Annotated in this window: 56 protein-coding genes (1 of these 56 running past the window's edge); 39 read left to right on the top strand and 17 right to left on the bottom strand. The window is 40.2% G+C overall.

The window, feature by feature from the left end; all coding sequences use genetic code 11:
* From IGI80_RS02995 to IGI80_RS02975, 5 genes are all read right to left on the bottom strand, one after another.
* A protein-coding gene (locus IGI80_RS02995) for a sigma 54-interacting transcriptional regulator (RefSeq protein ID WP_002354793.1) crosses the window boundary here: on the bottom strand, positions 1 to 340 show its 5' end (the start). Its footprint begins 2,180 nt before the window's first position; 340 of the gene's 2,520 nt are visible here — the first part of the coding sequence; the start codon lies at positions 338 to 340; the stop codon falls past the left edge of the window.
* Between the two features lie 147 nt (positions 341 to 487).
* On the bottom strand, positions 488 to 1,315 hold the full coding sequence (locus IGI80_RS02990; RefSeq protein ID WP_438722636.1) for a PTS system mannose/fructose/sorbose family transporter subunit IID: 828 nt from the start codon (positions 1,313 to 1,315) through the stop codon (positions 488 to 490).
* Positions 1,312 to 2,127 (bottom strand): PTS mannose/fructose/sorbose/N-acetylgalactosamine transporter subunit IIC, encoded by an 816-nt coding sequence (locus tag IGI80_RS02985; protein ID WP_002365419.1) that lies wholly within the window; start codon positions 2,125 to 2,127, stop codon positions 1,312 to 1,314. The genes IGI80_RS02990 and IGI80_RS02985 overlap by 4 nt, the downstream gene beginning before the upstream one ends.
* A 16-nt stretch (positions 2,128 to 2,143) precedes the next feature.
* Positions 2,144 to 2,635 carry a PTS system mannose/fructose/N-acetylgalactosamine-transporter subunit IIB gene (locus IGI80_RS02980; RefSeq protein WP_002354800.1) on the bottom strand — a complete coding sequence of 164 codons (492 nt, stop codon included), beginning with the start codon at positions 2,633 to 2,635 and terminating at the stop codon, positions 2,144 to 2,146.
* Positions 2,632 to 3,066 (bottom strand): PTS sugar transporter subunit IIA, encoded by a 435-nt coding sequence (locus IGI80_RS02975; RefSeq protein ID WP_129193298.1) that lies wholly within the window; start codon positions 3,064 to 3,066, stop codon positions 2,632 to 2,634. The genes IGI80_RS02980 and IGI80_RS02975 overlap by 4 nt, the downstream gene beginning before the upstream one ends.
* A 256-nt stretch (positions 3,067 to 3,322) precedes the next feature.
* Here IGI80_RS02975 and IGI80_RS02970 point away from each other — a divergent pair, with 256 nt between their 5' ends.
* The 3 genes from IGI80_RS02970 (at position 3,323) to IGI80_RS02960 (ending at position 6,187) form a co-directional block, all read left to right on the top strand.
* Positions 3,323 to 4,258, top strand: a complete 936-nt coding sequence (locus tag IGI80_RS02970) for an ABC transporter ATP-binding protein (RefSeq protein WP_438722633.1) — start codon at positions 3,323 to 3,325, stop codon at positions 4,256 to 4,258.
* Positions 4,251 to 5,021 carry an ABC transporter permease gene (locus IGI80_RS02965; RefSeq protein ID WP_002354811.1) on the top strand — a complete coding sequence of 257 codons (771 nt, stop codon included), beginning with the start codon at positions 4,251 to 4,253 and terminating at the stop codon, positions 5,019 to 5,021. The genes IGI80_RS02970 and IGI80_RS02965 overlap by 8 nt, the downstream gene beginning before the upstream one ends.
* A gap of 191 nt (positions 5,022 to 5,212) precedes the next feature.
* Entirely contained in the window at positions 5,213 to 6,187 is a 975-nt protein-coding gene (locus IGI80_RS02960) for a tRNA dihydrouridine synthase (RefSeq protein WP_002413934.1), read from the top strand.
* A 57-nt stretch (positions 6,188 to 6,244) separates the two neighbouring features.
* Here IGI80_RS02960 and IGI80_RS02955 read toward each other — a convergent pair whose 3' ends face one another.
* The 5 genes from IGI80_RS02955 to rpsN all read right to left on the bottom strand — a co-directional run bounded on the left by IGI80_RS02955 (position 6,245) and on the right by rpsN (position 9,476).
* Positions 6,245 to 7,780 (bottom strand): zinc ABC transporter substrate-binding protein AdcA, encoded by a 1,536-nt coding sequence (locus IGI80_RS02955; protein WP_002387410.1) that lies wholly within the window; start codon positions 7,778 to 7,780, stop codon positions 6,245 to 6,247.
* 20 nt (positions 7,781 to 7,800) lie between these two features.
* Entirely contained in the window at positions 7,801 to 7,923 is a 123-nt protein-coding gene (locus IGI80_RS02950) for a putative metal homeostasis protein (RefSeq protein WP_002383181.1), read from the bottom strand.
* A 33-nt stretch (positions 7,924 to 7,956) separates the two neighbouring features.
* Positions 7,957 to 8,931 carry a CobW family GTP-binding protein gene (locus IGI80_RS02945; RefSeq protein WP_002367488.1) on the bottom strand — a complete coding sequence of 325 codons (975 nt, stop codon included), beginning with the start codon at positions 8,929 to 8,931 and terminating at the stop codon, positions 7,957 to 7,959.
* Between the two features lie 15 nt (positions 8,932 to 8,946).
* Positions 8,947 to 9,096 (bottom strand): 50S ribosomal protein L33, encoded by a 150-nt coding sequence (gene rpmG / locus IGI80_RS02940; RefSeq protein ID WP_002354818.1) that lies wholly within the window; start codon positions 9,094 to 9,096, stop codon positions 8,947 to 8,949.
* Positions 9,097 to 9,206: 110 nt separating this feature from the next.
* Positions 9,207 to 9,476, bottom strand: a complete 270-nt coding sequence (gene rpsN / locus IGI80_RS02935) for a 30S ribosomal protein S14 (protein WP_002354822.1) — start codon at positions 9,474 to 9,476, stop codon at positions 9,207 to 9,209.
* A gap of 200 nt (positions 9,477 to 9,676) precedes the next feature.
* Here rpsN and IGI80_RS02930 point away from each other — a divergent pair, with 200 nt between their 5' ends.
* The 8 genes from IGI80_RS02930 (at position 9,677) to lrgB (ending at position 16,480) form a co-directional block, all read left to right on the top strand.
* Positions 9,677 to 10,075: an OsmC family protein gene (locus IGI80_RS02930; RefSeq protein WP_173973591.1), complete on the top strand. Its 399-nt coding sequence runs from the start codon at positions 9,677 to 9,679 to the stop codon at positions 10,073 to 10,075.
* 362 nt (positions 10,076 to 10,437) lie between these two features.
* Positions 10,438 to 11,160, top strand: coding sequence for a methionine ABC transporter ATP-binding protein (locus IGI80_RS02925; protein ID WP_002354824.1), 723 nt, complete (start codon positions 10,438 to 10,440; stop codon positions 11,158 to 11,160).
* Entirely contained in the window at positions 11,157 to 11,828 is a 672-nt protein-coding gene (locus IGI80_RS02920; RefSeq protein WP_002354825.1) for a methionine ABC transporter permease, read from the top strand. Before IGI80_RS02925 ends, IGI80_RS02920 begins: the two co-directional genes overlap by 4 nt.
* Positions 11,829 to 11,840: 12 nt before the next feature.
* A complete protein-coding gene (locus tag IGI80_RS02915) occupies positions 11,841 to 12,659 on the top strand; it encodes a MetQ/NlpA family ABC transporter substrate-binding protein (RefSeq protein WP_002354826.1) in 819 nt (272 codons plus the stop codon).
* A gap of 91 nt (positions 12,660 to 12,750) precedes the next feature.
* Complete coding sequence (locus tag IGI80_RS02910; protein WP_010821172.1) at positions 12,751 to 14,520, top strand: sensor histidine kinase; 1,770 nt, start codon at positions 12,751 to 12,753, stop codon at positions 14,518 to 14,520.
* Positions 14,501 to 15,229 carry a LytR/AlgR family response regulator transcription factor gene (locus IGI80_RS02905; protein ID WP_002367483.1) on the top strand — a complete coding sequence of 243 codons (729 nt, stop codon included), beginning with the start codon at positions 14,501 to 14,503 and terminating at the stop codon, positions 15,227 to 15,229. The genes IGI80_RS02910 and IGI80_RS02905 overlap by 20 nt, the downstream gene beginning before the upstream one ends.
* Before the next feature lie 151 nt (positions 15,230 to 15,380).
* On the top strand, positions 15,381 to 15,800 hold the full coding sequence (gene lrgA, locus IGI80_RS02900; protein WP_002354829.1) for an antiholin-like murein hydrolase modulator LrgA: 420 nt from the start codon (positions 15,381 to 15,383) through the stop codon (positions 15,798 to 15,800).
* Complete coding sequence (lrgB, locus tag IGI80_RS02895; RefSeq protein WP_002354830.1) at positions 15,797 to 16,480, top strand: antiholin-like protein LrgB; 684 nt, start codon at positions 15,797 to 15,799, stop codon at positions 16,478 to 16,480. Before lrgA ends, lrgB begins: the two co-directional genes overlap by 4 nt.
* Before the next feature lie 213 nt (positions 16,481 to 16,693).
* Here lrgB and IGI80_RS02890 read toward each other — a convergent pair whose 3' ends face one another.
* A complete protein-coding gene (locus IGI80_RS02890; protein ID WP_002354831.1) occupies positions 16,694 to 17,239 on the bottom strand; it encodes a cysteine hydrolase family protein in 546 nt (181 codons plus the stop codon).
* A 154-nt stretch (positions 17,240 to 17,393) separates the two neighbouring features.
* Here IGI80_RS02890 and IGI80_RS02885 point away from each other — a divergent pair, with 154 nt between their 5' ends.
* The 12 genes from IGI80_RS02885 to IGI80_RS02830 all read left to right on the top strand — a co-directional run bounded on the left by IGI80_RS02885 (position 17,394) and on the right by IGI80_RS02830 (position 32,438).
* A complete protein-coding gene (locus tag IGI80_RS02885) occupies positions 17,394 to 18,407 on the top strand; it encodes an alpha/beta hydrolase (RefSeq protein ID WP_002378998.1) in 1,014 nt (337 codons plus the stop codon).
* Between the two features lie 366 nt (positions 18,408 to 18,773).
* Positions 18,774 to 23,633: a hypothetical protein gene (locus IGI80_RS02880; RefSeq protein ID WP_438722630.1), complete on the top strand. Its 4,860-nt coding sequence runs from the start codon at positions 18,774 to 18,776 to the stop codon at positions 23,631 to 23,633.
* A gap of 19 nt (positions 23,634 to 23,652) precedes the next feature.
* Entirely contained in the window at positions 23,653 to 24,042 is a 390-nt protein-coding gene (locus IGI80_RS02875) for an LPXTG cell wall anchor domain-containing protein (protein WP_002365408.1), read from the top strand.
* Entirely contained in the window at positions 23,999 to 24,733 is a 735-nt protein-coding gene (locus IGI80_RS02870; RefSeq protein WP_002365407.1) for a WxL domain-containing protein, read from the top strand. The genes IGI80_RS02875 and IGI80_RS02870 overlap by 44 nt, the downstream gene beginning before the upstream one ends.
* A 4-nt stretch (positions 24,734 to 24,737) precedes the next feature.
* Entirely contained in the window at positions 24,738 to 25,538 is an 801-nt protein-coding gene (locus IGI80_RS02865) for a WxL domain-containing protein (protein WP_002385162.1), read from the top strand.
* A complete protein-coding gene (locus IGI80_RS02860) occupies positions 25,539 to 26,297 on the top strand; it encodes a WxL domain-containing protein (RefSeq protein ID WP_002383195.1) in 759 nt (252 codons plus the stop codon). It begins immediately after the preceding gene.
* Between the two features lie 106 nt (positions 26,298 to 26,403).
* A complete protein-coding gene (locus IGI80_RS02855; RefSeq protein ID WP_002401140.1) occupies positions 26,404 to 27,486 on the top strand; it encodes a DUF916 and DUF3324 domain-containing protein in 1,083 nt (360 codons plus the stop codon).
* 101 nt (positions 27,487 to 27,587) lie between these two features.
* Positions 27,588 to 28,073, top strand: coding sequence for a hypothetical protein (locus IGI80_RS02850; protein ID WP_002354843.1), 486 nt, complete (start codon positions 27,588 to 27,590; stop codon positions 28,071 to 28,073).
* Entirely contained in the window at positions 28,048 to 29,529 is a 1,482-nt protein-coding gene (locus IGI80_RS02845; protein WP_002378832.1) for a helix-turn-helix domain-containing protein, read from the top strand. The genes IGI80_RS02850 and IGI80_RS02845 overlap by 26 nt, the downstream gene beginning before the upstream one ends.
* A gap of 236 nt (positions 29,530 to 29,765) precedes the next feature.
* Positions 29,766 to 30,263 carry an RNA polymerase sigma factor gene (locus IGI80_RS02840; protein WP_002354845.1) on the top strand — a complete coding sequence of 166 codons (498 nt, stop codon included), beginning with the start codon at positions 29,766 to 29,768 and terminating at the stop codon, positions 30,261 to 30,263.
* Positions 30,264 to 30,287: 24 nt separating this feature from the next.
* Positions 30,288 to 31,172, top strand: coding sequence for an RsiV family protein (locus IGI80_RS02835; RefSeq protein ID WP_438722628.1), 885 nt, complete (start codon positions 30,288 to 30,290; stop codon positions 31,170 to 31,172).
* A 129-nt stretch (positions 31,173 to 31,301) separates the two neighbouring features.
* Positions 31,302 to 32,438, top strand: coding sequence for an ArgE/DapE family deacylase (locus IGI80_RS02830; protein ID WP_002367472.1), 1,137 nt, complete (start codon positions 31,302 to 31,304; stop codon positions 32,436 to 32,438).
* A gap of 52 nt (positions 32,439 to 32,490) precedes the next feature.
* Here the strand turns inward: IGI80_RS02830 and IGI80_RS02825 are convergent, their stop codons facing one another.
* The gene (locus tag IGI80_RS02825; protein ID WP_002367471.1) at positions 32,491 to 33,282 is read right to left on the bottom strand and encodes a hypothetical protein; all 792 of its coding nucleotides are present in this window, start codon (positions 33,280 to 33,282) and stop codon (positions 32,491 to 32,493) included.
* A gap of 163 nt (positions 33,283 to 33,445) precedes the next feature.
* Here IGI80_RS02825 and IGI80_RS02820 point away from each other — a divergent pair, with 163 nt between their 5' ends.
* The 3 genes from IGI80_RS02820 (at position 33,446) to IGI80_RS02810 (ending at position 35,031) form a co-directional block, all read left to right on the top strand.
* On the top strand, positions 33,446 to 33,829 hold the full coding sequence (locus IGI80_RS02820) for a YccF domain-containing protein (protein WP_002354850.1): 384 nt from the start codon (positions 33,446 to 33,448) through the stop codon (positions 33,827 to 33,829).
* Positions 33,830 to 33,917: 88 nt separating this feature from the next.
* The gene (locus IGI80_RS02815; protein WP_002383201.1) at positions 33,918 to 34,343 is read left to right on the top strand and encodes an Rrf2 family transcriptional regulator; all 426 of its coding nucleotides are present in this window, start codon (positions 33,918 to 33,920) and stop codon (positions 34,341 to 34,343) included.
* A gap of 58 nt (positions 34,344 to 34,401) precedes the next feature.
* Entirely contained in the window at positions 34,402 to 35,031 is a 630-nt protein-coding gene (locus IGI80_RS02810; RefSeq protein WP_002365397.1) for an NAD(P)-dependent oxidoreductase, read from the top strand.
* Positions 35,032 to 35,109: 78 nt separating this feature from the next.
* Here the strand turns inward: IGI80_RS02810 and IGI80_RS02805 are convergent, their stop codons facing one another.
* On the bottom strand, positions 35,110 to 36,315 hold the full coding sequence (locus IGI80_RS02805; protein ID WP_438722626.1) for a sunset domain-containing protein: 1,206 nt from the start codon (positions 36,313 to 36,315) through the stop codon (positions 35,110 to 35,112).
* Between the two features lie 191 nt (positions 36,316 to 36,506).
* Between IGI80_RS02805 and IGI80_RS02800 the strand changes: the two genes are divergently transcribed.
* From IGI80_RS02800 to IGI80_RS02755, 10 genes are all read left to right on the top strand, one after another.
* A complete protein-coding gene (locus IGI80_RS02800; RefSeq protein WP_438722624.1) occupies positions 36,507 to 37,751 on the top strand; it encodes a competence/damage-inducible protein A in 1,245 nt (414 codons plus the stop codon).
* 113 nt (positions 37,752 to 37,864) lie between these two features.
* The gene (gene recA, locus IGI80_RS02795; protein WP_002354860.1) at positions 37,865 to 38,911 is read left to right on the top strand and encodes a recombinase RecA; all 1,047 of its coding nucleotides are present in this window, start codon (positions 37,865 to 37,867) and stop codon (positions 38,909 to 38,911) included.
* 396 nt (positions 38,912 to 39,307) lie between these two features.
* A complete protein-coding gene (gene rny / locus IGI80_RS02790; RefSeq protein WP_002354863.1) occupies positions 39,308 to 40,864 on the top strand; it encodes a ribonuclease Y in 1,557 nt (518 codons plus the stop codon).
* A gap of 159 nt (positions 40,865 to 41,023) precedes the next feature.
* The gene (locus tag IGI80_RS02785) at positions 41,024 to 41,821 is read left to right on the top strand and encodes a TIGR00282 family metallophosphoesterase (RefSeq protein WP_002354864.1); all 798 of its coding nucleotides are present in this window, start codon (positions 41,024 to 41,026) and stop codon (positions 41,819 to 41,821) included.
* A 73-nt stretch (positions 41,822 to 41,894) separates the two neighbouring features.
* On the top strand, positions 41,895 to 42,281 hold the full coding sequence (locus IGI80_RS02780) for a RicAFT regulatory complex protein RicA family protein (RefSeq protein WP_002359008.1): 387 nt from the start codon (positions 41,895 to 41,897) through the stop codon (positions 42,279 to 42,281).
* Complete coding sequence (gene mutS / locus IGI80_RS02775; protein WP_438722623.1) at positions 42,282 to 44,858, top strand: DNA mismatch repair protein MutS; 2,577 nt, start codon at positions 42,282 to 42,284, stop codon at positions 44,856 to 44,858.
* Positions 44,859 to 44,889: 31 nt separating this feature from the next.
* Positions 44,890 to 47,022, top strand: a complete 2,133-nt coding sequence (mutL, locus tag IGI80_RS02770; protein ID WP_438722621.1) for a DNA mismatch repair endonuclease MutL — start codon at positions 44,890 to 44,892, stop codon at positions 47,020 to 47,022.
* A gap of 24 nt (positions 47,023 to 47,046) precedes the next feature.
* Positions 47,047 to 47,601: a Maf family protein gene (locus tag IGI80_RS02765; protein ID WP_002354869.1), complete on the top strand. Its 555-nt coding sequence runs from the start codon at positions 47,047 to 47,049 to the stop codon at positions 47,599 to 47,601.
* 132 nt (positions 47,602 to 47,733) lie between these two features.
* Positions 47,734 to 48,171 (top strand): peptide-methionine (R)-S-oxide reductase MsrB, encoded by a 438-nt coding sequence (gene msrB / locus IGI80_RS02760; RefSeq protein WP_002354871.1) that lies wholly within the window; start codon positions 47,734 to 47,736, stop codon positions 48,169 to 48,171.
* 174 nt (positions 48,172 to 48,345) lie between these two features.
* Positions 48,346 to 49,317 carry a ribose-phosphate diphosphokinase gene (locus tag IGI80_RS02755; RefSeq protein ID WP_002381060.1) on the top strand — a complete coding sequence of 324 codons (972 nt, stop codon included), beginning with the start codon at positions 48,346 to 48,348 and terminating at the stop codon, positions 49,315 to 49,317.
* A gap of 52 nt (positions 49,318 to 49,369) precedes the next feature.
* On the opposite strand, the gene IGI80_RS02750 is transcribed toward IGI80_RS02755, so the two are convergent.
* From IGI80_RS02750 to IGI80_RS02735, 4 genes are all read right to left on the bottom strand, one after another.
* The gene (locus IGI80_RS02750; RefSeq protein ID WP_224561207.1) at positions 49,370 to 49,576 is read right to left on the bottom strand and encodes a CPBP family intramembrane glutamic endopeptidase; all 207 of its coding nucleotides are present in this window, start codon (positions 49,574 to 49,576) and stop codon (positions 49,370 to 49,372) included.
* A 680-nt stretch (positions 49,577 to 50,256) separates the two neighbouring features.
* Complete coding sequence (locus tag IGI80_RS02745) at positions 50,257 to 50,850, bottom strand: PBECR4 domain-containing protein (RefSeq protein ID WP_438722620.1); 594 nt, start codon at positions 50,848 to 50,850, stop codon at positions 50,257 to 50,259.
* A gap of 460 nt (positions 50,851 to 51,310) precedes the next feature.
* Positions 51,311 to 51,961: a beta-phosphoglucomutase gene (pgmB, locus tag IGI80_RS02740; RefSeq protein ID WP_002354875.1), complete on the bottom strand. Its 651-nt coding sequence runs from the start codon at positions 51,959 to 51,961 to the stop codon at positions 51,311 to 51,313.
* A gap of 14 nt (positions 51,962 to 51,975) precedes the next feature.
* Positions 51,976 to 54,720, bottom strand: a complete 2,745-nt coding sequence (locus IGI80_RS02735) for a glycoside hydrolase family 65 protein (protein ID WP_438722619.1) — start codon at positions 54,718 to 54,720, stop codon at positions 51,976 to 51,978.
* Positions 54,721 to 54,981: 261 nt separating this feature from the next.
* Here IGI80_RS02735 and treR point away from each other — a divergent pair, with 261 nt between their 5' ends.
* From treR to IGI80_RS02720, 3 genes are all read left to right on the top strand, one after another.
* Complete coding sequence (treR, locus tag IGI80_RS02730; protein WP_002354877.1) at positions 54,982 to 55,695, top strand: trehalose operon repressor; 714 nt, start codon at positions 54,982 to 54,984, stop codon at positions 55,693 to 55,695.
* 395 nt (positions 55,696 to 56,090) lie between these two features.
* On the top strand, positions 56,091 to 56,801 hold the full coding sequence (locus IGI80_RS02725) for a WxL domain-containing protein (protein WP_438722618.1): 711 nt from the start codon (positions 56,091 to 56,093) through the stop codon (positions 56,799 to 56,801).
* Positions 56,802 to 56,896: 95 nt separating this feature from the next.
* Entirely contained in the window at positions 56,897 to 57,613 is a 717-nt protein-coding gene (locus IGI80_RS02720) for a WxL domain-containing protein (RefSeq protein ID WP_438722616.1), read from the top strand.
* The last annotated feature ends 58 nt before the right edge of the window (positions 57,614 to 57,671 follow it).

Here is a 57,671-nt window from a genome sequence, read left to right as displayed (position 1 = left end):
AGCTTTTGCCGACGCCACTGGCTCCATGGATTAATAAAGGCATACCCAATGGGGGATACAACATAGCGGCTTTGCATTGTTCGATGGCTTTTTTGGCGCTGCCTTGGCTACCGATGTATTGTCGAAACACATCGGTCGTGGGGGTTGTTGCACGGGTTAATTGCCAATAAACGGGTTTTTTTCCCGTTTGTTGGACTTCACCTTTTTCCAATAATTTATTTAAGTATAAGCTGGTTACCGAGCGGCTTAATTGAATTTTTGTGGCAATTTCTTGTGTGCTCATCGGGGTGTTGCTGGTTTCTAAAATATCAACTAAGTGTTGGTAGGTCTCCAAGCGCATGATTCATCGTCCTTCCAAAAGAGAGGTCGGGACAGGGGTTGCTTCTGTTCCCGCCGTTTATCAGCTTTTAAGCCTGAGATAAAAATCACTTTGGATTTTTGTCTCAGGCTCTAAGTGTTTAATAATTAAATGTTTATTGTTTCAATTTTAACAGATGCCTAGTAATCCTAGCAAGATGCCTAAGAACATGATGCCAAACATCACCACGTTAACATTGACTTTTTTGCGTAATAGCCAGAAAGCAAGTAACGTCACGGCTAATGGTACGATACCGACGAATAGTTGATCCAAATAGTCTTGGATTTTAACTACGTCTTCGCTTCCTTTAACGGAAACTTCAAGAATCGTTTTGAATTTTACATTCGAAGCAGTCATACTGCCCATCATCATTAAGCCTAGCATACTCGATACTTTTGTGAGTATCTTCATTCCGCCTGATTCGTACATTTTTTGGATAAAACTTTCACCGATTGAATAGCCGCTATACAACGCATAATAGTGAATTAAGAACGCAGGGACGTTGTATAAAAGTAAGAAGACAATCGCCCCTAATGGCGAACCAGAGCTGGCTAATGAAATCCCAATACCGGCAGCAATGACACGCAAGATGCCCCAGAAGAAGGAATCACCGATGCCTGAAAGTGGCCCCATTAGTGAGGCTTTAACTGCTGTAATAGAGCTAGCATCAAAATTTTCGTCTTCACTGTTTTGTTTTTCCATCGAAGCAACGAGCCCCATAATGAAGTTATTGATATGCATGGTTGCGTTGAACCAAGTGGTGTGACGCACCAATGCCTCGGCCCGTTCTTCCTTGGTTTTATAAAAACGATTGATAACTGGGAGTAAAGTGTACATGACACCCACTGCGTGGTATTGTGTAGCTCCTGTCCGGCTAGCGTTCATCGTCCAAGAACGCCAGAAAACAGAGCGCATCATTTTTTTCTCTTCTTTAGATAAATTCTCTTTTAACTTCATGCGAAAAAGTCCTCCTCTTCGATTTCTTTCGCGCTGCCTTCAACCGCAGAAGACGCCGCAGGTTTTCTTTTTAGAATGTCGCGAAATTCTACATCCCGTTGGGCACTCACGACACAAATTACTGTCCCGATAACCGCCACCGCAACGGCTGGTAATTGTAGGTACGCGGTTAAAACAAAGCCTAAAATGTAAAAGACGGCTAATTTATTATCCCATAACAGTTTCATTAACATAGCAAACCCAACGGCAGGTAAAAGTCCGCCAGCTGCGCTTAAGCCGTTCATCAAATTTTGTGGAATGCTTTCAACAAACAGATTTACTGGCCCGCTTCCTGCTAAAATTCCGATAAATGAAATCGAAGCGATGATTAAATAATAAATGATCCACGTTCCGTAATGCAGTGTCACAACCATTTTTTGGTTGCCTTCACGTGCTGCTTTGTCAAGAGAAGGAGCAAAGATATTCATAAAGACATTTTTTAAAAACATCACCACGAAAGCGGCTAACATCCCAATTGGTACGGCTAACGTCATGGCGGCTTTTTGTTCGACATTTGAAATAATTGCAAACGTTGTGGCTAAAGTAGTCGCAGTTACAGGTTCCGCTGCGATAACACCACCGATATTAACATTTCCTAAGAAAATTGCTTCTAAAGAGGCCCCCATTAAGACCCCTGTTTTCATGTCGCCCATTAAAATTCCTGTGACTAATCCAACGACTAAGGGACGTTCCATCATACTTTGACCAGTTAAATAATTCCCAGCAAAACAGATAAATACAGCTAAGGCTGCCATTGTTGCATGCATAAGCATTGTTCATTTCCTCCTTTTAATTGACGGCTTGTTTTAGACTTAATTTTGAGTTGGTTGGCAGGACTTGGTTATAGCTTTCCACGTGAGTCAAACTGGCTAATTCTTTGGCAGCTTCTAACTCTTCAGGGTTTAATTGGACACTTGGGAAAACCATTGTTTTGGTGGCTGGATCTGATTTATCAAAGCGGCCAGCGTTGGCAACATTCACACTTTCAATATCTGTCACGTTTTTCGCAATTTTAGTAGCATCCGCTACACTGTTCACAATTACAAAAATTCGTTTGTCTTTACCACGAGGATCATTGAAGACATCAATCGCATCATCGACTGAGCGAATTAATAGTTTCATGCCATTAGGGACAGCCATTTTTAACGTCATTTGCATTACTTCGTTTTTGGCTGCTTCATCATTCGCTACAACTAATAAGGGGGCATTCAATTCTTTGGTCCAAACTACGGCTACTTGGCCGTGAATTAATCTGTCGTCTACTCGTACTTGTGTAATCATTTTAATTTCCTCCTAAAAAAGTTTTCTTCTTCATTTGATGGGTTTAATTCAACGAATTGAATTTGTGCTTCAGCAATTGCTGCTTGAATATCTTCTTTGGTTAGCTTTTCGCCTTCTTTTAAGAAAATCAGCGACAAGGCAATGGCTAAGTTGGCATTGGAAATGATAAAAACATTGTCTGGTTTTGTCGTCATGACTTCTTGAACAATTTTTTGATTGACACTACCACCATATAAATCTGTTAAAATAATAGCTTGTTCTTCTGCGCCAAGGGACTGAAGAAACGTTTGAATAATTGGCGTGTAGTCCTCAGGAGTCACATAGGCATTGATGACCGCCAGCTCTTTTCCTTTGTCTGCGAGAATATCCAAGGAACTTTGGAAGCCTTTCGCTAAGTTTCCGTGACTAGCAATTAAAAATTTTCTTTTCATTCTTTTCACCTCACTTTTATATAAAGCAAGTTCTGTGCCAAAAAAAAGAACTCTAAATCCTTGATTTGAAAGGGTTTTAACGCTCTTGAAACTGTTTAAACAGTTTCGAGTCAAAATAAACACGTTATTCGTTGGCTAGTTTGTTGTTGAAAAATAGCTAAGCAAAACTGTGAAATTTAATCAAAATAACCCCCGTTTTTATCGAGAAGTGTTACAATAATATTCATGAATATTTATACATTAAGGAGAGTTACGAATGACTGATGCTCTTGTGATACAAGATTTACGCAAAGTGTACGCTTCAGGTGTTGAAGCGTTGCGGGGGATTGATTTAACAGTCGAAGAAGGCGATTTTTATGCTCTTTTGGGACCGAATGGCGCAGGAAAATCAACGACGATTGGGATTGTGACCTCGTTAGTTAATAAGACTTCGGGGAAAGTCAAAATTTTTGGGTATGATTTAGATACGGAGATGGTGCGGGCGAAGCAACAGATTGGGTTAGTGCCGCAGGAGTTTAACTTTAATCCGTTTGAAACGGTCCAGCAGATTGTGGTCAATCAAGCGGGCTATTATGGGGTGTCTCGTAAAGAAGCCATGAAACGGAGTGAAAAGTATTTAAAACAATCCAATTTATGGGAAAAACGGAACGAACGGGCTCGAATGCTTTCTGGCGGAATGAAACGTCGCTTGATGATTGCTCGCGCGCTGATGCATGAGCCGAAGTTATTGATTTTAGATGAACCAACTGCAGGTGTCGATATTGAATTGCGCCGTGAAATGTGGGCCTTTTTACAAGAGTTAAATGCGCAGGGAACCACGATTATTTTGACGACCCATTACTTAGAAGAAGCTGAGATGTTGTGTCGCAACATTGGGATTATTCAGTCTGGTGAATTGATTGAAAACACCAGCATGAAGCACTTGTTAGCAAAATTACAATTTGAAACGTTTATTTTTGATTTAGCACCTTATACGCAGGCGCCAGTTATTGAAGGCTATCAAAGTGTGTTTGAGGACGAGTTAACGTTAGCGGTGGAAGTGGAACGAAACCAAGGAGTCAATCACTTGTTTGAACAGATAAGTCAACAAGGAATCAAAGTATTGTCAATGCGGAATAAGTCCAACCGTTTGGAAGAGCTCTTCTTGAAGATTACCGAGGATACGTACCAAAGGGAGGATCAACATGTTTAGTCTGTATTTTACTGCTTTAAAAAGTTTAGCTGTGAAGGAAACCAACCGTTATTTACGAATTTGGGTCCAAACACTGGTACCGCCAGTAATTACGACGTCCTTATATTTTGTGATTTTTGGGAAAATGATTGGCGGGCGAATTGGCGATATGGGCGGTTTTTCTTATATGGAATTTATCGTGCCAGGTTTAATTATGATGTCAGCCATTACAAGCTCGTACGCCAATGTTTCATCTTCCTTTTTCTCACAAAAATTCCAGAAAAATATCGAAGAAATTCTCGTGGCGCCAGTTCCAACTCATGTGATTATTTGGGGATTTGTGATTGGTGGCGTTGGTCGTAGTATTTTGGTCGGTGCGTTAGTCACCATCATTTCTCTATTTTTTGTGCCATTGCACGTTGTTTCTTGGCTGATGGTCATCATGACTTTATTGATGACAGCGATTCTTTTTTCTTTAGCTGGTTTGTTAAATGGTATTTTTGCGCAATCCTATGATGATGTATCGATTGTGCCGACCTTTGTGTTACAGCCTTTAACCTATTTGGGTGGGGTTTTCTATGCCATTTCCATGTTGCCGCCATTTTGGCAAGCTGTCTCAAAAGTTAATCCGATTGTTTACATGATTTCTGGGTTCCGCTACGGTTTCCTAGGGGTTCAAGATGTGCCAATTGGTATTTCTATGACCATTTTAATCTTATTTATTGTCGTTTTATATGGCATTTGTTGGTACCTTGTAGAAACAGGGCGTGGCTTACGTAGTTAAGCCTGACGTAAAAAGATTAAACTGTCTGAATCACTCATTCTAGCGAGCGGATTCAGACAGTTTTCTTGTTTCTAAGTATGCCTTTTTTGATTCTTCGTGCATTTCCCTGTATAATAGCAATGTTTCGCACCAGAATATGTCGACAATTGTCGTTGAAAATAAAGAAAAAATCAGAAACGGAGTATATGAAGATGAGCAAGAATTTTTGGGCAACATTGCCAAAGCCCTTTTTTGTTTTAGCACCGATGGAAGATGTCACTGATGTGGTCTTTCGTCATGTCGTGAAAGAAGCTGGGGCACCAGATGTGTTTTTTACAGAGTTTACTAATTCAGATAGTTATTGTCATCCTGAAGGGAAAGACAGTGTGCGCGGGCGCCTCGTTTTTACAGAAGATGAACAGCCGATGGTGGCACATATATGGGGGGATAAACCGGAATTTTTCCGTGAAATGAGTATCGGCGTAGCGGAGATGGGCTTTCAAGGATTAGATATAAATATGGGCTGTCCTGTGCCCAACGTGGCTGAGCGCGGAAAAGGCAGCGGGTTAATTTTGCGCCCAGAAGTCGCGGCTGAATTGATTGACGCCGCCAAAGCAGGCGGCTTACCTGTTAGTGTCAAAACACGCATTGGGTTTACTGAAATGGCGGAAATGGAGGCATGGATCACGCATTTATTAGAGCAAGACATTGCGAATCTATCCATTCATTTGCGAACACGAAAAGAGATGAGCAAAGTGGATGCTCATTGGGAGGTCATTCCGCAAATTATGGCTATTCGGGACCGTGTCGCACCGCAAACGACAATTACGATTAATGGGGATATTCCCGATCGTCAAAAGGGCCTAGAATTAGCAGAACAATATGGTGTAGATGGCATCATGATTGGCCGGGGGATTTTTAAAAATCCTTATGCCTTTGAAAAAGAACCCAAAACGCATACGCCACAAGAATTGCTGGGCTTGCTACGTTTACAATTGGATTTGCAAGACAAGTATGCAGAATTGGTGCCTCGCTCCATCGTTGGGCTGCATCGCTTCTTCAAAATTTATGTCAAAGGCTTTCCAGGTGCCAGTGATTTAAGAGCACAATTAATGAATACAAAATCAACGGATGAAGTGCGCCAGTTGTTAGCGACGTTTGAAGCAGAACATGGTGTGCTTGACTAAATAAAAAAAGAGAGGAGGCAGCATTTTAGCTAATGCTGCCTCCTCTCTTTTGAATGTTTAATGCGCAATCATTTCTTGGGCAATTTCTTGTTTACTTAAGTCGCTTGGATAATACGTTGGCCAGTTGTCCATTTCATTGAACAGACTTTCTTGGCTATCGCCGCCGAAGAAGATGTGGAAATGAGCGGCTTTCGTTGGTGCAATGTTGTGGTCGCTAAATTGGACGTATTTAAACCGCCCAGCATTGGCATCGTCTGTTTCAAAAAGGAAACGGACGCCACGGTTGCCTTTTGCATAGTTTAAAATTTTATAACCGGCTGCTTTATAGGTGAATTTTTGTGGTTTGCCATTGACCAGAAATTCAATGGTGGAATCAGTGATGTTGATGTGGTCGACATCGGTTTGATAGCCGGCATCATAGTAGGTTTTGTATTCGGCTGGTGTTTTATCTTTTTTCAGTTTCGCTTTGTAATCGAAGACTTGGTCTAATGTGCCATCTTTTAATAAAGGATAGACGGATTGCCAATTTCCAGCGTAATCTGTCAGTGTTCTCTCAGCCACCTCACTGTCTTTGAAATATCCGTTAGCCACGGTTTTTTCTGTTTTTTCAGAGGTTTCTGGCTGAACCTCTTTCCCGGCTGTATCTGTTGTTTTTTTCAAAGCAGTTAAGTTTTCTTTCATTACAGAAAGATAATCTTCGCCATTGTCCATTTGTTTTTGTGTCAAACTTTCTAGCGGGTTTAGGACTTCCAATTGAACATTCGCTTCGTCAGCTAACGTTTTAGCAATTTTATCGTTGGCATTTTTTTCAAAATAAATATAGCGAATTTGGTTGTCTGTGACATATTTTTTCAACTCTGCCAAGCGCCCTGCGGTTGGCTCTTGTTCAGGTGTTAAACCAGCTATTGGCACTTGTTTTAAGCCGTAATCTAAGGCAAGATAACCAAATGCAGCATGTTGGGTAACAAAACTTTTTTGCTTAGCGTCTTTCAAAGCTGTTTGGAACTCTTTGTCTAAGGCTGTTAATTTTGTTAAGTATTTTTCTGCGTTTGTTTCAAATGTTTTGGCTTTTTTAGGGTAAAGTTTGACTAATTGTTCTTTGATGTTTGTGACTTCTTGGATGGCACGATGGGGCGAAACCCAAGTATGCGGATCTAATTCATGGTGGTGGCCTTCTTCGCCGTGTTCGTGGTCATGGTCGTGTCCGTCTTCGTCACTGCCAGGAAGTAAGACCATGTTTTCGGTACCTTTAATGACGTTCGGGGCTCCTTTTTTCCAGCCTTTAGCAGCTTTTGGTACCCAAGATTCCATATTTTCATTGTGGTAAACGAAAACATCCGCATCATGGATGGTAGCCATATCTTTGGCGGATGGTTCATAATCGTGTGGTTCAGAACCAGCAGGGATTAACAATTTGACGTCTCCTTCATCGCCTACAATATTTTTAGTGAAATCGTACATAGGATAAAAAGTCGTGACAATGGATAGTTTTTCTTTACCGTCAGCGGTTTTATCAGAGGTGTTTGTTTTGCCGCAAGCGCCGAAAAGGATTAGCGATAAGGCGGCTAACAGGGGAAGAGTAAATTTTTTCATAGGTGTGCTCCTTTAGTGAATTACGCAATTTTCTTTTGTTTATTGCGCTTATGTTCTTTAATGATTTTAAGTGCGCGTTTTCGTGTTTTGATGTTGGGACTTTTCAGTCGACGATAAGCGCTAGATAAGTCAGTTTTTTCCATTATATATAGGACCTCCATTTCGTAAAAAATAATTTACGGAGTAGCTATTTTGTTGAGGGTTTGAAAGGTTTCTTGAATTTTTTTTGTCTCTAATTCTTTGCCAATCAGAACAATTGTCGTTTCTTGAGGGGGTTGATTCGTCATTTGAAAGGCCACTTGCTGGTTGACGCCTTGCATGGCAATGGCCAAGTCATGCTCCTGTAAGGCGAGAATCCCTTTGAAACGGTATAACTTTTCCTGATGTGTATACATTAACCAATCAAGCCAACGAGTGAAAAGAGGTTCGTTGAGGGCTGAGGACGCCGTTAACGTAAGGGAGTGAAAGGTATGGTGATGATGCTCGTGGGCGTGCTCATGCGGGGAATGAGTCATTTCGTGTTCTGTAAGTGTTGCCGTAAACTTATTTAATTGAAAAAAGTCACTAGCCAAAAGAGGCTCGTTGGCTTGAAAGGATAAAATATCAGCAAAAGGATTAATGGTACGAAGGGTTTCTTGGAACGTTGGTAGCTGAGTGCTGTCTGCTGGTTCCTTGACAGAAAAAAAGAGGCGATCTGCTAAGGCCAGTTGTTTGATGGCTTCGGCTTCTTGAAGTTGCTGTTGCCAATGATGCCCATCAACGACCGTTAAGAGACTGTCTATATAGAAATGATTTTTGATGTGCGGGGTCGTTAAAATTGTTTGAATGATTGGTTGCGGATCAGCAATGCCCGTTGTTTCTAAAATGACTTGGGCAATGGGTTGTTGTTCTTCTTGGTACACTTCTAAGATTGCTGATAAAGAGGCAAGAAGATCTCCTCGTAAGCTGCAGCACATGCAACCGTTATTTAATTGAATAATTCGTTCCGTGGTTTGTAAAAGTAATGCGTGGTCAACGCCTGTTTGACCAAATTCATTTTCAATAATAATAATTTCTTCTTTAGGGAACGGTGACTGCGCAAGCGCATGGTTAATTAAGGTTGTTTTTCCTGCGCCTAAAAAGCCAGAAACAATGGTGATTGGAATGCCCATCAAGTTTTCCTCCTGTTATTTGACTTCAGTGAAAAGTGCGCGGCGCCGTAATTTTGGTGAATATTTTTTCAGCTGTAATTTTTCTGGTGTATTTCGTTTGTTTTTACTTGTTAAGTAAAGGCGCTCGCCAGTTTCAGCGCAAGCTAACGTAATGGTTTGGCGCATAGTGCCGTCCTCCAATTTGATTTTTTTAATTGCGTATAAAAGATAAAGGGGGCTGCGAGGTCAGCCCAAATGCGACTGTCCTCGCTAGTTGTCTTTATCGAAATAATGAGTTACCAGCTTGCTTTTTTGACGCCAGGAATCAAGCCTTGGTGAGCCAATTCACGGAAACGAATACGAGACATGCCAAATTTACGCATGTAGCCACGTGGGCGCCCATCTGTTTGATCGCGGAGTTTTAAGCGACTTGGATGAGCATCTTTTGGCAATTTGCTAAGACCTTCATAATCGCCAGCTTCTTTTAAGGCTTGGCGAATAGGCGCATATTTTGCAATCATTGCTTGTTGTTTTTTTGCTTTAGCAATTTTTGATTTTTTAGCCATAAGGCACTTCCTTTCTTTTTGGATTTATAAAATCTAAATCGTAATGGTTACGATTTGAACGGAAGTATATTATCAGGTGTTGCGTTGTTTGTCAAGTGAGAATTTCGTTTTTTTTAGGACTTGCTAAGTTGAGAAGTTAGAAATGTTTGTTTTAATGCTGTTTTGTAGTATCTTTTAAGAAAGAGTAAAAAGGAGTGAAGATGGCAATGGTAGAACGTTTGACGATTGTTCGTGGTGTGGAAAAATTTGAATTACAAACGAAAACAGCGCGCTGGGTGTTAGCAAAAGAAGAGGGATACTCGCCAGTTCAAATGCTCGTTTCGGCAATTGGCGCTTGTGGGGGGTACGTGTATCAATCCGTTTTGGAAAATTCGCACATTCCCTTTGAGTTTGAAAAAATAGAAGTCACGTATTCAAGAGAAGTAGAGAGACGCGCACAACCATTAAAACAGGTGACGATTCTCTTTTATGTGTCTGTTCCAGAAGCCTTTCAAGCACGGGCGACACGGTGTTTGAAGCTTGTCTCCCCAAACTGTCCAGTGATTCAATCATTGGCTGAAAGAATTACTGTCGAAGAAACAGTTGTATTTAAAAAGTAAACTATTAGAGACATTATCGTTACGAGCGCTTTTCCCTTTTTGGATGCCTCGTTTCTGAGAATGTCTTTTTTTAGTAGGAGCGTGGGGAAATAGCTGTAGAAACAGGAAATTTTTAATTCATTTGTACAAAATAATACAGACAAAAAACAGATAGTGTTTTTTTCACAAATAAAAAGGTTGCTTTTTTTTCTGTTTTAGTAGATGATGTAAGTAGTTACATCTCTGATATAACGCTGTTTTTCGAAACGTGTGTTATTTTTTAATTCGTAATAGTTTTTTTAAATCGTTTCACAGAATTACTTTAATTGTTATACAGTTTTTTTAGTTGTTATAGTTTGTTTGTCGGCCTTTAGGAGGTAATCATGATTGAGTTAGTGAATGTGTCGAAAGTCTATCAAGAGACACACGCGTTAAAAAATATTCACTTTTCTGTCCAACCAGGAGAAATCGTTGGGATTGTTGGGAAAAGTGGCTCTGGCAAGTCCACGTTGTTACGTTTGTTGAATTTAATGGAACAACCGAGTGAAGGGGAGATTCGTATTGATGGCAGAAATGTTCAAACCTTCTCTAAAAAAGAAGTTCGCCAGCAGCAACAACAAATGGGGATGGTATTTCAGCATTACAATTTGTTAGAAAATTTGAAAATTTATGATAATGTTGCGTTGCCTTTGAAACTTTTAAAAGAGAAACAGCCTGAAAAAATTGAGCGTTTATTAACGTTTGTTGATATGGCCCATAAGGCAGAAGCGTATCCTGCTCAGCTTTCTGGTGGGGAAAAACAGCGTGTCTCTATTGCTCGAGCGTTGAGCCGTAATCCAAAATGGTTATTATGTGACGAGGCAACGAGTTCATTAGATGAAGAAAATACAGAAAGTGTCGTTCGACTATTACATAAGACGCATCAGGAATTCCGACCGACTATTTTCTTTGTCAGTCACGAATTAGAAACCGTGAAGCGCTTATGTAATCGTATCTTAGTGATGGAAAAAGGTCAGTTAATTGGCGAATTTCTGAATAATCCTCAGCAATATGAGGAAGAACCGCTTTCCTATTTAGAAAAAGTGGAAAGGAGTTTGCGTCCATGACTTTTTCAGAAACCTTTGCCGAATATTGGCCATCTATGCTGATTGGTTTAAAAGAAACAGGGATTATGATGTCGATTTCGATGGCTATCTGTTTGCTTGTCGGCTTGCCTTTAGGATTAGGACTATTTTTGGCTAATCCGAAAGTCAAAGGGCATCAACCTTGGCTGTACTGGGTTTTAAATTTCATTGTAACTGTTATTCGCTCGTTTCCTTATTTATTATTTGTGATTGCGTTGATTCCAGTCACTCGTTCTGTTTTAGGAAAGGCGTTTGGCCCAATTCCTTCATCTGTGCCATTGAGTATTGTTGCGATCGCGATTTTTGCTCGCTTGGTTGAACAAGTGCTGTTGGATGTTCCAGAAGAAATTTATTTTTTAGCTAATTCGTTAGGCACCTCGAAAGTCCAATACATTTGGCACTTTTTATTGGTGGAAGCACGTAGCGGATTAGTCCTTGCTTACACAACCACGACAGTGAGTATGGTTTCATATTCCACGGTGATGGGTGTTGTTGGTGGCGGCGGGATTGGCGATTTTGCAGTTCGTGTCGGGTATCAACGGTATGAATACGGTATTATGTATGTTGCCATTGTAATTATGATTGCACTGGTCTTCATTTTACAAATGCTTGGGAACTTCATTGCCCAAAAACTAGACAAAAGAAAGTAGGAGGACAAAAGAATGAAGAAGTTTTATTTAGCAACATTCGCTGTTATTGCAACAGTTATTTTAGCTGCCTGTGGGGGAAATAAACAAGCAGACCAGAAAGAAGACAAGGAGATTACCGTTGCCGTGCAATTGGAATCTTCAAAAGATATCTTGGAGATTGCCAAGAAAGAAGCTGAGAAAAAAGGGTACAAAATTAACATTATGGAAGTGAGCGACAATGTTGCCTATAACGATGCCGTGCAACATGACGAAGCGGATGCCAATTTTGCGCAACATCAACCTTTCATGGAAATGTTTAACAAAGAGAAAAAAGCTGATTTAGTGGCTGTGCAACCGATTTATTATTTTGCTGGTGGTTTCTATTCAAAAGAATATCAAGATGCGAAAGATTTACCTGAAAATGCCAAAGTGGGGATTCCTAGCGATCCAACCAATGAAGGTCGTGCTTTAGCAATTTTAAATGCAAACGGCGTGATTAAATTAAAAGAAGGTGTCGGCTTTAACGGTACGGTGGCAGATGTCGTGGAAAATCCTAAAAACATCACTTTTGAAAGCATTGATTTACTGAATTTAGCTAAAGCCTATGATGAAAAAGACATCGCTATGGTGTTCTGCTACCCAGCCTACTTAGAACCTGCTGGTTTAACAACGAAAGATGCGATCTTGTTAGAAGATGAAGAAGCAAGTAAACATTACGCATTGCAAGTTGTGACACGCAAAGGCGAAAAAGATAGCGAAAAAATCAAGGTTTTAAAAGAAGCGATGACAACAAAAGAAGTTGCTGAATACATCAAGAAAAATTCTAAAGGTGCCAATATTCCTGCGTTTTAATGAATAGAAAAAATGAAGCCTCTTTTTTGAGAAGCTTCATTTTTTTCTTTTCCTTGATTTATAGTATAGTTAATAGGAAGGAGGTGCCGGTGTGGTCGAATTATTTATTTTAATGATGGAACGGGTGGGCTTAATTATTTTACTGGCCTTTCTTTTAGTGAATGTGCCTTATTTTAAGCGTGTTTTATTAAGTCGTGAAAAAATGTCTTCAAAAGTTCAATTGATTTTGATTTTTGGTTTATTTGCTATTATTTCTAATTTTACAGGTATCGAAATCGCTAAGAATCAGATTGTTCCTAATAATTTACTAACCTATTTAAGCAGCAATGCTTCCATTGCGAATACGCGTACGTTAGTAATTGGCGTTTCTGGATTAGTGGGTGGTCCGATTGTCGGCAGTGCGGTTGGTTTAATTGCTGGCTTTCATCGGGTTATTCAAGGCGGGGGGCATAGTTTCTTTTATGTGCCTGCTTCTTTAATTGTTGGCTTAATTGCCGGTTTTTTAGGGAGCCGCATGGCAAAGCAAACCGTTTTTCCGTCTGCCGGCTTTTCTGCCATTGTCGGAGCGTGCATGGAAATGATTCAGATGATTTTTATTTTCTTTTTCAGCGGTGATCTAGCGGATGGGGCCACGTTGGTTCGTTTTATTGCGCTGCCGATGATTTTGTTAAATAGCGTAGGAACGTTCATTTTTATGTCGATTCTAACAACGACATTGAAACAAGAAGAGCAGGCCAAAGCGGTTCAGACGCACGATGTTTTGGAATTAGCAGCGGAAACACTGCCATATTTTCGAGAAGGCCTCAATAAAAATTCCAGCAAAAAAGTTGCGGAGATTATTAAGCATTATACAAAAGTCAGTGCGATTAGCATGACAAACAGTCATCAAATTTTAGCTCATGTTGGCGCAGGAAGCGATCATCATATTCCAGAGCTAGAAGTCATTACAGAGCTTTCTCGGGAAGTGTTACGGACGGGCCGAATGACCATCGCACATGCCAAAGAAGAAGTCGGTTGTTCAGACCCTAATTGTCCGTTGCAAGCGGCGATTGTGATTCCGTTATTTTCCCATCAGCAAATTGTTGGCACCTTAAAAATGTACTTTACGGATCCAGCGCAGTTAACGCATGTCGAGGAGCAGCTAGCAGAAGGTCTTGGGACAATTTTTTCTTCACAAATTGAATTAGGGGAAGCGGAAGTACAATCAAAATTACTTAAAGAAGCTGAAATTAAATCCTTGCAAGCGCAAGTGAACCCGCATTTCTTCTTTAATGCCATCAATACTATTTCCGCATTAATGCGGAAAGACAGTGAAAAAGCGCGGAAACTATTGCTCCAATTAAGCAAATACTTTCGAGGCAACTTGCAGGGAGCCGTGCAAACTACGATCCCAGTTTCACAAGAACTAGAACAAGTAAAAGCCTATTTGTCATTAGAACAAGCACGGTTTCCGAATCGTTATCAAGTAACATTTGACGTGGAAGAAGCGGTTGCTTCAGAAAAAGTACCGCCGTATGCGATTCAGGTGTTAGTGGAAAATACCATCAAGCATGCATTTGGCAGCCGGAAGGAGAACAATCAAGTTCGGGTAGTGGTCAAAGCAAAACAACATAAATTACATGTGGATGTGTATGACAATGGGCAAGGGATTCCTGAAGAACGCCGCTTGCTATTAGGAAAGACGACAGTGACTTCGGAAAAAGGCACCGGCACGGCACTGGAAAATCTGTCCCGCAGAATGGCGAACCTTTATGGATCAGAAGGTTGTTTTTTAATTGAAAATTTAGAGACAGGCGGGAGCCATGTTCATTTAGAAATCCCGATGGAACAGGAGGAATTAGATGCACGTATTAATCGTTGATGATGAACCCTTAGCACGAGAAGAATTGAGCTATCTTGTTTCCCAACATCCGCAAGTGACGAGCGTTGCAGAAGCGGATTCTGTGGCGGAGGCAATGGAAGAGATGATGGATCAAAAGCCAGATTTGTTATTTTTAGATATTCATTTGACCGATGAAAGCGGGTTTGATTTAGCGGAAAAATTAACCCATCTTAAAAAAGCGCCCTACTTGGTCTTTGCAACCGCCTATGATCAATATGCGTTAAAGGCCTTTCAAGTGAATGCAAAAGATTATATTTTGAAACCTTTTGAAGAAGAAAAAATAACACAAGTCATTGAAAAAGCATCGAAAGAAATGGGGCAAGCTGTCCCAGAAAACACTGCCGAAAAAGGACCAAAATCTGAAGCAATACCTATTCAAGGGGAAGACCGCATTTATCTTGTGGCGCCAGAAGATATTTACCTCGTTTCTGTCGAAGAACGGCAACTGAGCATTTTTGTAGATCAACAGGTCTACAAGATGACAGGGACCCTCAACAGTATCGAACAAAAATTACCTGCCACGCTCTTTATTAAAACGCACCGAAGTTTCATCTTGAATCGAACAAAAATTCAAGAAATCCAGCCGTGGTTTAATAACACGTTGCAAGTAATTTTAACCAACGGCTCAAAAGTACCTGTTAGCCGTTCATACGTCAAAGAATTTAAAGAAAAACTTGGCTTAAGTTAAAAAATCACCACTTGAAATGTCGAATGCATTTCAAGTGGTGATTTTTGCATTTGGTGAAGAAATTCTGGCATTTCATGAAAAAAAGCCCTTAAAAAAACGTTTTCTTTATATACTTAACCCATAGAAAACAGACAAAAGGGAGCGAAGAAGAATGGAAAAGAAAGTATATTCATTTTTACAACAAGCAGCAGTTTTTGCCATTATTATGTTAATCGCCAACGGCTTGGCGTTCATTTCCCCAATACCAATGCCTGCTTCAGTAATTGGCATGGTGTTATTGTTCATTGGTTTATGTACAAAAGTTGTTAAATTGGAGCAAGTGGAAGGGCTAGGTAATAGCTTATCAACGGTTATTACATTTTTATTTGTTCCTTCAGGGATTTCCTTAGTTAATTCTTTAGGGATTATGCAACAATTTGGCGTTCAAATTGTTTTTGTTATTTTAGTAGCGACACTAGCGTTACTAGCAACGACTGGTTGGACGGGCGCCTTTTTATTGCATATGAAAGATGCTCGAAAAGAAAAAGAACCCGCAGCAACGAAGAAAGCGAAAGGAGAGGTTCGCGCATGAATCCGTATGTTGGCATTATTATTTCATTAGCTGTATTTGGCATAGGTACTTGGTTGTTTAAAAAAAGTAAAGGTTTCTTCTTATTTACGCCATTATTCGTTGCGATGATTTTAGGCGTTGTCGTTTTAAAAGTAACAGGAATTAGTTACGAGCAATACAATGAAGGTGGCAAATATATCAGCTTCTTTCTAGAGCCTGCGACAGTAGCGTTTGCGATTCCTTTATATAAAAAGAGAGACGTGTTGAAAAAATATTGGTTAGAAATTTTAACGGCGTTAACAATTGGTTCTTTTGGTTCGCTAGTGGCTGTTTATTTTGCAGGAAAAGTGATTGGCATGGATAATCATTTAGTGGCCTCAATCTTACCACAAGCTGCTACAACAGCGATTGCCGTACCTATTTCTCAAACTGTTGGCGGCATTGCTTCCATTACGGCGTTTACCGTAATCTTCAATGGTGTACTAACCTATGCCTTGGGTCGAATTGCATTGAAATGGTTTAAGATTAACAATCCAATCGCCAAAGGTTTAGCTTTAGGTGCGGCCGGACATGCCCTAGGTGTGGCAGTTGGCATGGAAATGGGCGAAACAGAGGCTGCTATGGCTAGTATTTCTGTCGTAGTGGTTGGTGTAGTTACTGTTTTAGTAGTTCCTTTCTTTGCAACGGTCATTGGTCTATAAAAAAGTGGGCTTCCCCACTCTTTTATGAGTAGCTAATTTCTATCAGCTAGCAGTCTCTGCTTATTCTGTGAATGCTAGTTATCACTAATCCGCAGGCTCGGAGTTAAAATGAGCATAAAAAAGCCAACCTTATCCATAGTAAGGTTGGCTTTTGTGTTGTTTACACGATTTTTTGAGTATAGATAGGGCGCGTGGAAGGATTGACCAGTCTTTTTATAGAATGGTTGCTCCTAAAGTTTGTTTAAAGTGGCGTAATGCCCATTCGTGTCCTTGTTCATCAAAACTAGCAACGGCGCGTTCAGGAATCATTAATTGATAGCCTAAATTATAGGCATCAACAGCCGTATGCAACACGCAAATATCTGTACAAACACCAGTTAAACAAAGCTCTGTAATTCCTCGTTCTCGTAACCGAATGTCCAAATCCGTGCCACTAAAAGCAGAATAGTGCCGTTTGTCCATCCAATAAACGCTTGCCTCATTTTTGTGAGCTTGATAAAAATCAGCTAGCGAGCCAAACAGATTACGCCCGTCAGTTCCTAAGACATTGTGGGGCGGGAAAAGTTTATTTTCAGGATGATAGCGATCTAGGGGGTCATGCCCATCAATGGCAAAAACCACAAAATCGCCATTGTCAAAATAGTGCTTTGTTTGTTGAACAAGGGCCGTTTCAATGGCTTGCCCAGCGGCACCAGTGGTTAGTTTTCCGTCTGTGGCGACAAAATCATTCGTATAATCAATGGAAATCAGAGCTTTCATTTGGCAACCTCCTAAAGGTTAAAGTCATTTTGTTCATTTTACAGCTTTTAAGAGGGCATTTCAAATGATAAAAGTTAAAAAAGCTGTTTCAAAATAAACGCTTTGGCTAAAAAACATGCTATAATTTTGCTACAAATTAAAGCAGGTGAATAGAGTGAAAAGAAAAATCGTACGTTTTATCCTTTGGTTGTTAGGAATCATTGTGGTTATTTGCTTAGGCGTGTTTCTCGCCTTTCAATTATCCCCTAAGCCAGGCGCTTGGGTCATCAACCAGTTATTCGCAGGCGAAGTTGAAATAAAAGATTCAGCTTCCTATGATAAAGCATTGCCCAATGTTCAATTGCAAGAAAATCAAACATACCCTTCTTCAAGAAAAAAGAATACCTTTGATTTGTATTATCCCCAAACGTCAAAACAAGCGGTACCAGTCGTTTTATGGGTCCATGGTGGTGGCTATGTGGGAGGAGATAAGTCTGGGATGAAAGAGTTTGCGACACGTTTAGTGGCTGATTCCTCAGTTGCCTTTATTTCAATGAATTATGAATTAGCACCAGACGCACCTTATCCAAGCCAGCTCCAGCAGGTCGATGAACTTGTTCAATTTTTATTAGAAAAGAAACAAGCATATCCCATGTTAGATTTATCTAAGCTTTTTATTGGCGGGGACAGTGCGGGTGCACAGATTGCTCTACAATATGCAACAGTTCAAACCAATGCCAACTATGCCAAAGAACTAGGGATGACTGCAGCGTTGCCGGCTAGCCATTTAAAAGGCACACTCTCGTATTGTGGTCCAGTGGATTTGAAACAAATGGCCAACCAACAAAGTGATAATCGTTTTATGAAATTTTTCGTTAAAACAGTGGCTTGGTCCTTGCTCGGCACTAAAGACTGGCAGACGAGTGCAGAACTGCAAGAAGTGAGTTTAGTGGATAAAGTCACCAAAGAATTTCCCCCGACGTATCTAACAGATGGCAATAGTTTTTCATTTCAAGAGCAAGGACTAGCCTTGGTTCAGCGGTTAAAAACTTTAAATGTTCCAGTTTCAGCTCTCTTTTTCAAAGATAAGAAAGCAACGATCACCCACGAATATCAATTCGACTATCAAACAAAAGAAGCTAAACAATGTTACCAAGAAACAGTCCAGTTTGTGAATACGTATAAATAAGCAGAGGCCTTAGAAATATTTCTAAGGCCTCTGTTTATTTATTTTTGTCATTTTTTTAGCTGAGAAATATGTATAAATTAAACAAAAATGTTTATTTAATGATGTTTACATGAGAAAAAATCCGTGCTATACTACGAACTCGTTTGTTAATTTTAATGTTAAAAACGATGTTTTTGTTATTTTTGTGAACAAATTAACATTTTTATCTTACAAAAACAGCAAAAAATTCGTTTAGTTAACAAAAAGAAAATTAAAAAATAAATTTTTTTTTTGAAATTAAGAAAATATCTTTAAAAAAATCAGAAGAAAACTTCGTATACTTGAGCCATAGGTTGGTTGTGGAAAGTTTACTTCGAGGGAGGAGTGATGAAGTTAATGAAAAAGAAAATCGCTGTTTTATTGGCAACTTGTTTACTTGTACAACCATTTTTATCTGTTTCAGCGTGGGCGATTGAAGGGGAGCAACAAACGGAACGTACGCAGACACAGCCAAAAACAGCAGAAACCAGTACAAGTGAAGCAACAAAAGAAAGCAGCGCACATTCTACAGAACAGTCATCAATGACTGAATCTAGTGCTATCACAGAAAAAGTAACCACCTCTTCCACAGAAACAAAACCAAGCGAAGAGCAGAAGCAAATCACGTTGACCTTTGAAACAACGGATCAAGCTTTGTTTCAAAATGATGCCAAAAGTTATCAAGTGGTAAAAGAAAAAAATCAGCCACTTCGGACAGAAGAATTACCAAAATGGGCGAATAGTGAGGAAAATGCGACTTTCGTTGGCTGGTCTTACCAAGGAAAAACATATACAAATGAAGAACTTCTTCAATTAGAGTTTTCAGAAGATACACAACTTACGGCTGTCTTTAAACAGAAACTGACACGCATGGCCAGAGCTGTTTCAATTGATCAGTCCATTGCGGACACAATTGCTCCTGCAGATAAAACAAAAGTGATTGTTGTGCCAAGTCCTGCAGGAGATGGAGCAGCGTACAAAGAATATGCATCGACAGAGGCTGGCTTGAAAGAAGCCTTGTTTGATTTGTATCAACAGGGGAACAATGGCGATTTCACTCTTTATATAGGAAACAATATTACGACGAGTGCGGCGACCACCGCTAAAGTGAGTCCTGACACCGTTACGGCAAGTAATATGACCTTTTACGCCTTGCAAGGCAAGGTCAATCATTTAGTGATTACTGGAAACAGCGCGGATCCGATTAGTATGGATCAAACGGCGCCAACGGGTTCTAAGACGTTAGGATTTAATCAAAATATCTTTTTTGGCTCAAACATCACTTTGAGAAATCTAAACTATACAGGTACGAATATGTATTTAAATGGTTACAGTTTGAACTTGAATGGCGGTTCTAGTGGAAACGGTCTGACCGTATACGGTGGAACGGATACAGGAGATGTTTCAGGAAACCCAACTTTAACAGTAAATAGTACAGGTACAGGGACATGGAATTTCTATGGCGGAAACCAAAATGGTGGTAATTTAGCTGGAAATCCTACGATTGTTATTAACAATACACGGAGCGGACTAAATACATTAAGTGGGGGCGCCAATATTGGGACAGTGACTGGGAATACTTCATTGGTTGTCAATGATTCTGGTGGCAGAATTGCTTCAATTTATGGGGGCGGTTATGGGACCAACGCAACCAACACAGCGAATGTTACTGGTAACGTCTCAACAAAGGTTGCGATTACGAATGCTGCTACAGGTTTCCAATTAAGTACGTATTATGGCGGTGTTCAATACGGAAATATTGGTGGAAAAGTAACAAACGATATTTCTGGATATGGCCGTTGGTATACAGCGGGTCAACGTTTTATTGGTGGCTCTTCCCGTGGCGATATAGGAACGAATCGTACGACTGATGGAATTACTACAAATTTAAATACACAGTTGTATAGTGCGGGTCGTGCAGATTTTGAAGGAGGCAACCAATATTCTGGAACGATCATCGGAGATATTACGAATGTGGTAACAGCAGGAACGAATTCCGCTGGTGGTATTAATGATTTTAACGGCGGTGCTGGTAACAATGTTTCGAAATTTAACAAGAGTCAAATTGGGGCCTCAAATGAAGCAACGTATGATGCTTATACACCACAACAAAGAGCAGAATTAGCCAAATCAGCAGCAGCTTTTAAAGTTTTTGGAAATATTTCTTCTAAATTAGTCAGCGGTTCGTTTAATAATGGTGCAATTTACTCAACTGCAGCTGGCCGCGGTGGCTATATTGAAGGAAATACAACAATTGAAGTGGGAACAGAGAATGGTGATGGGTCCTTAGGTGGCGATGGTATGGCTTATTCAGGTGCAAAACCGACAAGCTTAGATTATTCAACGACCAATAAAAGTCGTGGTAATAATTCAGGTTGGGATATTGTTGGTGGCGGCGGCTATCCTGCTAGTAATGATACTTGGGATATCTATATAAAAGGAGATACTAAGACTGTTTTAAATAATACCATTGCTCGCTGGACATATGGTGGCTCTTTTTCAGGTGTCGTTGAAGGCAATACTTCTAACACATTGAATGGCGGGATTGCTGACACATTAGAAGGAACAGGCTATCAAGCAGCTCGAGTTTATGGAAACGGTCAAACAATCGTTAATAATGGTCAAGTCGATTGGTTTCTTTCAGGCGGTGGCTGGAATGATGCCAAAAATGTTGGGAATGTCGGTGTAACGGTTTATGAAGGAGTAATTAATGCTTCGATGGGCGCTTCTTATGGAGCAAGCGGTGGCCATACAATTACTGGTAATTCAGACAATCGCATCTACGGAGGAAATTTCTCAGGAACTCCTCGGACAGGCGCGAACGGTTTTTCAGGTGGGATTACCAATGCGGGCTCACTTCTTGGAAATGCCAAACTCTTAATTGATTTAAGAAATTACAACGGAGAGTTTAAGTTGCCTGGTAATACCTACATTACTGGTGGTCGGCCCTATGGTCAAAATACGACACTAGGAACGGATGAATCAAACACAATTACTTTAAATATTTTCACTAAAACAGGTGTGGAATCTCTAAATGGGGCCAGCATTTACGGTGATGGTGGAACCAATGCTGCGTATACCAAGAACGGCAAGATTACAATGAATATTCAAGCAGCGGGTTCTAGTATTGGAAATTTATATGCGACACAGTATTCCAATATCAGTGGCGGAAAAATCTTACGTGATGTTACCGCAAATGTTCAAGGTGCAGTTAGTATTAACGGTTTATCCGGTGGTTCATCAACAGATAATTTCACTAATGCAATTGTGAATGCTAGTTCAAATAAAGTGGCCTTTAACTTTGGGACTAACGTTGACGGCACCAATAACTATCAAACAGAACCACTAAATGCGACAGGCTTAGGCGTTGTCAACTTTACGGAATTAAATGTCACCAATGGCATTAAATTAATGGCTAATGGTGGGAACATCAAAAATGGCGTTTCTGCTACTGCCGCGAACCATAGTACGACTTACAATGAATTCGGATCAATTCATCTATCTAAAAACGCTGGAATTGGGATCACCAACACAGCCAATTTAATTTCAGCTAGCAAACTAACGGTTCAGGATCATGCAACATTAGAAACAATTCCTGGTACAGGTAAAGTAAACATTGCGGATTTTGAAGCTGTCGATCCAACAAAAGATGAACTTTTATGGATTAAACCAACGACAGATACAACTGCTTTGGTGGATAGCACAGGGACTTGGTTTGGAAATGTCAAAGCCTATCAGGTCTTGACGATTAATCCAACGGTCAATAATGCTACAAAACTTACGCCAACAACGTTTCATGGGATTGAAAAAGCGACTGGAAAAACATTTATTGGCGATAACGATGTGACCAAGGGTGCCAATGGCTATGGAATAGCAATTCCTGGCTCTATCATCGATTACGAAGTGGAAACGCCTGGAATTGTGGCAGGTGCAGGTACTATTTCTCATGATGTAAAAGAGGTAAAAGCCGGCAATGCGCCATTAACCTTACAAGCGTGGGGCACCGAAGTAGCTGGACAAAAAGTTCAAAAAGGACGTTTGATGATTCCGACCTCAAGTGCTTTAGCACCAACCCTAAGCTTCCTTCCTGACGAAGTAACAGGTTCTTGGTTGCACCAAGGAACGGTTAAGTCTAGTGAAGTTGGGAGCGCGATAGAGCAAATTCCAGAGCAAAAAGATACCACCCCGCTTTCATGGAAAGCGACGAATATGAACTACAGTTATCAGGTGAAAGTTCAATTTTCAAATAAAGTGGAACTTTCGGGGCAATCGGTGATTGTCACAGAAGATGAGGCAGCGCAACTAACGACTGTCGATAAAGTAATAGAAATGCTCGGTGCAAAAGGTCGGCCGTTTTTCAAAACCTCATTAAAAGAGACGGATTTACCACAAATTCAAGCGCCGTTAGCAGAAAAAACTGTATCGCGGACACATGATATTCAATTAGAAGCAGGGACGTCAGGGGATAATTTGCAAAACAAAACGGTTCATTTAGTTGTTGTGAAAAATGAAAGTGTCCTTGCCAAAGATCGTTCATTTGCCTTGTATGCGACAAGTGCGCATTTGAAATTAAAAGAAGCAAATGGCTTAACGAATTCAGACGAGTTGGCACAATGGACACAAGCAACGGTGATTTTCGCAGATGGTCGGGCCAATCAAACACCAAGTCTTGATGCCGCAACCTTCCAAGCCATTCAGCAAGCGAAACCAGAAGAATTAGCCAAAACGGTGCCAGCCAATTATCAATTTACAGAAGCTGGTGAAACGTTAAATAAAAAAGTCAATGTGTCTATTTCAGGTGAATTAACGTTAGAAAAAGTACCTAAAACAATTGATTTTGGCAAACAAAAAATTTCTGCCAAGCCAGAAGTTTACTGGCCAACTCTTTCAGATGATTTAGTCGTTCAAGACACACGTGGGACAGAAAGTACGCCTTGGAAACTGAATGTTCAGGTAACGAATCCCTTAACGAACGGCACAGATCAATTGGAAGATTTGTCATTGGTTACAGACAAAGGAGAATTTTTACTCAATAAAGGAGATACGGTTGTTACAGAAAATGAAGGCTCCGGTTCAGGTAGTTATACAATTAACCAAGGTTGGGGTGCGGCAAACCAACGGGGACTTAAACTATCTGTGCCAGTCGAGAAACAAAAAGTTGGCGAATTCAAAGGGACATTGTCATGGTCATTAGTCATGGCACCATAACAAGGAGGAGAGAAGTGAGATGAAAAAATACCTTTTGCTTAGTTGTTTTTTAGGTCTTTTCAGCTTCTGTCATTCAGACACTGCGTTTGGGGAAGCAGCTTATGAAAATAGTGGTGTTGTCTCCTTTTATGGAACGTATGAATATCCCACAGAAGAGTCGACAACAGCGACTAGTAATTCTTCCACAACGACTGAACCCACCAAGCCAGCTGACGGAGGCGCTTCATCCGTCCTTTCTTCTGGCGTATATGGGTCGCGACAAGGAAGATTACCAGCGACAGGTACCACCAATCAAGGACCATTTATTTATTTGGGAATCAGCCTTATCACTATAGGCATATTATTTATTAAAAGGAGAAGAGAAGATGAAAAAAACAGTATTAGCAGTAGTAGGGATTGTAGGATTTAGCGGTGTCCTAGCGACACAACAAGCATTTGCGGAAGACATTAACGTGAACTATACAAGTAATGGCGCCATTACATTTGAACCAGATACAGATCCAACGAAGCCAGTTAACCCAACCAATCCAGATGAAAAAGTTGAACCAGAAGATCCAACTGACCCAACTGGACCAAAACCAGGGACTGCAGGCCCCTTATCAATTGACTATGCTTCAAGCTTTCAATTTGGCGCCCAAAAAATCACTTCCGATACGAAAGATTATTACGCACAAATTCAAACATTTAAAGATGGAACAACAGGTCCCAACTATGTTCAGGTAACGGATAAACGTGGGACACAAGAAGGCTGGACGTTAAGCGCTGTACAAAATGGGCAATTCAAAACAGCCCAAAATGAAGAATTAGTTGGGGCCGCTTTATCGATTGCCAATGCAGGTGTGACATCGATTGTTGATGCCGCATACGCGCCAACACCAACAGCAGCACATACCTTTGTTCCTGGAACAGAAGTAGAATTAGTCAAAGCAGAAGATGGCAAAGGAATGGGGACTTGGGTCTATCGTTTTGGGAAAGATGCGACAGAAGGTGCTACTGCCGTGAAATTAAATGTCCCAGGTAAAGCGATTAAATTAGCAAAAGAATATCGTACGACCTTAACATGGACATTGAAATCTGTACCAACGAATGTTGGAGGCTAAGTAAATGAAAAAAACAGTCGTCTACTCCTTGTTATTCGGAACAATGTTGCTTGGCGCCACTGTTCCTGCTGAAGCGGCGACGGTCGTTTTTGATAGCGAACAGTCGATTGTTTTTACCCCAAGCACAGATGGGACGGATCCAGTAAATCCAGAAAATCCCGATCCAGAAAAACCAGTTCGACCAGTCGATCCAACGAATCCTGATGGACCTAATCCAGGTACCCCTGGGCCACTTTCCATCGATTATGCCTCAAGTTTGGATTTTGGGAGTAATGAGATATCGAATAAGGATCAAACGTATTTTGCCAGAGCGCAAACCTATAAAAACCCAGATGGTTCAGCAAGTGAATTGGCAACTGCTAATTATGTACAAGTAAGTGATTTACGGGGAACCAATGCTGGCTGGGTTTTAAAAGTGAAACAAAATGGTCAATTTCGTAATGCAGAAACATTACACAAAGAATTAACAGGCGCCACCGTTGCCTTTACTGAGCCCAGTGTTCGCTCAAATGCGACGGACGTATTGCCGCCAACTGCTACCGCAAACATTCAATTAGATGCTGCGGGCGCAGAAACTGTTGTCATGCAAGCCCCAGAAAAGACCGGCGCCGGAACGTGGATCACGCTGTGGGGGCAAGCAGAAAAAGTGACCGAAAAAAATCAACAAGGACAGCAAGTAAATGCCACAATCACACGGGCAATCTCACTAACTGTTCCCGGGAAAACCCCTAAGGATGCAGTACAATATAAAACAACTTTGACTTGGCTACTTTCAGATGTACCAGTAAATAATGGAGGGAAATAAATGAAAAAGACAAAAGTAATGACATTGATGGCAACCACAACTTTAGGTGCATTGGCACTTGTACCAATGAGTGCATTAGCGGTCGACGGTGGTGAATACCAAACAAACGGAGCGATTCAATTTGCACCAAATACGAACCCAACGAATCCAGTTGATCCGACGAATCCAGATCCGGATAAACCAATTACGCCAGTTGATCCAACTGATCCGACAGGGCCTAAGCCAGGGACAGCAGGCCCGTTATCCATTGACTATGCATCTAGCTTATCTTTTGGGGAACAAACGATTACCTCAAAAAATATGACCTACTATGCAGAAACACAAAAATACAAAGATAACGCTGGTGCCGACCAAGAAGGCCCGAACTTTGTTCAAGTCTCAGATAATCGTGGGACTGAAACAGGTTGGACGCTAAAAGTAAAACAAAATGGTCAATTCAAAACTGAAGCCAACCAAGAACTAACAGCGGCCAAAGTAACTTTAAGCAACGGACGCGTGGTTTCAGCTTCACAATCTGCAAAACCAACGACAGCGCCAGCTACGATTGAATTAAACCCAACTGGGGCTGAATCAGTGGTCATGGCTGCTGGCGATAAAGAAGGTGCGGGTACGTACTTAATGAGCTGGGGCGATAGTGTAGATGCCGCTAAAACAAGTATTTCATTAGAAGTACCTGGTTCAACCACAAAATATGCGAAAAAATACACGACAACTTTTACTTGGACTTTGACAGATACACCTGCTAACACAGGAAACTAAGAACGACAGCATACACGCAAGATCGGGATATAAGTCAAAAAATTTTTGGCTTATCTTTCGGTCTTTTGGTGCTTATAATACAACAAAGAATGACAGACATAGGAGAATGAATATGAACAGATGGAAAGTATATGCAACGGTAATCGCTTGTATGTTATTTGGCTGGATTGGCGTGGAGGCGCACGCTTCTGAATTTAATTTTGCGGTCACACCAACAATTCCCGAAAATCAAGTGGACAAATCAAAAACCTACTTTGACTTAAAAATGGCGCCTGGTGCCAAACAAACCGTAGAAATTCAGTTACGCAATGATACAGATGAAGACATTACCATTGAAAATACGGTGAACTCAGCGACAACAAATTTAAATGGCGTAGTAGAATATGGCCAAAACGGGATCAAACCTGACAAAACTTTACGCTTTAACTTAAAAGATTATGTGGAAGCACCGAAAGAAATCATCTTGCCGAAGCATTCCCAAAAGACCTTACCTTTAACCATCACGATGCCTAAAGATTCTTTTGATGGCGTGATGGCTGGCGGCATAACACTCAAAGAGAAAAAGAAAGAAACCACGACTTCTGCGGATCAATCAAAAGGGTTAGCTATTAATAATGAATACTCCTATGTTGTGGCTATTATTCTTCAGCAAAATGAGACAAAGGTTCAACCAGATTTAAAATTACTGGGGGTTAAACCAGGCCAAGTCAACGCGCGAAACGTCATCAATGTTTCTTTACAAAACCCACAAGCGGCCTACTTAAACCAATTACATTTAATCAACACTGTTTCAAAAGGAGGCGAAACGCTTTACCAATCCGCTACTGAGGATATGCAAGTGGCGCCAAACTCTAACTTTAGTTACCCAATTTCTTTAAAAGGGGAACGATTAACGCCAGGGAAATATGTCTTGAAATCAACGGCCTATGGTGTAAAAGATGAAAAGGGCACCTATCAAGTCAAAGGCGCCAATGGTGAAGAACGGTACCTGTACAAATGGGAATTTACAAAAGAATTTACTATTTCTGGGGACGTTGCTAAAGAATTAAATGAAAAAGACGTAACCATTAAAGGAACCAATTGGTGGTTGTATCTACTGATTGCATTAATCATTCTAGCGCTGCTCTTATTGATTTTCTTCTTGTATCGTAAAAAGAAAAAAGAGGAAGAACAACAATCTGAGCAATAAAAAGGGCTATCTATTGACAAAAAGGGTTTTCCTTGTAAAAGTAAAGGTACTTTTACAAGGAATTGCTTCCCATAAAGTAGAGGTAGAGAGAGTGAGAAGCCATGAGAAAAAAGTATCTTTTTTTATTTAGTTCTTTGCTAATTTTTACGGCTGTCGAAATAGAACCAATTCAAACATTGGCGACACCTATTTATAATCCCTTAGAACCAACGGAAGAAATTCAACCAAAACCAGAATCAATCACCCCTCAGGAAAAGTCAGAACCGGAACAACCTGCGCCAACCCCTCCGGAAGATCAAAAAACTACGGTTCCTTCTGAAGAAAAAAAGCCTTCACCCAAGAAAAAAGACAAACCTGTGGAGAAACCGGCAATGTCAAAAGAAAAAAAGAAACAAACAAAAGAAACAACGGCTCATCCCTTACAAGTGAATAAAGACTTTGTCTTTCCTAACGGACTTGGTGCAGGCGGCGATGAAGAATCTGAAAGCTATTTAGCAGCGGTTGGGTACTTTCTTTCAGGAAATGGATTGTATGGGAAAAAAATGGATGTGAGAGAAGTCTATGATATTGATGATGTTTTTAAATAAAGTGGATAAAAGAAAAATCGCCTTATTTCAGTTACTGGAAAATGCACCGATGTTAACAGAGTCAAAAGAAACCGTAATGCAGGAGTTAGAATTATCTGAATTTATCGTGAACAAAACGGTCGCTGAATTAAATGCCGATTTTATTGAATTTGGTTTATCAGAGGATTTTCAAATTGTGAGCGATGGTATTTTCTTAACTCTTAATGAATCAGGAACGGAAACTTCCGCTACTTTGATTGATTGCTATATTAAAGAGTCGTTACGTTTTGCTATGTTTCAAGATTTCTTTTTTCAGCGTTTTGATTCTGTGAATGAGTTTGCTCTAGAACACTTTGTTAGTCACACATTGGCTTATAAGGAGTTCAAGGAATTAAAGAAAATGCTGGAAAATTATCAAATTACAATTAATAAAGAATTTCACTTGGTAGGAAATGAAACCAATTTACGCGAAGTAACAACACTGGTTTTTTTACAATTATACCAACGTGATTTTTCATTGTACGGTAAAAAAGTTTTAGAGCAGATTCGGAACTTTGAGCTATTTTTTTCTGAGAAGGTACATCTTAATCAGCGTGCGGGCTATGCACAAGCTAAATGTTTTCATTTTTTGGCGGTTTCTTTAGTACGAACGCAGCAACAGTTTTATGTAGAGAAAAAAGTAGATTCGCAAGTGTTAAAACAATTAGCCGGTGACAATCAGCAGAATGTTTTCAATTGGTTAGAGAGTCTTCAAATCCCAGAACCACAACGAACAAACGAAGGCAATTATTTACTCTTATTTTTAATTGCTGAAGAGTGGCTTCAAGTAGCTTCAGCAGCACTTTGCCAAAGATTTGCAGAAATTCAACAATTGAATCGTGACTTGTTAAGCTATTTAAAAATACAATTTCAGCTTTCTGAGGAAGTCCTGCAAGGTTTTGAACAAAAAGTAACAATCGTACATTTTAAATTGTTCCATTTTCCAATAGAAGCAAACTATAGTTATCGCAAAATGGATATAACCTACTTTGCAGAAACGTATACAGAGTATTTTTCTGCTAGTCGACAATTTATTCAAGAACAAAAAACGAATCCCGCTGTTTGGGATGCCAGACAGTTTTTATTTTATCGGTATCTGTTGTTAATGGTGGATGCGTTACCATTGAAAAAAGTTTTGGCTCCGATTACATTGTGTGTCGACTTTTCCTTTGGTGAAGCCTATAATCGTATGATACAAAAAAATATTGAAAAAATTACGGAATGGAATATCATTTTCAAAGCACATGTAGATGAAAGTGTACAATTAATTTTATCGGATATTCATTTTGTCGATTGGCCTGAGATTACTCAAATTATTTGGCTAGCGCCACCACGTCCTGTTGATTGGTCGCATTTTATTAAAACGCTGAGTGCACTAAGACCGCACTCGGGAGAAGAGAACAAGGTCGGGACAGCACCGCTTAGCTCCGAGAAATAAGAAGAAATTTCCGGAAATTGTTCTTTAATTTTTGGATAATTTCGGCTTATTTCCGAAGGAGCTGGTTCTGTTCCCGCCGTTTATCAGATTTTGAGCGTGAAGCAAAAATCCAAAGTGATTTTTGTACCACGCTTTTTCTTTTAGAATATAAAAATTAAAAATAATAAAAAAGTTGAAACTTTTTATGCTTGTGATTCGTCTATATAAGTGTACAGGAAAGGAGGTTCCAGAAATCGATGGTTTTCGATGGTTGGAAAAGAAAAAAACAAATTCGCGCGTTAGAAACGCTTGTGGATACCAAATATGAAAAAATGTATCGCATTGCCTTTAACTATACACATTCGAAAGAAGATGCCTTGGATGTGATTCAAGAAAGCTTTGAAAAGGCACTGAAGGCCATCCAAAAAGGACCCGATATTAAGGATTTTGAAGCGTGGTTCTTTCGAATTCTGCTTTCTGTAGCGACAGATTATTGGCGTAAAAAGAAACGAGAAGCTGTTCATATTGAAAAAGATGAACATGTGTTAGCCCTTTTAAATAATCCCCAACGCAGTTTTTTAGAAATTGAAGAAATTATTAATCAATTAGATAGTCCCAATCGTGAAATTATTCTATTAAAATTTTTTGAAGGATTTACGCTAAAAGAAATCGCCTTGATCCTGGATATTAACGAAAACACGATTAAAACGAAGATGTACCGCAGTTTGAATGAACTCCGAAGTCTATTGAATTAGTAAAAGAAAGGAAGCGAAAAAATAATGGAAGATTTTGTAAAAAGTGTTGTTAAAAACTTTTCAAAAGAATACCGCCAACAACCGTTGCCAACGGATCTACAAGCGGAAGTCAAAGCGCGTTTTCATAAAGAGAAAAAGCGGTACACCTGGCTTCGTTTTAGAAACCGCTCACTGCAAAGTAGTTTAGTGGTGGCTTGTGGCTTTGTCTTATCAGTCAATTTGTTTCCAGGTTTTAGTGAAGCAGCCCGCAACATTCCTGTGTTAGATAAAATTGTTCAATTAGTCACCATCAAAACGTTGACAGCGAAAAAACAGGAAAGTGAAGTAAACATCGATGTCCCTAAAATCCAAACATCCCAAGAATCTTCAGTAGCCGACACGCTCAACAAAAAATACTTGAAAGAAGCCCAAACAGAATTTCAACAAGTCAAAGGGCAATTGTTTGATGGTTCTCGTGTTTCAGTCACTGGAGATTATGAAAAAGTCGTGGACGACCGTCGCTTCCTAGTGGTCAAACGAACCTTAACAGAAATTAAAGGCAGCTCTGCGACGACAACGAAATATGACACCATCGACAAACGAGCCAATGTTGTCGTTTCACTCCCCTTAATTTTTAAAAATGATTTTTACATTGATGTCATTAGTAGTGAAATTAAACAACAAATAGCAGACCAAATGAAGAACGATAGCAATAAAATATACTGGTCCGAAAAAGAGGATGCCCCCAGTGATGTTCAACCCTTCAAAAAAATTAAAAAGGACCAACCTTTCTATATCAATGAAAAACACCAATTAGTGATTGTGTTTCCTCAAGGAGAAATTGCGCCTTACTATATGGGCACCCCTGAATTTGTGATCCCTAATCAAGTCATTGAGAATGAATTGGCAGCGCCTAATTATTTAAAATAAACTCAGTAAAAAACACGCGACATTTCTTAAAACTGTCGCGTGTTTTTTGCTGACCTAACCAAGTCAGTTGCGGTTTTACTGAGAGAAGCGTACACTAGAATTAAGCATAACAAGAAAGGGCGAATGGCAATGGAAAAATCAGAAAAAATTAGTATTTTACAAGATGTGGTTAAAATTAAATCTGTAAATGGAAACGAAGAAGAAGTGGCAATCTATTTACAAAATCTTTTGAAAAAATATGAGATCCCTTCTGAACTTGTTTCTTATGCACCAAATCGTAGTAGTTTGGTTGCTTATTTAGGTGAAAACCGAGAAAAAGTCTTAGGGTTTAGTGGCCACATGGACGTGGTTTCTGAAGGGGATGAAAGTCAATGGACTTTCCCACCATTTGCGGCCCATATTGAAGGAAATAAATTGTATGGCCGTGGCGCAACGGACATGAAAAGCGGCTTAGTCGCAATGGTTTTAGCAATGATTGAATTAAAAGAAAAGGAAGTTCCATTAAATGGAGCGGTTAAATTTTTAGGTACAGTTGGTGAAGAAGTCGGTGAGCTAGGTGCTGGCCAATTAACTGAAAAAGGCTATGCGGATGATTTAAGTGCCTTAGTCATTGGAGAACCAACCAATTATAACTTGATGTATGCGCACATGGGTTCAATTAACTATTCTGTTGTGTCACACGGAAAAGAAGCCCACAGTTCGATGCCAGAAGAAGGCATTAACGCGATTAATAATTTGAACGAATTTATTACAGAAGCAAACCAACAAATGGCGGAAGTCACAGCAAACTATGAAAATCCTGAATTAGGTCGAACGATTCACAATGTAACCGTCATTAAAGGTGGCACACAAGTGAACAGTATTCCAGGTCAAGCAGCCTTGCAAGGGAATATCCGTTCAATTCCAGAATTCAGCAACGATCAAGTCATTGCATTATTACAAAAAATTGTCGATGAATTGAACAAAAAAGAAAAACATCAGTTAGAATTAACGATTGATTACAATAAAATTCCTGTAAAAGCTGAGAAAGATTCTGCGTTAATTCAAGCCATTCAAGCCCAATTTGATCAACCATTACCATTAGTGACAAGCGCTGGGACCACAGACTTAGCTGAATTTACTAAATCAGACAATACATTTGATTGCGTTGTCTTTGGACCAGGTGTGACCACTACTGCACACCAAGTCGACGAATATGTCGAAATTGATAATTATTTAGATATGATTGATAAGTATCAAGCGATAGCAAAAAGTTATTTAAATTAAAAAAATGTCGCGCCTGAATCGTAAAGTTCAGGCGTGACATTTTTTATAAGGTTTATTCCACCACAGTCCATTCATTTAAGGTTTTGCCGTTCTCATCAACTAGCTCTAACCAGCTGTTTGTTCCAGCAAAATAGAGAAACAAGCCGACTTCATTAACGCTTTTTAAGACGATATCTTCCGTTGTGACAAAGTCTTTAAATTGGCCCTTGCGTTCATCACGAAGTTTTTCACCAAATCTAGCGGAGAAACCGACAGACCCGTCTTTATTTAAAGGGGCTTCGGGCATCATTGTCGCGCCAGCTTTAATAAGCATTTCATTGCGCTTTTGCCAAAAAACAGTTGCTTTGCTTTGTCGAGTATCAATATAAAAAGGAATTTGGCTAACTTCTTTTGTCCATTTGTGGCGTGCTTTGGCTGGTCTGGCTTTCTTCGGCGCCGGTTTTTTAAACAGAGAGTAGCCAAAACGTTCCAAGATAAAGGTGACTGTTTCTTTATAGTTAGTCACTGTCGCTACCGCACTTTTCGGAATTTTGACTGTCGTTGGGGTTGCTTCCAATGTTAAACCACTTTCTTTCGCATCATCTAGGAAAGCTTGCGCTAAATAGGCAAGTTCTGTGTCCCAAGTCGGTTTCAATAAAATCGAGTGATCAAAAGAAACTTCTTTATATGTAGCTTTTTCTTCAGCAAGTCCTAAAGCAACTAGTTGGTTATCTCTTAGCAAGAAAAGAATCGCTGCCTCTTTTTTCGGTAATTTAGTTGTTTGTTCAATGATTAAGTGGGCCTGATCGGCTAAATCAATGAGTGTCTTTGTTTTTTTTAGATCAACGGTTAAATGTAAGTCCATGAAGTCTGCTCCTTTATCGTTAGTTTCTTCATTGTATCATGAAACAGCGTCTTCGTCTTTTAACGAGTCAGCGACCTTACAATATTGTTTGAAACAAAAAGAAGCTTTCGTGGTATACTTACTCACATACATAATTTTTAATGAGGAAAGTAGAGGAACAAGAATGAAAACACTTGGCAATATTTTATGGTTCATCTTTGGCGGCTTTTTTGGTGGCTTATCTTGGCTATTCGCAGGCGTGATTTGGTGTATTACAATTATCGGTATTCCGATTGGTTTACAATGTTTTAAATTAGCGGGGTTGAGCTTTTGGCCGTTTAAAAAGCGAGTCGTGTATAGTGATAGCGGCGTATCTTTGGTGGTAAACATTATTTGGCTGATTATCAGTGGACTACCATTAGCAATTGGGCATTGTATTAGTGGCTTGTTGCTTTGTCTGACAATCATCGGTATTCCGTTTGGGCAACAATCCTTTAAATTGGCGAAATTAGCGTTAATGCCGTTTGGGGCCCGTGTTGTTTCAACAACTGATTTTTATTTTGAATAGTCAGAGGTTTCTCATTGACAAATAAAACGAAACAGCGTATTCTGTAAATGTAACAAATAACGTTACATTTGGTTTGGAGTGATTAGACATGGCCATGTCAACGAAATTAAGTGTTGCGATTCATATTTTAAGTTTGATTGAAACAGGTCCTCAAGAACAAGTGACTTCTGAATACATTGCTTCGAGCGTGAATACGAATCCAGTCGTTGTTCGACGACTAATGAGCCAGTTAAAAAAAGCCGGCTTGATTCATTCCATGCGTGGAGCCAATAAAAATACCTTATTAAAGAAACCAGAAGAGATCTCACTGTATGAAATTTATACAGCGGTTGAATTGGAACGAGAGATTTTCAATATTCATCAAAATCCTAATCCAAACTGTTCCGTTGGGGCAAATATCCAATCGGTACTAGAAACTGAATTTACTAAAGTGCAACAAAAAATGGAAGAAGAATTGAAAAGCATCACCTTAGCAGATGTGATTCATGAAATAGAAGTTAAGAGAGATAAGTAATCTCTCTACTTTTAAAGTATTAAATGTAACTATTTTAGTTCTATTTAAAAATGAAAGGATGATTTACATGAAAGTAGCAGTATTAGGAGCAACAGGAAAAGAAGGACAATTACTTTTAGCAGAAGCTAAACGTCGTGGGATGGACGTGACAGCCATCGTTCGTAATGCCTCAAAAATAACAGATGGCACACCGACCATTGAAAAAGATGTTTATCAATTAACAACAGAAGATATTCAAGCGTTTGATGTATTAATTAGTGCCTTAGGATTCCCTGATGTGCAAGATTTCCCCAAATCTACCCAGCATTTGATTGAGATTTTAACCAATCAAAAAACGCGCTTGTTTGTCGTTGGGGGCGCTGGAACCTTGTATGTGGACCCAGAACACACAACTCAATTAAAAGATACACCATCATTCCCAGCAGAAATTCAGCCATTAGCTTCGGCGATGGGCGAAGCTTTAAACTTATTGAAAGAAGCTCAAAACATCCACTGGACCTATATTAGTCCTGCAGCCATGTTTGATGCTGATGGTCCTGCGACAGGCCATTATGAAGTCGCTGGCGAAGAATTAACAACCAATAGTCAAGGTGACAGCTACATTAGTTACGCAGACTACGCCGTTGCCATGTTAGATGAAGTGGAAAGTAATGCACACCCAAATCAACGAATTAGTGTGTATCAATAAAAGAAACAAGAAAAATGGGGCCTCCGTTAAAACAACGGAGGCCCCATTTTCTTGTTTGATTAATTATTGCTAATGTATTTACTGTTTGGGTGCTCGGTATCCTGCTGCTTCTGCTTCTTCAACAGTAGAGAACCAAGCTACTGGATTCGTAGTTCTATTATAATATCTACTTCCAGGTACATGATAAATTCCATTACGTGACCCTTTAATTAAGGCGTTACCGCTTGGTGCTTCCGCAGCAGCCGTCTCGACTTCCGCCGGCGCCTGTGCGGCTTGTTGCGCCTCTGCTTCAGCTTGCGCTTTTGCTGCCGCTTCGGCTTGTTCTTTTTGCGCTTTTTCAGCGGCTAGTTTCTGAGCTTCTGCTTCTTTTCGTTGTTTTTCTTTGTGGGCATCTAATTGAGTTTTAACAACGGCTACCCGTTTTGTTAAAGCTTGATTTGGGGAGTTTAAAGCGTCAATTTGTTTGACCGCTTCATTATAGTAAGCTTCATTGGTTGGTTCTTGTTCAGCTTTTTCAACAGCGGCAGTTGCACTGGCGACTAATTGTTCATTTTTTTCTTTTTCAGCGATAGCGGTTTGAACAGTCGTTAATCGTTGTTGAAATCCTTCTTTGCCAACTGGGGCAGCAGCTACTAATTTTTCAGCTGCTTGATAATCGCTTTTACTTTTAGATTTTTCAGCAGTTGTAACTGCTTCATCAACAGGTACTGCTTCTTTGATTTTTTCAAGGCGATCATTGTATTCCTCGTATTCTTGACTTAATGAAGATACTAAGGTTGCGGCTTCATCATAGTTTTTCTGAGAAGGTTGTTTTTCAGCGTAAGCTAAGGCTTTTTCTGTTTTGGCCAATTCTTGCTCAGAATCTGTGATGCTCGCAATAAATTCTTTTGACGGTGTGATTTCGACTGATTTTTCAACTTTGGTATCTTTCTTCTCAGCAACAAAAGTGATTTTTTGCGTTTTTTCATCGGACAGTTTTACTTTGTAAGCAAACGTTTTGTCTTTCGTTTTTACTTCCTTGCCATTGGCCGTTAGTTTGCTGTTGCCGTCGTATTCGCCTTTGATGGTGGCTGAGCCATTGGCATCGGTTTCAACACTCTCTGCATCAAGTGAAAGCGTTGGGGAAGAATCTGTCGTGGCAACCCCACCAATAAATAGAGCGGCACTTGCTAATGCGGCATAGCCATATTGTTTTTTCGGTTGTTTCTTGATTAATGCTTTGATAGTCAGTCCCCCGCTGACAAGTAACCCTAATAGACCCAAAAGTACTAATACTACACTCATTCATTTCTCTCCTTTCGATATAACGTTATTATACAATGTATTGTGAGAAAATGAACATTTTTTTCGTAATAATTAATAAATTTCCTGATAAAAAAATTATTTCCTGAAGCTCAAATTCTTTTGTAAAAATTTTGTTGTGCTAAAATGGAAAGTGAGTTTAACTACGTATGTTATTAGAGAAGGGGAAATCAATGAAAGCAGAAATCATTGCAGTCGGAACAGAGTTATTACTGGGACAAGTAGTGAATACCAACGCCACCTTTTTATCAGAAGAGTTAGCTGCGCTAGGCATCGATGTTTACTATCAGACCGTTGTTGGCGATAACGGCGGCCGCTTAGAAACGCTACTAACAGAAGCAGAACAAAGAAGTGATTTAATTGTCCTTTGTGGAGGGCTAGGACCTACAGAAGACGATTTAACCAAGCAAGTTGTCGCACAACATCTCCATAAATCATTAGTAGAAGATCAAGAAGGATTGAACCGCTTACACCAGTTTTTCCAACAGTCTAAGCGGCCAATGACGGAAAATAATCTACGACAAGTGTTAGCCATTGAAGGTGGACAAGTTCTTCAAAACCCGACAGGATTAGCGGTTGGTTCTTTCGTAACAGAAGGCACAACAAGCTATTTGCTCTTACCAGGGCCGCCCAATGAATTAATTCCGATGTTTCAACAAGCGGCACGACCTTTATTGATTAATGCGTTTCCACAAGAAGAACAATTGATTTCAAGAGTCTTGCGTTTTTATGGCATTGGTGAATCACAGCTGGTGACCGAGATTCAATCGTTGATTGCGCACCAAACGAATCCAACCATTGCGCCTTATGCTAAGCCTAATGAAGTGACACTTCGTTTAACAGTTAAAACAAAAGACTTAGTAGCTGGCGAAGAATTATTAACAGCGACGGAAGAAAAGGTTTTAGCTAAAGTGGGAGACTATTTTTATGGGTATGGGGATGACAATAGTTTAGCCAAGGTAACAGTGGATTTGTTATTACAAAACGGACAAACCGTCACGGCTGCTGAGAGCCTCACTGCTGGCCTATTCCAAAGTACACTGGGGGAAATTGCGGGTGCTTCGAAGATTTTTAAGGGAGGCTTCGTGACGTATTCGCAAGAAACAAAAGAGAACTTTTTAGGAATTTCTCATGAACTTTTAGAAGAGCATGGCACGGTAAGTGAAGCGTGTGCCAAAGAAATGGCAGAGAAAGCGCGTCAGTTAGCTAAATCTAACTATGGTTTATCATTTACTGGGGTCGCTGGTGACCCAATCGAAGGTCAACCGACAGGCACTGTTTGGATTGGGCTGGCGGAAGAAGGCCAACCAACCGTTGCAGAATGTTTCCATTTTAACCGTGACCGAAATTATATTAGACAGAGTGCGGTTATGCGAGGGTTAGATCTTTTGCGGCGCCGAATCATTAATGAAAAATAAATATGCGAATGTTTGTTCGGTTTTTTCTTGCTTTTTTGGTACAAAAGAGATATGATAGACCTACTAACAGGAAATGAAAAATAAGTTTATATAAATTAAAGGAGGATTATCCATTGGCAGATGATCGTAAAGTGGCTTTAGATGCCGCACTGAAAAAAATTGAAAAGAACTTTGGGAAAGGCTCTATTATGAAATTAGGCGAAAAAGCTGATCAAAAAATTTCAACTATCCCTAGTGGTTCTTTAGCGTTAGATGTTGCATTGGGCGTAGGTGGGTATCCACGTGGCCGAATTATTGAAGTATATGGTCCTGAGAGTTCAGGTAAAACAACTGTTTCTTTACACGCAATTGCAGAAGTGCAACGAAATGGTGGAACAGCCGCTTTTATCGATGCTGAGCATGCATTGGATCCTCAATATGCGGAGAAACTAGGCGTTAACATCGATGAATTACTTTTATCTCAACCAGATACGGGCGAGCAAGGCTTAGAGATTGCCGATGCCTTAGTTTCAAGTGGTGCGATTGACATCGTTGTCATCGACTCGGTTGCTGCGTTAGTTCCTCGTGCAGAGATTGATGGTGAGATGGGAGCGAGCCATGTCGGCTTACAAGCTCGACTAATGTCTCAAGCACTACGTAAATTATCAGGCTCAATTAATAAGACAAAAACAATTGCTATTTTCATTAACCAAATTCGTGAAAAAGTTGGCGTGATGTTCGGAAATCCTGAAACAACTCCTGGTGGACGTGCATTGAAATTCTACGCAACGGTTCGTCTAGAAGTCCGTCGTGCAGAACAGTTAAAACAAGGAACAGACATCGTCGGTAACCGCACAAAAATTAAAGTCGTTAAAAACAAAGTGGCGCCACCATTTAAAGTGGCAGAAGTTGATATCATGTATGGCCAAGGGATTTCCCAAGAAGGCGAATTACTAGATATGGCTGTGGAAAAAGACCTTATCAGCAAAAGTGGTGCTTGGTATGGCTACAAAGAAGAACGAATTGGCCAAGGCCGTGAAAATGCCAAACAATACATGGCGGATCATCCTGAAATGATGGCAGAAGTGTCTAAATTGGTCCGTGATGCATACGGCATCGGTGACGGTTCAACCATTACAGAAGAAGCAGAAGGTCAAGAAGAATTACCCTTAGATGAATAAATAACGAGTGAATACGACTCGTTAAGAAGAAAGACAACACTTACTGAACAGGACAGGTGTTGTCTTTTTTTGTTTAGAACTAAATTGTTAAATAGACTGTTGTCCATGTCCGAGCCCATCCACATCAAGCAGCTTAGTCAAACAGCAGACTATGCGGCGTTTGTTCTAAAATTTAAACAATTCGTGACGGCGGAAACCTAAAAATGTGACGTTGTCTAATATTTGCTGCCCTTTCCAAAAGAAAGGGCTTTTTTAAGTTGACACCTTTCGCGACAAACATTAGAATAAAATTGTGTGTATGCACAAATATGCAAGTAGGCATATTGATAATTGATTTTAGTTTATCAAAAAACTACAAGATATGAATTAACAAAAAGATAGTATGGAGGTGGAAATATGGTTTTAAATATTCTCCTCGCTATCGTCGGTTTGATTGTCGGTCTTGGTTTAGGATTTGTTATTGCAAAGTCACGTCATGATAAAGCAATAAATGGTGCAAAAATTTCAGCGTCGAGTATTCTCGAGAACGCTCGGAAAGAATCAGAAACACTGAAAAAAGAAGCATTGCTAGAAGCTAAGGAAGAGAACCAGAAGTATCGTTCAGAAATTGAAAGTGAGTTGAAAGAAAGCAGATTAGAACTTAAATCTCAAGAAAATCGTTTAATTCAACGGGAACAAACGTTGGATCGTAAAGATGACTCTCTTGAAAAACGTGAAGGCTCACTGGAAGAAAAAGAAGAGAAACTTGGTGCTAGACAGCAATTAATTGATGAGCGAGAAAAAGAAGTAGAAAACTTAATTAATCAGCAACATCAAGAATTAGAACGAATTGCTTCCCTTTCAAAAGAAGAAGCAAAATCGATTATTATGAAGTCAACAGAAGAAGAGTTGAATCATGAACTAACCTTGATGGTCAAGGAGTCAGAACAACGTGCCAAAGAAGAATCTGATCGCAAAGCGAAGAACTTGCTTTCCCTAGCAATTCAACGTTGCGCCGCCGATTCTGTTTCTGAAACAACTGTTTCCGTGGTCACTTTACCAAATGATGAGATGAAAGGTCGCATTATTGGTCGTGAAGGACGTAATATTCGTACATTGGAAACATTAACAGGGATTGACTTAATCATTGATGATACGCCAGAAGCGGTTGTGTTATCCGGATTTGATCCAATCAGACGAGAAATCGCTCGAATGACCTTGGAAAAATTAATCCAAGATGGTCGGATTCATCCCGCTCGCATCGAAGAAATGGTAGAAAAATCACGTAAAGAAATGGATGAACGGATTCGTGAATACGGAGAACAAGCAGCCTTTGAAGTAGGTGCTCATACGTTACATCCTGATTTAATTAAAATTTTAGGCCGTTTACGTTTCAGAACAAGTTATGGTCAAAATGTCTTGAACCACTCAATCGAAGTAGCAAAACTGGCTGGCGTTTTAGCCGCCGAATTAGGCGAAGATGTTCAATTAGCCAAACGTGCAGGTTTACTACATGATATTGGGAAAGCATTGGATCATGAAATTGAAGGTTCTCACGTTGAGATTGGCGCAGAATTAGCTGCGAAATATAAAGAAAATTCAGTAGTTATTAATGCCATTGCCTCGCATCATGGTGATGTGGAAGCAACCTCAGTTATTTCTGTTTTAGTGGCAGCCGCAGATGCGTTATCTGCAGCCCGTCCAGGTGCACGTAGTGAATCGTTAGAAAACTACATTCGCCGCTTAGAAAACTTAGAAAATATTTCTAATAGTTTTGAAGGCGTTGATTCAAGTTTTGCTGTTCAAGCAGGACGTGAAGTTCGTGTCATGGTGAAACCAGAAGAAATTTCTGATTTAGAATCTGTTCGTTTAGTTCGAGACATTCGGAAGAAAATTGAAGATGACTTGGATTATCCAGGACATATCAAAGTAACGGTTATCCGTGAAACACGTGCCGTTGACTATGCGAAATAAAATAAAAAGCGAATAAGTATCGCGTGTAGTGTCTCAACGAACAATTGCAAGGATTGTTCGTTGAGACACTTTTTTTAATCTTTTAAAACCAAAACTTTCTTTTCAAAGCGAAAACAACTATAATAAACAAGAGATGTTAAAAAGAGAAGAGGAACCTTTTTGCGTATATTATTTATAGGAGATGTTGTCGGTTCTTTAGGAAGAGAAGCCTTAGCAACGTATGTCCCTAAATTAAAGAAAAAATATCGTCCACAAGTGACCATTGCCAATGGTGAAAATGCGGCATCTGGTCGGGGAATTACTGGCAAGATTTATAAGAAATTTTTGCAAGATGGTGTCGATGTTGTTACGATGGGTAACCATACGTGGGACAACAAGGATATCTTTGAATTCATTGATGATGCGAAGAAAATGGTTCGTCCAGCGAACTTTCCAGAAGATGTGCCTGGTCAAGGAATGGTTTTTGTGAAAGTCAATCAATTGGAACTAGCGGTGATTAATTTACAGGCCCGCACATTTATGGTGCCATTGGAAGATCCTTTCAAGAAAGCCGCCGAGCTAGTGGCTATCGCTCGCAAACGGACACCGCTCATTTTTGTGGATTTTCATGGCGAAACGACAAGCGAAAAACAAGCCATGAGCTGGTTTTTAGATGGCCAAGTTTCAGCCGTTGTTGGAACACATACGCATGTTCAAACAAATGACGCTCGGATTTTACCGAAAGGGACAGCCTTCTTAAGTGATGTCGGTATGACCGGACCTTATGATGGGATTCTAGGAATGAAGCGTGAACCGATTATTGAGAAGTTTATGACAGCATTGCCGAAGCGCTTTGAGGTAGTCGAAACAGGGCGGACGATTTTATCTGCCTGTATTTTAGAGATTGATGACCAAACGGGCCAAGCGAAGATGATTGAGCCGATTCAGATTAGCGAAGATCGCCCGTTTCAAGAATAATAGAAGAAAAGTTAATCTCGGATCATTAAGAGGTTAACTTTTTCTGCTCTTATAGAAAAAGTGCCGGTGAAAGATGAAGGTGAAAAAAATGGAGCCGTTGAATTTAGATGCACAAAGTAATAAAGAATTAGAAAAATTGTTACATTTAATTGGACAAGATGAAGTCATTCAGCGCTACCAAGCGATTGAAGAAAAGGTAAAGAAAAACAAAAAGCTGACAGAATTAGTGGAAGAAATTAAAGCTGCGCAAAAAGATGCGGTTCAATTTGCTCACTATGGCAAACCAACTGCTGAAAAAGAAGCCATTCAACGAGCTGATGCGAAAACAAAAGAGTTTGATGAGCACCCACTCGTTGTAGCCTACCGCGAACAACTGATCGAAGCCAATGACTTAGTCCAACATGTCACGGCGCTCATTCAATACCGCGTGAACGAAGAGCTAGAGAAGGAAGGGAATTAAATGCCACAAAAGACAAAAAATACACCCATGATGGAACAATATTTATCCATTAAGGCCCAATACAAGGATGCGTTTTTATTTTATCGCTTAGGTGATTTTTATGAATTATTTTATAAAGATGCTATCAATGCAGCGCAAATCTTAGAATTGACGTTAACCAGTCGTAACCGCAATGCGGATGATCCGATTCCTATGTGTGGCGTTCCTTATCATGCCGCGCAAGGCTATATTGATACGTTGATTGAGCAAGGCTATAAAGTAGCGATTTGTGAGCAAGTGGAAGATCCAAAGACTACCAAGGGCATGGTCAAACGAGAAGTGGTCCAGTTGGTAACGCCAGGGACGGTGATGAATAGTAAAGGCTTGGAAGCCAAAGACAATAATTACTTAACCGCTGTGCTAACAGATGGTAATCAGTTCGGTTTTGCCTATGTAGACTTGAGTACAGGCGAATTAAAAACAGCAGTCTTGGCTGATGAAGAGGGCGTTTTAAACGAAGCTTCTGCGTTGCAAACAAAAGAAATGGTCCTAGGTTCAGGGATCCCTGAATCGTTAAAAGAGAACTTAAGTTTACGTTTAAATATCATCTTTTCGACACAAGAAACGGTGGAAGAAAATGCCGAGTTTAGTTTTTTAACCAATGAACTGATTAATCCATTAGAAATTGAAATTACAGGCAAATTATTATCTTATTTATCCGTTACCCAAAAGCGGAGCTTGTCCCATATTCAGAAAGCTGTGGAATATCAGCCAGATCATTTCTTGAAAATGGATCATTATTCTAAATTCAATTTAGAATTGAGTCAGTCGATTCGAACAGGACAGAAAAAAGGGACTCTTTTGTGGCTATTAGATGAAACGAAAACAGCTATGGGCGGCCGTTTATTAAAACAATGGTTGGATCGTCCGCTGATTCAGGAACGTCAAATTAAGGCGCGTCAAGAAATGGTGCAATCCTTATTAAATGCCTATTTTGAACGCTTAGATTTGCAAGCAGCATTGACGAACGTGTATGATTTAGAGCGGTTAGCAGGACGCGTGGCATTCGGCAGTGTGAATGGGCGTGATTTAATTCAATTACGGACTTCTTTAGAACAAGTACCAACGATTCGACAGTTAATTGTCGGGATCAATCAAGGGGAATGGGATGATTTGTTAGTCGACTTAAACCCTGTTGAAGATTTAGTGGCATTGATTGCGACGGCGATTAATGAAGAAGCCCCTTTACAAATTACTGAAGGAAATGTTATTAAAGACGGCTATAACGACCAATTAGATGAATACCGTGATGCCATGCGCAATGGCAAGCAATGGCTAGCGGAGTTAGAAGCAAAAGAACGCCAAGAAACAGGGATTAAAAACTTGAAGATTGGCTACAATCGTGTCTTTGGTTATTTCATTGAAATCACTAAGTCAAATTTAGCGAATTTAGAAGAAGGAAAATACGAGCGGAAGCAAACATTAGCTAATGCGGAGCGCTTTATTACGCCCGAACTAAAAGAATTAGAGCGTTTAATCTTAGAAGCTGAAGAAAAATCAGTTGAACTAGAATATCAATTGTTCTTGGCCGTGAGAGAACAAGTGAAAACGAACATTGATCGGTTGCAAACACTGGCTAAAACCATTAGTGCGGTTGATGTTTTACAATCTTTTGCAACAATTAGTGAACGGTATCAATACGTTCGACCAACGTTAAGAAGTAACACGAAAAATTTGGCGATTGTCGAAGGACGACACCCAGTCGTGGAAAAAGTTTTAGGGCATCAAGAATACATTCCAAACAGTATCCGCATGAACCCAGAAACAGATATTCTCTTGATTACTGGACCAAACATGTCAGGGAAAAGTACCTACATGCGTCAATTGGCTTTGACGGTGGTCATGGCGCAAATTGGCTGTTTTGTACCAGCGGAAAGTGCTGAAATGCCAATTTTCGATCAAATTTTTACACGGATTGGGGCCTCTGATGATCTAATTGCAGGGCAAAGTACCTTTATGGTAGAAATGATGGAAGCCAACCAAGCACTGCGGCACGCCACGCCTAACAGCCTAATTTTATTTGATGAATTAGGACGCGGCACGGCAACCTATGATGGAATGGCGCTAGCGCAAGCCATCATTGAATATATCCATCGTGAAGTACAAGCCAAAACGCTATTTTCTACACATTATCATGAACTAACTGTTCTAGATGAAACCTTAAAAGGCTTGAAGAATATTCACGTGGGCGCTGTCGAAAAAGATGGCGAAGTGGTCTTTCTTCATAAAATGATGGAAGGACCTGCTGATAAGAGCTATGGGATACATGTTGCTAAAATCGCTGGTTTACCAAGCCCGCTTTTAGAACGAGCAGCCACCATTTTATCCGCTTTAGAAGCGGAAGAAACAACGATTCCAAGTTCAGTTCATCATGAAGAAGTTTCAGAAGTCCATGAAGAAACCGAGCAACTTTCATTATTTAAAGAAGTTTCAACAGAAGAATTAAGTGTCATTGACACATTGAAGAAAATGAATCTATTAGAAATGACACCACTAGATGCGTTAAACATGCTTCATCAATTGCAAAAACGTATCTAATTAGGAACCGAACCGGTTAGGAGGTCGTGAAATGGGGAAAATTCAAGAACTATCCGAACAACTAGCCAACCAGATTGCTGCTGGTGAAGTTGTTGAACGTCCCGCTTCTGTCGTCAAAGAATTGGTGGAAAATGCACTGGATGCAGGAAGCACTCAAATTGATATTTTTATTGAAGAAGCTGGCTTAAAAACCATTCAAATTATTGATAATGGTGAAGGAATTGCCAAAGAAGATGTACTGAATGCCTTCAAACGCCATGCCACAAGCAAAATTCATACAAGAGATGATTTGTTCCGAATTCGCAGCTTGGGGTTCCGAGGCGAAGCCTTACCAAGTATTGCCTCAGTTTCTGAAATGATTGTCGAAACTGCCACAGCTGAGGAAGAAGAAGGCAGCTATGTGATTCTAAAAGGGGGCAAGGTCGAAGAAAACCGACCAGCAGCCCTCCGTAAAGGCACAAAAATGACCGTTTCTAATTTATTTTATAATACGCCTGCTCGTTTGAAATACGTCAAAACGATCCAAACGGAATTGGCCAATATCGGTGACATTGTCAATCGTCTGGCGTTAAGCCACCCTAAAGTCGCTTTTCGCTTAGTTCATGACGGCCACAAAATGATGAGTACAACAGGCAATGGTGATTTAAAACAAACGATTGCCGGGATTTATGGCATTAGTACCGCAAAGAAAATGTTGAAAATTGAAGGAAAAGACCTTGATTTTACTTTGACAGGGTATGTTTCATTGCCAGAAGTCACACGGGCCAGCCGCAACTATTTATCAACGATTATCAATGGTCGTTATATTAAAAATTTCGCGTTAAATAAAGCAATTGTAGCCGGCTATGGTTCGAAACTAATGGTGGGGCGTTTTCCAATTGCTGTGTTAGAAATTGAAATGGATCCGCTGTTAGTCGATGTCAATGTCCATCCTACTAAGCAAGAAGTTCGTTTAAGTAAAGAAAAAGATTTAATGGCATTAATTGAACAGGCGATTCAAGAAGTGTTGAGCCAAGAACAGTTGATTCCCAATGCGGCAGACAATTTGCGTTTTAAAAAGAAACTACCGCCAGAACCTAAAGCCGAACAAATGGAAATTCCTTTATCGACTGAACAACCTGCGGTAAAACAACGACCGGGCAGCTTAAGCTATAATCCCGCAACAGGCCGCTTCTATGCGGAACATGCGACAGACGAAACACCAGCCTCAAGCGCCCCTGAATCTGTCAACCAGACAGAAAGAGCAGTGGACCCAATGGACGATCCATTTGCGCCGCCAGTGCCAGAATCAACGAGTGTAGCGGAAGAAACGTCAGCTTACGAAACCTCTTCGGCAGCTGCTGATTCCGCAAATCATTGGGAAACAGCTAGTAATGAGCAACAGGTAATAGCCGAAGAAACGAAAATAACTGAAGTGCCTGATTCAGAACCTTCTCTGCGTTCATCAGAGGCTGCTGACGAGGTTTTCCAAGAAGAAATGAAACTTCACCCAGAATTCGATGCCAATAGCGCTGCGAGTCAAAGAGAACTGAAACAAGCCCTGAACAAGTTGGAAGAAGAACGACCGACAGAGCGTTTTCCTGAGCTAGAATACTTCGGTCAAATGCACGGAACTTATTTATTCGCACAAAGCAAAGATGGCCTGTTTATTATCGACCAACACGCTGCCCAAGAACGAATTAAATACGAGTACTTCCGTGAAAAAATTGGCGAAGTCAGTGATGATTTACAAGAACTATTGGTACCAATCGTTATTGATTATCCAAATAGCGATGCCTTGAAAATTAAAGAGCAGAAAGAAACCCTTGCGGAAGTCGGCATCCATTTGGAAGATTTTGGACAAAATAGTTTCATTGTGCGGGCGCACCCAACTTGGTATCCTGCAGGCGAAGAGGAAAGCATTGTTCGCGAGATGATTGACATGTTGCTAACAACTGGCTCGGTCAGCGTGAAAAAATTCCGTGAAGCAACCGCCATTATGATGAGCTGTAAGCGATCCATCAAAGCCAATCATTACCTCAATGAGCAACAAGCATGCGTGCTATTAAAAGATTTAGCCTTGTGCGAAAATCCGTTTAATTGTCCGCATGGACGTCCGGTGCTGATTCATTTTACGAATTCAGATATGGAACGAATGTTTAAACGCATTCAAGACCCCCATTAAAAAGAAACGAGGCGTCATCATTTTATGCAAATTATTTTAGCATCCCAATCTCCTCGCCGTCAGGAGTTATTAAAGCGTGTGGTCCCAACTTTTACGATTGCACCAGCCGATATCGATGAAACTGTTGGCAAAGACGGCTTACCAGCAGAATATGTGGCGCAAATGGCTGCCCAAAAAGCAGCGGCTATAGCAGAACAATCCCCCGAAGCACTAGTCATTGGCTGCGATACAATTGTGGCATTGGCGGGAGAAATCCTCGGCAAACCCACTTCTCGGGAAGACGGTTATCGCATGTTGCGCCTCCTAAGTGGCAAAACACATGACGTGTATACAAGTGTGACGTTGAAACAAGGGGAAAAAGAGCGCTCCGCGACAGTTCATTCAACCGTGACGTTTTATCCACTGACAGACACGGAAATCCATGCTTACTTAGATACCGCAGAGTATGCCGACAAAGCAGGCGCTTATGGTATCCAAGGACAAGGAGCATTACTAATTGAAGCAATCGCTGGCGATTATTACGCCATTATGGGTTTACCAATTGCCAAAGTAGCCCGACTACTAAAAGAATTCAACTAATAAAAGACAGTCCTTTTCATTCGTCAAAAAGAGAAAGGACTGTCTTTTACTATGCAAACTATTAGGTGCCTGTTTGGCAAACGTGGTATCATTGAACCCAATAAATTGAACAGAAGAAAAGGAGTGGACAGAATGACAAAACCAACAGAAGAAGAATTAAAACAAACCTTGACGGATCTTCAATATGCCGTCACACAAGAAAACGCAACAGAACGCCCTTTTTCAGGAGAATATGATGACTTTTACCAAGACGGAATCTATGTAGACATTGTTAGTGGCGAACCGTTGTTTAGCTCCCTGGACAAATACGATGCTGGTTGCGGCTGGCCATCCTTTACCAAACCAATTGAAAAACGTGGCGTCAAAGAAAAAGCTGATTTTAGTCACGGCATGCACCGAGTAGAAGTTCGCAGTCAAGAAGCGGATTCACATTTAGGGCATGTTTTCACTGATGGCCCACTCCAAGAAGGTGGCTTACGTTATTGCATTAATGCGGCAGCTTTGAGATTTGTGCCAGTGGCAGATTTAGAAAAAGAAGGCTATGGCGAGTACCTTTCTTTATTCAAATAATCCTCATTTTTTAGACAAATACGATAAAATAGTTAGAAGAAAGCGACTTTTGATGAATATCTTGTATGAAATACAGAAAATCTCTTGATTTATTTGGCTAGGACTACTATTATTTTAGAAGGAAAGTATTGTTCAGTTTTAACGAATTGGCTGAAATAGAAAGTGGAGGTTCTAATGTCGAAACATTATTTTGATCCAAGATTGAAAATCTTTTCTTTGAACTCTAATCGTCCCTTAGCAGAAAAAATTGCGGATGCTGTGGGTGTGGAGCTAGGAAAGTGCTCTGTAACACAATTTAGTGATGGCGAAATTCAAGTGAATATTGAAGAAAGTATTCGTGGTGCACATGTTTACGTCATTCAATCAACAAGTAGCCCTGTTAACGATAACTTAATGGAACTATTAATCATGATTGATGCGTTAAAACGTGCGAGTGCTAAAACAATTAACGTGGTTATGCCTTATTATGGGTATGCACGTCAAGACCGTAAAGCACGTGCCCGGGAACCAATCACTGCTAAACTTGTTGCAAACATGATTGAAAAAGCTGGTGCAACAAGAATGTTGACATTGGACTTACATGCGGTCCAAATTCAAGGATTCTTTGATATTCCAGTGGATCATTTGATGGGTGCACCATTAATTGCCGATTACTTCATCGAACACGGCATTCAAGGCGATGACGTCGTTGTTGTTTCCCCTGACCATGGTGGTGTAACGCGTGCGCGTAAATTGGCAGAATTCTTAAAAGCACCAATTGCGATCATTGACAAACGTCGTCCAAAAGCGAACGTAGCAGAAGTAATGAATATCATTGGTCATGTGGAAGGCAAAACATGTGTCTTAATTGATGACATGATTGACACAGCAGGGACAATTTCTCTTGCTGCAAACGCATTGAAAGAAGCCGGAGCAAAAGACGTTTACGCTTCTTGTACACATCCCGTTTTATCAGGACCAGCCTTACAACGTATTGAAGATTCAGCAATTGAACGCTTAGTTGTAACAGACTCTATTTACCTATCTGATGATCGTAAAATTGCTAAAATTGACGAAGTCAGCGTTGGTGAATTAATCGGAGATGCGATTAAACGTATCCACGAAAACAAACCAGTTAGTCCGTTATTTGAAACAAAAAATAAATAATTATAAAAACCGCCCACATCATTTTTCTGATGTGGGCGGTTTTTTTTGTGTATTATAAATTATTTAATAGCAAATGAATAGCAAGAGGATACGTGAGATTGTTATTACAGAAATAATAGGTAGAGGCTAAAACCCAGCCCATTCCACAATAAAAAAGCATGGAAATTGATGGTAATAGTCCATGGCTAAGACCAAAAAAAAGACCAGAAAAAAATATTTTACATAAGACACTTCGAGAGGTGTTTTTTTCTTTGTAGATAATTTTGTCTCGATACTATAACAACCACCTTTCCTATTTTGTCAGAATGATATGTTTACAAATTGAACTACTAATCAAGGAATAAAAAGGAAATGAAAAAATGATGCTTCCTCTATTGTGAGTTTTATTATAATTAGATAAAATATAGATGTCAAAAAGATTAAAAAGGTTGGAGCTTTAAAAATATTGGAAAGGAGTATACAAATGAAAAAGATAACTGAACGACCAATTGTCAAAATCTTAATTAAGATTTTGATGTTTGCCCTATGTTTTTATGCGGGGATAAAATTCGTTGATTTCATTTTTCCGTTAGTAGGATTTAAACAATAAGCAAAAGAAATGAACGTGGAGACAAGCACAAAGGACCGTGAACTTTGTTGCTAATAGTAAAGTATTGGTCCTTGGAAACTAAAAGCTGTTAAAAATGACAATAAAAAATAACCGTTTACTTTGATCGAGTACGGTTATTTTTTATAACTAAATTGGTCACCGTCTTAAACGGCTCTGCATCAGAGAGGTATGTTGACGCATATCTCTCTTTTCGTTTTCATTATAGCACATTTTCCCGAAAAGTACGAATAAATTTAGCGTTAATCCGTGAAATCCTAAAAGCTGTTAAAGAGGAGAAAAACCTCTGGGCTTATTCTCTTTCCCTATAGTCTGTTTAGCCCGCTTTTTTGTTAAAATTTATCGTAAACTTCAATTACTGAGGTGCTATTCAGCTCAGACTTACTTATTTTAATTACTTCATGGGATTCAGTTAAAGATTTCGATTGGCTCTTTCGTGGCTGATTTATTAACGATAATAAAGATTGTGGAACGTACTTTTTGTTATCCTCTTTACATGTTAACGCCACAATCATTTTGCCTGAACGAATTGCTTTTTCATACTGTAAATTATAAAATTTTCCTCCATCGCATATTCGTACACCTGGAGAAATAAGCATTTCTAATAGAGGAATTACTTGTAATTTTTGGCCTGTGGTTCCATCATCTTTAGGTTTAATCCCGCGCAGTGAAACTTTATTATTTTTTAAAGCTCTGTAAAATTGAGTAGCCTTAAAACGAAATTTACAGCTCCCTTGTTTATCTATTTGATAATAGTCAACTCCGCATAAATGCATAAAATTCCCAGCTTCAAATTGAACGTTCATTTCTAACAATTTCTTTGTTTTCCGATGTTGATATGTATAAGTGAACATATGATTATTGAAGTTGGTGTCATAAATTAAGAACGCCTTTCTAATTGTGTCAAAATCTTTTTTCTCAATCATTAGTTTCTCCTATAAATAAAGAAGCCAAGCTTAGCTTGCCTTCTTTAAACTTCAAATATAATTCAGGTTTTTCTGTTGCTCACCAACTATTGGCTCTACGTCCAATTCTATATCGAGTTTTTCTGTTGCTCGCCAACTATCGGCTATTACTTCCGATTTCAGTATTGAGTTATTATGATGCCTGATCATCAAGAAACATCTACTTGTTTCTAATAAAAGTCTACCACAGAACCACGTTCAACTCAATCCTTTTTAATCCAATAATGGAGTGTAATGACAATAAAAAATAACCGTCTACTTTGACCGGTACGGTTATTTTTTATAACTAAATTGGTCACCGTCTTAAACGGCTCTACATCAGAGAGGTATGTTGACGCATCTCTCTCTTTTCATCTACATTCTAGTATAGATACAATGTAGATGAAAAGAGGTGCCTGCTGCTAAAGGTTCTTGTCATTCTTTAGCGATTGAGCAGTGCATCAACGCTTAGTTCAGTCATTTCAGAGACTTGCATGTCGGCTCCGATTAAGGGTTGGCTGGCCGACAAGCCGACGGCATAGATGCCCGCGGCTTTCAAGCCGTCAATGCCTGATTGGGCATCTTCAAAGCCAATGGCGTTTTGCGGTAGCACGCCAATACTGTCAGCGGCGGCTAAAAAGATTTCAGGATCAGGTTTGCCTTTGCTTAATGAGTCGGGATCGACAATTGTGGCGAAGTACGCGCGCACGCCTAATTTTTCCAAAATCAGGGGCGCGTTTTTTGAAGCCGAAGCCACGGCACAGGGAATGTGACGTGCTTGGGCTTGCTGTAGCAATGGCACGACACCAGGTAAAACATCTTCTGTCGTTAAATGTTCTAATAATTGAACGTAGTGGTCATTTTTTTGCTGAGCTAAGGCTTCTTTTTCTGCTGGAGTAAACGCATTTTCACGGTGGCCATGGGCTAAAATGCGGTCCAAGGAATCCATCCGACTAATGCCTTTTAATGTTTCGTTGAAGGTTTCGTCAATGGAAATGCCTAGCGAATCGGCCAATGCTTTCCAAGCTTGATAATGAAATTTGGCGGTGTCAGTAATGACACCATCCAAATCAAAAATAAATCCAATCGTCATTATGGTTCGCTCCTTTATTGATAATGTACTTCTTTTGGTCGTTCGGCGGTTAACGGAATCAACGCGCCCTGAACCAATAATTGTGTGTCTTTATCTGCTGTAATCGTGACACTGGTTTGTGTTAATGAAAATTGATACGTCACGCCTTGATGAATAAACTGGAAGGCCAGCGATTGCCAATGTTCAGGTAAGTTTGGACAAATTGATAACTCGTTCTGGCGCGTGTCAACGCCTGCATACGTCGCTAAAGTAACGTGGATCGTCGCAGCCATGACCCCTGTATGAATCCCTTCAGCGGTCGTGCCACCTTGAATGTCACGATAATCGGAATACAACGCTTCTTGATAAAGTTGCCAAGATAGCTCATGGAATTGCGCCATTTCTGCCAATTGGGCATGAACAATTCGTGACAAAGTCGAACCATGAGACGTCCGTTTTAGATAATACAAAAGATTTTTTTCTAAATAATCCGCAGGCAATTGATACCCTAAATCTTCTAAAATTTGATCCACCCGAGTTTTGTCTAAGTTGTAGAACAACATTAACGTGTCGGCTTGTTTCGCCACTTTGTAATCATCGGGAGATTCCCCTTCGGCTTTTAAAATTCGATCCATGCGGTAAATATTGCCGTATTTCTCTTTCATCGCCGCCCAGTCAATTTCTTTTAAGCCGAAATACCCTTCATATTGCGCAATAATACCGTCAGAATTAACTTCAATTTCCAGTGAATTTTGAATTTGCTGCATGCGGGCTAGATCAGCCGAAGAGGTCTGCGTTTTGGCAAAAAGTTGTGCCTGTTCTTCCTCAGAGAAAAGTGCCAAAATGTTGGTTAATTCTTCGAATAGCCAAACCACCATCAAATTCGTATAGGCATTGTTTTTCAAGCCGCTTTCCGCTTGGTCTGGATAGCCCTCGTGAAACTCATCAGGTCCCATCACTTTATCAATAAAGAACCGTCCTGTTGCGTCATCTAACGTCGCAGCGCTGTTCCAAAATTGAGCGATTTCTAACAACATTTCGCCGCCATATTGTTTCATAAATTCATGATCCTGTGTACTATGCCAATACAACCAAGCATTGTAAGCAATCGCCAAGGAAACATGCCGTTGCAAAATACTATGATCTTCGCCCCAATGTCCATTCAACGGATTTAAGTGAAGTTTTTGCGTGGTTTCACGCCCATCACGCCCTGATTGCCACGGATACATTGCGCCACGATACTGGCTGGCCGCCGCATTTTCCTTCGCCTTCTCTAATCGGTGGTAGCGGTACAGCAACAATTGTTTCGCTGTGTCAGGATAATGTTGAATATAAAAAGGTAAAATAAAAATTTCATCCCAAAAAATATGTCCACGATACGCTTCACCGTGCAAGCCTCGGGCGGTAATCGAGACGTCCAATGCTTGGGCTTGGTTACTAAAAGGCGAAGCCGAAGCCAGCAAGTGATAACTGTGAATCCGTAAAAGTTTTTGAGACATCAAATCGCCTGTCACGGTAATGTTGGCTTGTTGCCAAAGGGTTTGCCAAGCGCGGGCGCTTTCCTGAACGGCGGCCGCAAAAGAGTCCTTCGGCGTAAACGGTACTTGCCAACTTTGTTCGGCGTGGCTGGCTTGCACAAAGACTTGTTTTTCTAGCGTATAGCGCGTTCCTTGGTGCGCCATCACGGTCACCACTTGGGCGATTTTTTCCGCTTCTTCTAGAATCATAATGGCTTCTTTTTCAAAAAAATCACCGGTTATCAAGGCCGTTTCTCGGACGCTTAAGTTGGATTGGTTGGTACAAACCTCAATCACGGTTTTGTTTTCCTGCGCGCTTAATGCTGTCACCTGAAAATGTTTGGCTGTTAAGTTGCGATACCGCGCCACGTTATAGTTGTAGACACTGCCATCAGTGATGGTTTTCAAAGTAATTGGGGCTGAAAAGTTTAACGGCTCAAACGTATATTGCAGATGATAGTCATTCGGCTGTGCCATGTTGGCGATTTTTTTCTTCGTTAATTTAATTTGCTGATTGTCCGCATCTTTCAAAATCATTTCTGCGACAAACAATCCCGTTTTCAAGTTCAATTGACGGTGTAATTGTTGTAGCGTGTCTGGGGAAATCGTTAACCAGTCAGTGGCATCGCCAATTTTTAAAGCGATGTGTTGGTTGTCGGGAGCATTAACGAAATCTTCATTTTCCACTACTTGACCCGCAACTTCCGAAGCCGCTGTATTATAAAGCCCCGCAATATAGGTCGCTGGATAATGATCATCAGAAATCGTCATCTCAGGTGTTGTGCCGCGCAAGCCTAAAAAGCCATTGCCGACAGTTAACAGGGACTCCACCACATATTCATTTTTCCCAGGCACGTAGCCATAATAGTCCAAATGCCAAGCCAGATATTGCCGTTTTTCTTCAAATGCTGCCAGCAGATTCGGTGCCGCCGCTTGTTCGGCTGCCGTTAAAAGTGGCGTGTTCAACTGTTCCGCGAATGCTTGAATCACCGCTTGCGGAACCAGCGCCAACGTTTCCTCTGGCGAAAAGAAATCCGCTGGGAAATCAGCCACAATCCCCCCCAGAATCGGCGCAGCCTCTGCCACAATCAATTGGCACAGTTCAGGAACCGTTTCTTCGATAGTCAAGGCTTCAAAAGGGAACGTTTTTTGGTGAAGCGGTTCCAATTTATGGTTAAAAAAAGTCGTCGTTAGTTGGTTCGTTGCGAATGTTAATTCTAAAATAGTCATGTTTGGCGCCTCCTTGTGAACTTGTATAGACATGTTTCGTTTGACTACAGTATAGTATGAACGAATCAGAATTACAAGGATTTTCCCTAGATTCTTGGGAAAACTTTTCCAGAAGGGGGCAGCAACCGACTGCGCTGGGTCTGAAAAAAAGGCGGTCAAGCAGTGGTTTAGCTGGGGGAGTTTGTGGCGTAAGCAAGGCAGAAAGTGCGGGGGATTTTTCTGACCAGCTCTAGGTTTTTCGGAGGGAATATGCTATGCTTTTAGAAAAGAAATTGTTGGTAGAGGAGGATCGGCATGAACAAGTTTCATGACATATTTTTAGAATTAGAACAACAAATTGTCCAAGGCGACTATCAGCCAGGCGATTTATTACCTAGTGAAAATCAATTAGTGGAAACTTACAATGTTTCCCGTGAAACAATTCGGAAAGCCTTGAATTTACTGATTAACGCTGGCTACATTCAGAAAAAACAAGGCAAAGGCTCGATTGTGCTCAACTTTAAAAAGTTTAATTTTCCTATTTCAGGGGTGACCAGTTACAAGGAGTTACAACAAACGCAACATATTGAAAGTCATACTCATGTGGTTTCCTTAGAAGAAATTCCTGTGGAGCGCAACTTGGCTCAGTTGACTGGTTGGACGGAAGGGGCCCCTGTGTGGCGCTTAGTTCGGCAACGGGAGATTGAAGGGGAAGTCGATATTTTAGACATTGATTACTTGATTAAAGAGATTGTCCCAGAACTGCCGAAGCACCGTGCCGAAGATTCGATTTTCGATTATCTGGAAAACGATCTTGGCTTGGCGATTAGTTATGCCCAGAAAGAAATCACCGTGGAACCGCTCACAGAGATGGACAAGCAGCTGATTGGTGAAGTCGAAGGCAATCATGTCGTCGTGGTTCGTAGTATCATGAACTTGGAAGATACCCGCTGTTTTGGCTATACGGAATCTCGTCACCGCTTAAACAAATTTAAGTTTGTGGAATTCGCCCGTCGCCGTAAATTGTAAGTCTTAGTGACGAACAAATATAAAAACGGCTGTCATTAAATAAAAAATTACGGTTTTTTCGCTGCAACTGCGAATAAATGTATAAGATTTTAGGAGAAAACGTCATAAAGTTAGAGTTTAACCTCTACTTTGTGACGTTTTCTCGTTGTTTATTAAAGTATTTTCTCGGAAAAACCATTAAATAACAGCCAAAAATATCAATAAGTGTTGAAAAAAAGCCTTTAAACTAAGGGGAAACGTTGCTTTTAAAGGAAATGTTGTTTTTTTGCAAGAACTGTTCAATATTTAAAATCACAGACAAGGGGGAATCTTGTATAATAAAGCCATAGCTTCAGCAGCGCCGAAGAAACAACTAGGGTGCACTGGGAATTCAAGATGTTAAAGGAGATGTACATATGAAAAAGAAAATAATGGCAAGTTTATTGGTTGGTAGTGCCGTAATTGGCGCTAGTTTGGCACCACTTTCGGCACAGGCGGTGACGACAGGGAATACGCCTGTGCAGGTTGAGTTTGGTGGGGGTGTGTTGCCAGATGCTGGTGGAGATCCGAATACAGTAAGACCAGATCCAGGTGCTACAAATAGTAATTTCGATTTACTATTTATTCCAAGGGAATATGATTTTGGTAAGCTTTCTATTTCAGATGATTTGACCAAACCTATTCCTAATAAAAACGATCCAGATCTTAGTGGACATACGGAAGCTATTGGTATAGGTGATTTACGAGGAACGAAAGAGGGCTGGCATGTTACTGCTCAGTCAGATGGTATGAAGTTAGGAGTTGAAAGTTTAGAAGGAAATATTACTATTGGTGTTAATGGCTTTTATGCATTGAGATATGATGAAAGCACTAACCAATATACAAATCAGGGTGCTACAATAGATATGGGGGCTCGACCAGAAGGTGTAAACCCTGATTTATGGAGCCTTCCTTTAGCGGGCGACGCAGTTCTTGTTGCTAATGCAACTTCTGGCAAGGGACAAGGATTATGGAGATTGACAATGTTTGATACTGCTTTAAACATTACTACTTCTGCCTATGACATCAAAGCAGGCGCCTACACAGGCAACATCACTTGGAACCTCGTCGCAGGACCATCAATCTAAATACAAGAAATGAAAGAATCAAGTACAGAACAGCAATCGTCACTTTTGCTGTTCTGTACTTTATAGACGAATTGAAAGCAAAGGAGCGTACATAGATGAAAAAGAAAATCATGGCAAGTTTATTGGTTAGTAGCGCCGTAGTTGGCGCAAGTTTGGCACCACTTTCAGCACAGGCAGTGACGACAGGGAATACGCCTGTGCAGGTGGAGTTTGGCGGGGGAAAGTTGCCAGACCAAGATAACAACACTATTACTGGAAATGTAGATCCAGATCCTACTCAACCAAATACAGATTTTGACTTATTAGCCATTCCAAGAAGATTTGGCTTTTCTCCCATGAAAATTAATGATGATTTATCTGCTATCGAAGAAAATGTAGGTTTTTCCAGATCTGTCATGGTCGGAGATGTGCGTGGTACTAAAGAAGGTTGGCATGTAACGGGTGAACTAACGAAAATGAGTAATGGAACAGATGAACTAACGGGTGATATTAACTTTGGGTTGAAAGTTTCCTATGCAGAATATTGGACTCATACTAATTCAGAAGATGTTCATTATTATAGAGAAAATGATACTTTAAATGGCGTAAATATTGCTAATGATCCAACAGCCCCTAGTGCTATTGGCACCAGCATAAAAATTGGCGGTGGCGCCGCTGTATTAATGAATGCAACTGTTGGTAAAGGGCAAGGAACTTGGGCAGGGCGTATTGATGATATGACGTTAAATGTTACTACACCATATCAACAAATCAAAGCAGGCGCCTACACAGGCAACATCACCTGGAACCTCGTCGCAGGACCATCAATCTAAATACAAGAAATAAAAGAATCAAGTACAGAACAACAGTCGTCACTTTTGCTGTTCTGTA

The sequence above is a fragment of the Enterococcus sp. DIV1420a genome (assembly GCF_051712165.1).
In the GTDB taxonomy this organism is placed as follows: domain Bacteria; phylum Bacillota; class Bacilli; order Lactobacillales; family Enterococcaceae; genus Enterococcus; species Enterococcus faecalis.
This window is presented reverse-complemented; position numbering and strand designations above follow the sequence as displayed.

What these genes read in the sequence shown, in the direction of transcription:
- IGI80_RS02735 (WP_438722619.1), bottom strand. Translation starts at nt 54,720, where the DNA reads ATGTCTATACAAGTTCACAAGGAGGCGCCAAACATGACTATTTTAGAA.
- IGI80_RS02800 (WP_438722624.1), top strand. Translation starts at nt 36,507, where the DNA reads ATGAAAGCAGAAATCATTGCAGTCGGAACAGAGTTATTACTGGGACAA.
- IGI80_RS02860 (WP_002383195.1), top strand. Translation starts at nt 25,539, where the DNA reads ATGAAAAAGACAAAAGTAATGACATTGATGGCAACCACAACTTTAGGT.
- IGI80_RS02930 (WP_173973591.1), top strand. Translation starts at nt 9,677, where the DNA reads ATGGCAATGGTAGAACGTTTGACGATTGTTCGTGGTGTGGAAAAATTT.
- mutL (WP_438722621.1), top strand. Translation starts at nt 44,890, where the DNA reads ATGGGGAAAATTCAAGAACTATCCGAACAACTAGCCAACCAGATTGCT.
- treR (WP_002354877.1), top strand. Translation starts at nt 54,982, where the DNA reads ATGAACAAGTTTCATGACATATTTTTAGAATTAGAACAACAAATTGTC.
- mutS (WP_438722623.1), top strand. Translation starts at nt 42,282, where the DNA reads ATGCCACAAAAGACAAAAAATACACCCATGATGGAACAATATTTATCC.
- IGI80_RS02830 (WP_002367472.1), top strand. Translation starts at nt 31,302, where the DNA reads ATGGAAAAATCAGAAAAAATTAGTATTTTACAAGATGTGGTTAAAATT.
- IGI80_RS02920 (WP_002354825.1), top strand. Translation starts at nt 11,157, where the DNA reads ATGACTTTTTCAGAAACCTTTGCCGAATATTGGCCATCTATGCTGATT.
- IGI80_RS02865 (WP_002385162.1), top strand. Translation starts at nt 24,738, where the DNA reads ATGAAAAAAACAGTCGTCTACTCCTTGTTATTCGGAACAATGTTGCTT.
- IGI80_RS02990 (WP_438722636.1), bottom strand. Translation starts at nt 1,315, where the DNA reads ATGAAGTTAAAAGAGAATTTATCTAAAGAAGAGAAAAAAATGATGCGC.
- IGI80_RS02970 (WP_438722633.1), top strand. Translation starts at nt 3,323, where the DNA reads ATGACTGATGCTCTTGTGATACAAGATTTACGCAAAGTGTACGCTTCA.
- IGI80_RS02825 (WP_002367471.1), bottom strand. Translation starts at nt 33,282, where the DNA reads ATGGACTTACATTTAACCGTTGATCTAAAAAAAACAAAGACACTCATT.
- IGI80_RS02835 (WP_438722628.1), top strand. Translation starts at nt 30,288, where the DNA reads ATGGAAGATTTTGTAAAAAGTGTTGTTAAAAACTTTTCAAAAGAATAC.
- lrgA (WP_002354829.1), top strand. Translation starts at nt 15,381, where the DNA reads ATGGAAAAGAAAGTATATTCATTTTTACAACAAGCAGCAGTTTTTGCC.
- IGI80_RS02850 (WP_002354843.1), top strand. Translation starts at nt 27,588, where the DNA reads ATGAGAAAAAAGTATCTTTTTTTATTTAGTTCTTTGCTAATTTTTACG.
- IGI80_RS02955 (WP_002387410.1), bottom strand. Translation starts at nt 7,780, where the DNA reads ATGAAAAAATTTACTCTTCCCCTGTTAGCCGCCTTATCGCTAATCCTT.
- IGI80_RS02960 (WP_002413934.1), top strand. Translation starts at nt 5,213, where the DNA reads ATGAGCAAGAATTTTTGGGCAACATTGCCAAAGCCCTTTTTTGTTTTA.
- IGI80_RS02980 (WP_002354800.1), bottom strand. Translation starts at nt 2,635, where the DNA reads ATGATTACACAAGTACGAGTAGACGACAGATTAATTCACGGCCAAGTA.
- IGI80_RS02755 (WP_002381060.1), top strand. Translation starts at nt 48,346, where the DNA reads ATGTCGAAACATTATTTTGATCCAAGATTGAAAATCTTTTCTTTGAAC.
- IGI80_RS02815 (WP_002383201.1), top strand. Translation starts at nt 33,918, where the DNA reads ATGGCCATGTCAACGAAATTAAGTGTTGCGATTCATATTTTAAGTTTG.
- lrgB (WP_002354830.1), top strand. Translation starts at nt 15,797, where the DNA reads ATGAATCCGTATGTTGGCATTATTATTTCATTAGCTGTATTTGGCATA.
- IGI80_RS02745 (WP_438722620.1), bottom strand. Translation starts at nt 50,850, where the DNA reads ATGATTGAGAAAAAAGATTTTGACACAATTAGAAAGGCGTTCTTAATT.
- IGI80_RS02925 (WP_002354824.1), top strand. Translation starts at nt 10,438, where the DNA reads ATGATTGAGTTAGTGAATGTGTCGAAAGTCTATCAAGAGACACACGCG.
- rpsN (WP_002354822.1), bottom strand. Translation starts at nt 9,476, where the DNA reads ATGGCTAAAAAATCAAAAATTGCTAAAGCAAAAAAACAACAAGCAATG.
- IGI80_RS02945 (WP_002367488.1), bottom strand. Translation starts at nt 8,931, where the DNA reads ATGGGCATTCCAATCACCATTGTTTCTGGCTTTTTAGGCGCAGGAAAA.
- IGI80_RS02805 (WP_438722626.1), bottom strand. Translation starts at nt 36,315, where the DNA reads ATGAGTGTAGTATTAGTACTTTTGGGTCTATTAGGGTTACTTGTCAGC.
- IGI80_RS02810 (WP_002365397.1), top strand. Translation starts at nt 34,402, where the DNA reads ATGATTTACATGAAAGTAGCAGTATTAGGAGCAACAGGAAAAGAAGGA.
- rpmG (WP_002354818.1), bottom strand. Translation starts at nt 9,096, where the DNA reads ATGCGCCAAACCATTACGTTAGCTTGCGCTGAAACTGGCGAGCGCCTT.
- rny (WP_002354863.1), top strand. Translation starts at nt 39,308, where the DNA reads ATGGTTTTAAATATTCTCCTCGCTATCGTCGGTTTGATTGTCGGTCTT.
- IGI80_RS02780 (WP_002359008.1), top strand. Translation starts at nt 41,895, where the DNA reads ATGAAGGTGAAAAAAATGGAGCCGTTGAATTTAGATGCACAAAGTAAT.
- IGI80_RS02840 (WP_002354845.1), top strand. Translation starts at nt 29,766, where the DNA reads ATGGTTTTCGATGGTTGGAAAAGAAAAAAACAAATTCGCGCGTTAGAA.
- IGI80_RS02975 (WP_129193298.1), bottom strand. Translation starts at nt 3,066, where the DNA reads ATGAAAAGAAAATTTTTAATTGCTAGTCACGGAAACTTAGCGAAAGGC.
- IGI80_RS02855 (WP_002401140.1), top strand. Translation starts at nt 26,404, where the DNA reads ATGAATATGAACAGATGGAAAGTATATGCAACGGTAATCGCTTGTATG.
- IGI80_RS02720 (WP_438722616.1), top strand. Translation starts at nt 56,897, where the DNA reads ATGAAAAAGAAAATCATGGCAAGTTTATTGGTTAGTAGCGCCGTAGTT.
- IGI80_RS02765 (WP_002354869.1), top strand. Translation starts at nt 47,047, where the DNA reads ATGCAAATTATTTTAGCATCCCAATCTCCTCGCCGTCAGGAGTTATTA.
- IGI80_RS02870 (WP_002365407.1), top strand. Translation starts at nt 23,999, where the DNA reads ATGAAAAAAACAGTATTAGCAGTAGTAGGGATTGTAGGATTTAGCGGT.
- IGI80_RS02965 (WP_002354811.1), top strand. Translation starts at nt 4,251, where the DNA reads ATGTTTAGTCTGTATTTTACTGCTTTAAAAAGTTTAGCTGTGAAGGAA.
- IGI80_RS02725 (WP_438722618.1), top strand. Translation starts at nt 56,091, where the DNA reads ATGAAAAAGAAAATAATGGCAAGTTTATTGGTTGGTAGTGCCGTAATT.
- IGI80_RS02875 (WP_002365408.1), top strand. Translation starts at nt 23,653, where the DNA reads ATGAAAAAATACCTTTTGCTTAGTTGTTTTTTAGGTCTTTTCAGCTTC.
- IGI80_RS02890 (WP_002354831.1), bottom strand. Translation starts at nt 17,239, where the DNA reads ATGAAAGCTCTGATTTCCATTGATTATACGAATGATTTTGTCGCCACA.
- IGI80_RS02905 (WP_002367483.1), top strand. Translation starts at nt 14,501, where the DNA reads ATGCACGTATTAATCGTTGATGATGAACCCTTAGCACGAGAAGAATTG.
- IGI80_RS02985 (WP_002365419.1), bottom strand. Translation starts at nt 2,127, where the DNA reads ATGCTTATGCATGCAACAATGGCAGCCTTAGCTGTATTTATCTGTTTT.
- IGI80_RS02880 (WP_438722630.1), top strand. Translation starts at nt 18,774, where the DNA reads ATGAAGTTAATGAAAAAGAAAATCGCTGTTTTATTGGCAACTTGTTTA.
- msrB (WP_002354871.1), top strand. Translation starts at nt 47,734, where the DNA reads ATGACAAAACCAACAGAAGAAGAATTAAAACAAACCTTGACGGATCTT.
- IGI80_RS02845 (WP_002378832.1), top strand. Translation starts at nt 28,048, where the DNA reads ATGATATTGATGATGTTTTTAAATAAAGTGGATAAAAGAAAAATCGCC.
- IGI80_RS02950 (WP_002383181.1), bottom strand. Translation starts at nt 7,923, where the DNA reads ATGGAAAAAACTGACTTATCTAGCGCTTATCGTCGACTGAAAAGTCCC.
- IGI80_RS02820 (WP_002354850.1), top strand. Translation starts at nt 33,446, where the DNA reads ATGAAAACACTTGGCAATATTTTATGGTTCATCTTTGGCGGCTTTTTT.
- IGI80_RS02915 (WP_002354826.1), top strand. Translation starts at nt 11,841, where the DNA reads ATGAAGAAGTTTTATTTAGCAACATTCGCTGTTATTGCAACAGTTATT.
- pgmB (WP_002354875.1), bottom strand. Translation starts at nt 51,961, where the DNA reads ATGACGATTGGATTTATTTTTGATTTGGATGGTGTCATTACTGACACC.